The sequence below is a fragment of the Lysinibacillus sp. GW247-5R2A genome (genome assembly GCF_059424475.1).
Genome location: NZ_JBWKZL010000001.1, coordinates 576,715 through 634,385, shown reverse-complemented (window position 1 = coordinate 634,385; position 57,671 = coordinate 576,715). Strand labels below are relative to the sequence as shown.

Below are 57,671 nucleotides of genomic sequence, written 5' to 3'. Positions count from 1 at the left end.
TACCATCCTTGTTTATTTAATTGCTATCCCTTTAGGAATGATAGCTGGACGTAAGCAGGATACTTTGTATGATAAGTCGATTACTCTGTATAGCTTTATAAGCTATGCAATACCAACCTTTGTATTGGGCTTAATTTTCTTATATATTTTTGGCTATCGTTTAATGTGGTTTCCGACGAGTGGAACAGTCGATGTAGGTGTAGAGCCTGGAACGCTCGAGTATTATTGGAATCGCTTGTATCATTTAATACTACCTGCAATGACGTATGCCATTTTAGCGACAACGACGATTATTCAATACTTACGTTCAGAAATTATTGATGCTAAAACACAGGATTATGTTAAGACAGCTCGTAGTAAAGGCGTGCCGATGAAAAAAATCTATAGAAGACATATTTTCCGTAACTCTTTATTACCAATTGCAGCCTTCCTTGGCTTTACAATTACAGGTTTATTAGGCGGCTCGATTTTCATAGAGACAATTTTTGGCTTCCCGGGCATGGGTCAATTATTCATCCATTCCGTAACAAGTCGCGATTATAGTGTTATTACAGCTCTTGTTATGCTTTATGGCTTCTTAGCGTTATTAGGTAGTCTATTGTCAGATATCATTATGAGCATTGTTGATCCACGTATCCGCATAGACTAACAGTTACATTCAACGCATAAGGAGAGGTGAATAAAATGGAGCAAAAAAATGATGTAGTGAAAGTTGAAAGTATGCCACCAACAGGAATTCAAGTCGTGATCCGTGAATTCAGAAAAGATAAATTAGCGTTGTTGTCATTTATTGGAATAACATTGCTTATAATTGTAATATTGATTATGTCCGCCTTTATGAATCAGGATGAAATATTACGGATTAAATTATTAGAGCGTTTTACAGAGCCTGGTGTTAATGGATATATTCTTGGGGCTGATGAGGCTGGTCGTGATATGTATGGACAGCTAATTATTGGTGCAAAAAATTCTATATTAATTGCAGTTGCTATTACCCTTATTGCGAATGCTTTAGGGATCGCACTAGGTATTATAATGGGCTATTATGGCGGCTTCATCGATAATTTATTTATGCGTATCATTGATTTCCTTATGACCCTACCGACATTAATGATTATCATTGTGTTAGTTACAATTCTTCCGAAATATGGTGTTTTTGAGTTGATTTTGATTTTAAGTGCCTTTCAATGGATAGGGACTGCGCGTCTCGTCAGAAGTAAAGCTTTATCTGAAGGACGTAGAGATTATGTTAGTGCCTCTAAAACAATGGGGACTAGTGATTTTGCCATTATGTTTAAAGGGATACTACCAAATTTAAGTTCGTTGCTAATAGTAGAATTAACGTTAAACTTTGCAGGAAATGTGGGCATTGAAACGGGTCTATCATTCTTAGGCTTTGGTTTACCGCCATCTACACCTAGCTTAGGGACGCTAGTAAGCTATGCAACAAACCCGATAGTATTATCTTCAAAATGGTGGATTTGGTTGCCCGCATCATTATTAATTCTAGTATTGATGCTTGGTATAAATTATGTCGGTCAAGCGTTAAGACGTGCAGCTGACGCAAAACAACGATTAGGATAAAGGGGAGGATTTACACATGAAGAAGAATTGGTTATTTTTGTCCATTCTATTTGCATTCATGCTAGTTTTAGCAGCCTGCACTGGTGGAGGCAATGGGTCTGAAAAAGGCACGGAAACTGATAACACAGAAAAATCAGGTGAAACAGAAAAAGCAGGCGAATCAGAAGAAACGAAAGATTCATTATTACCAATGGACGTAACAAATGAAGGAGACGCAATCCAAGGTGGTACTTTACGCGTAGGACTTGTAACAAGCTCTCCATTCCAAGGTATTTTTAACTGGGAACTATACGAGGATGCTTATGATTCAGAAATTCTAGCATTCGCTTCAAATGTACTTTTTGAACAAGATGGGAACTTCCTTGTTACAGACAAAGGTATTGCAAAATTAGACGTTGATGCAGAAGCAAAAACAGCAACAGTTACAATTCAAGGTGATTATAAATGGTCAGATGGTACACCATTAACTGCTGATGATTTAATTTTCCCATACGAGCTAATTGGTCATCCAGATTATACAGGTGTTCGATATGATGATGATTTTAAAAATATTGTTGGTGCAGAAGAGTATCATAATGGTAAAGCAGATACAATTTCAGGTATTACAAAAGTTGATGAGAAGAGTATTAAAATCCAACTTAAAAAAGTATCACCAGCTATTTACTCTATTGGTGATGGTTTATGGGCGTATGCAGAGCCTAAACATCAATTAGAATCGATCCCAGTGAAAGATTTACTTGCTTCAGATGCAGTGCGTAAAAATCCAGTAACACTTGGTGCATTTAAAATTGATAAAGTCGTTAATGGTGAGTCAGTACAGTTTGTTGCTAATGAAAACTATTATAAAGGTAAACCGAAAGTTGATAAAGTTGTACTTGAGGTTGTTCCACCAACTTCAATTGGTGAAGCACTAAGAACAGGGAAATATGATCTTGCAACATCATATCCAACTAATCAGTACGATAGTATTAAGGATCTACAAAACTTAGCAATATTAGGTCGACCAGAATTATCATATTCTTATATCGGCTTTAAATTAGGGAAATATGATACAACAAATAAAGTAAACGTATTTGATGAAAAGTCAAAAATGAATAGTATTGAATTACGTCAGGCTGTTGCGTTTGCAATGGATGTTGAAGGTGTTGCAGAAAAATTCTATCAAGGCTTACGTGAGCGCGGAAATTCTTTAATCCCACCAGTATTTACATCATTCTACGATGCAACATTAGAAGGCTATAATTATGATCCTGAGAAAGCAAAAGAATTATTAGATAAAGCTGGCTTTAAAGATGTTGACGGTGATGGCATTCGTGAAGATAAAGATGGGAAGAAATTCTCTATTCGCTTAGCTTCAATGGCTGGTTCAGAAACAGATGAAGCGATTGTTGAATATTTCCGTCAAAACTGGAAAGAAGTAGGATTAGACGTACAATTAACTACTGGTCGTCTTATCGAATTCAACGCTTTCTATGATAAAGTTCAAGCAGATGATCCTGAAATTGATATGTATCAAGCTGCATGGGGAACTGGAACAAATCCATCTCCAAAAGGTTTATATGGAGAAGGTGCTGAGTTTAACTTTAGCCGTTATGTATCTCCTGAACTAACAAAATTATTAGACGCTATTGACTCAGAAGATGCTATGGATCAAGATACACGTACAAAAGCATTTAGAGCTTGGCAAGAATATATGAGCGAAAAAGCTATGGTAGTACCGACTTTCTTCCGTACAGAAGTTATACCTGTTAATAAACGCGTGAAAAACTACAATGTGGAATATGGAAATTCTACAGAACTGCAAGATATTGAATTAACAGCAGATGCTCCAATAAAATAATTGGTATCGAAGAAGCAGTCTTTCTTGATAGAAGAAAGGCTGTTTTTTTCAAAAAAAGAAGTGTAACTGGCTTAAAATAAGCTAAAAGGGGAAAAGACATTAATATCCCAATTAAAAATCCATCCATTGGGAAGTTCCAATGGATGGATATACGGTTAGTTTTTATCGATTATTAACCCAAGTTTTAACTAAATCAGCAGTGCCATATACATAGTGTTGGTCGCCTACTTCATGATACGATGCAGTTTCGTCAACTTCAGTATGCTTGTACGGAATACGTTGACGACGTTTCTCTGACATTGGATCAGGAAGTGGGATTGCTGATAATAAAGATTTTGTATACGGGTGGACAGCGTGATTGTAAATATCATCTGCTTTACCGATTTCCATGATTTTACCGCGGTACATTACAGCAATACGGTCACTGATGTATTTTACCATCGAAAGGTCATGGGCAATGAAAAGATATGTTAAGCCACGTTCTTTTTGAAGTTGTTTTAGTAAGTTAACAACCTGAGCTTGAATGGATACGTCAAGCGCCGAGATTGGCTCATCAGCAATGATAAACTTAGGATCTAAGCTTAGCGCACGGGCAATGCCAATACGTTGGCGTTGACCACCAGAGAATTCATGTGCGTAACGATTCGCGTGCTCTTTGTTTAAACCAACAGCTTCAAGTAGCTCTTGAATTTTTGCACGACGTTCATTTTTCTCCTTGTATAGGCCATGGATATCAAAGGCTTCACCAATGATTTCACCAGCTGTCATACGAGGATTTAAAGAAGCATAAGGATCTTGGAAAATCATTTGCATTTGGCGGTTAAAATTCTTTAACTCACTTTTTGATTTTTTTCCATGAACATTTTCCCCATCGAAAACAATCTCGCCACCTGTAATATCATATAATCGAATGATTGAACGACCCGTTGTTGACTTTCCACAACCTGATTCGCCTACAAGACCAAGTGTCTCACCTTCATAAACATCGAAGCTAATACCATCTACGGCTTTGATTGGATTACTTGGTGATCCAAAATGCTGCTTTAAGTTTTTAATTTCAAGAATTTTTTTAGCACCAGTTTTAGTCATTTTCTTGTGCCTCCTTTGCTAAATACCCTTCAATACGTTTAGCAACTGCTTCAGGAAGAGGAATCTTTGGTGCATCAGGATGCAATAACCACGTTTTTGCAAAATGCGTTTCACTCACTTGGAACATTGGCGGTTCTTGTTCATAATCAATGGCCATTGCGAACTCGTTACGTGCTGCAAATGCATCCCCTTTAGGTGGATTCGTAAGATCTGGTGGTGAACCAGGAATCGTGCGCAATAACTCATCCGTATCATTATCTAGATCAGGCATTGAACCTAGTAGACCCCATGTGTATGGATGCTTAGGATTATAGAAAATATCATTAACAGTACCATACTCCACGATTTGCCCAGCGTACATTACGGCTACACGGTCTGCAATGTTCGCCACAACACCTAAATCGTGTGTAATGAAAATGATAGATGTTTTCGAGTTCTTTTGAATTTCCTTCATTAGCTCTAAAATTTGTGCTTGAATGGTAACGTCTAGAGCTGTTGTTGGCTCATCGGCAATCAATAGCTTAGGATCAGCCGCCAGGGCGATCGCAATTACAACACGTTGACGCATCCCACCTGAAAACTCATGTGGATACTGATTATAGCGTTTCTCAGGGAAGGGGATACCTACCTGTGTTAAAAGCTCAATGGCACGTTTTTTTGCATCTACTTTAGAAACTTTTCTATGTTGCAAAATTACTTCAGTTATTTGACGTCCGACCTTCATAGTTGGATTCAAACTTGTCATTGGATCTTGGAAAATCATCGCAATTTCATTTCCGCGTACTTTAGACATTTCCTTATCAGTTAACGGAACTAAATCACGGCCATTAAATAATATTTGTCCTGACTCATAAATACCAGGTGGCTGCGGAATTAGTTTCATTAATGCATTACTCGTAACACTTTTACCCGAACCTGATTCACCAACTATAGCTAGTGTTTCACCTTCCTTTAAATCAAAGTTAACACCACGTACAGCATGAACAAGCCCTGCATAAGTTTTAAAGTTAATTTTTAAATCTTTTACTTCAAGAATTGTTTTACTCATTTTCGGCCACCTCCTTATTTACGTAGTTTTGGATCTAGAGCATCACGTAAGCCGTCACCAACTGCGTTAAACGCAAAAATTGTTAGTGAGATAAATACTGCTGGGAAAATCAAACGCCATGGTGCATTAGCTATAGCCTTATTACCGTCAGAAGCCATTGTACCCCATGAAGCAGTTGGAGCAGGAACCCCAAGACCAAGATAACTTAGGAATGACTCAGTGAAGATAGCAGATGGGATTGTTAAAGTCATCGTTACTAAAATGGCACCAAGAGCATTCGGAACTAAGTGTTTAATAATTAAATGTCCTGTACTTGCACCTAATGTACGAGCAGCAAGAACGTATTCTTGATTTTTAATAGATAATACTTCACCACGAACGATACGTGCCATATTAATCCATCCAGTGATAGACAAGGCAATAATCATAGGGAATAAACCTGGTTGCATAACAACTAAAAGTACGATTACTACTAAAAGGTAAGGTACAGCTGTTAAAACGTCAGCAATACGCATCATAATATTATCAACGCGACCGCCTGATAAACCTGAAATACTTCCCCAAATAACACCGATAATTAAGTCAATAATCGCCGCAGCAATTCCGATAAATAGGGAAATACGAGCTCCTTCCCAAATACGAACGAAAATGTCACGACCTAGATCATCTGTTCCAAACCAAAATTGTGCAGATGGTGGTGCATTATATACACCAAGCTGATCACTTGCTTTATATTGAGATAAAATTGGTACAAAAATTGCCATTAAAATGACAACGATTAAAATAATTATACCAACAATGGCCAATTTATTATGAGAGAAACGGAGAAATACTTCTTTCCAAAAGGAGACTGATTTATCAGCTAATTTTTCCGTTGCTTCATGATTGCCACCAACAATTTTAAACTTATCTTTTTCAATTTGTTGCTGTGTCATTATTTTTTCGCTCCTTTCAGCTTGATACGCGGATCAATTACGCTATATAGAATATCAACGATTAATACCGCAAATAAAAGGATGATGGAATAGAACACTGTCGTACCCATAATGACCGTATAGTCACGGTTTGTAATACTTTGAACGAAGTGTTTACCAAGTCCAGGAATAGCGAAAATTTGCTCTACAATGAAACTACCTGTAACAACCCCAGCTGTTAAAGGACCAATGTACGTTACAACTGGTAATAGGGCATTTCGTAATGTATGGCGGAATACGATTGTCCATTTACCAATACCTTTCGCACGAGCCATTTTTACATATTCACTATTGTTTTGTTCAAGCATACTTGAACGAGTTAACTTTGCAATAAAGCCCATGTGTGAGAAAGCGATTGCAAGGGCTGGCAATATACTATAAACAAAGCCTTTCCATCCACTGATTGGGAACCAACCAAGCTTAAAGGCTAAGAAATACTGCATTAAACCTGCTAAGATAAATGAAGGTACTGATATACCGAGCACCGCAAAGGACGTTGCCAAATAATCCGGGAACCTATTATGATATAGCGCGGAAACTACGCCAATTAAAACACCGAATCCAATTGCTAATAGCATAGCCTCAATCCCTAATGTTAAAGAAACAGGGAAACTTTCAGAAATCATATCATTTGTAGAACGCGCTTTATATTTCATTGACTCACCGAAATTGAAAGTGGCCGTATCGATTAAATAATCTTTATATTGTATATACCAAGGGTTATTTAATCCATACGTTTCGTTTAACTTCTCCTCGATTTGAGGGGGGAAATTACGTTCACTCGCAAAAGGACTACCAGGAGCGAGACGCATTAAGAAAAACGTAACAGTTACGATGACGAAAAGCGCGAGAAGTATATACATCAGCCTTTTCAAAATATATTTAATCACATAAAACTCCTCCTTCTATTTGTCAATTGTCTGACAAATATATGCCTTCGTATTTTAAAAAGAGCTGACTCGCGCCGTAGGGGCTACGAGGCAGCTCTTCGCTGTAGAGCTAAATAAGCGAAATGTTGTTGATTATTTCTCTACTTTAACCTCTTTAAGAGAGATGTTACCAAGGATATCTGCCTTCATGTCTTTCACATAATCTTGTACTACAGAAAGGTTCGTGTAGTAGTAAATTGGAACAACTGGGAACTCAGAAACTGCAATTGATTCAGCTTGTTTTAAAAGCTCAAGACGTTTAGCTGGATCTGCTTCTGTATTAGATTGATCTAATAATTTTTTGTATTCTGCATTTTCCCAACCTGTATCATTGTTACCGTTTGCAGCAGTGTCATACATTTCTAAGAAAGTATAAGCATCATTGTAGTCACCAACCCAGCCCATACGGCCAACTTGGTAGTCTAATTGGTTAAGTTTTTCTAAATAAACTTGCCATTCAGAGTTATCTAGACCTACAGTGATACCAAGGTTTTTAGTCCAGCCCTCTTGAACGAATTGTGCGATAGCAGCGTGTGCTTCACTTGTGTTATAAGAAAGGTTAATTTTTACATCTGCTGGGTTTGTAATACCAAGTTCTTTCATACCAGCTTCAAGTGCAGCTTTTGCACCTTCGATATCGTTATCTTTGTAGTAACCACGATCTTCTTCAAAGCCGTGAACCGCAGTAGGAACCATACCTAATGCAGGTTTTTGTTCACCTTTAGTAACATTATCAATTAATGCTTGTCGATCAACTGCTAATGCTAACGCTTTACGGATGTTAGCGTTTCCAGTGATTTTATCTTTTGTATTTAGCTTGTACCAGTATACAGAAGCTTGGTCATTGATATTTAAAGACTTATCAGCTTTAAATCCATCGATAGCATCAAGTGCTACAGATTGGAAAGGCGCTCCAAGGTAATCAATTTCGCCACCTTTGAACATTGTTACTGCTGTTGCTTCAGATTCAACCATACCGATATTAACAGTGTCTAAAGCCACTTTATCAGCATCCCAGTATTCTGGGTTTTTCTTTAATACGATTGTATCGTTGTGTCTCCACTCACCTAATGTGAATGGACCGTTTGTTACAAAGTTTTCACCAGCATCTGTGTACCACTCATCATTACCTTCAACTACTTTTTGGTTTAATGGTGCGTATGTTTTGAATGCTGTTAATTCTAAGAAGTAAGGTGTTGGGTTTTCTAAAGTTACTACTAATGTTTTGTCATCTTCAGCTTTAACGCCTACGTCATCAGCAGAACCTTCACCATTGTTGTATGCTGCAGCACCTTTAATAGAGTAAAGGATTGAAGCATATTCAGAAAGATTGTCTGGGTTTAATGCCCATTTCCAAGCATATTCGAAGTCACCAGCAACTACTGGATCTCCGTTTGACCATTTCGCATCACGTAATTTGAACGTGTATGTTTTTAGATCTTCGCTAACTTCCCAGCTTTCAGCCGCAGCTGCAACTGGACGAGCATCTGCATCAAGCGTTGTTAATCCTTCAAAAGTATTTGTAAGAATAACTCCAGAAGTTGTATCTGTTGCTAATGCAGGATGAAGTGATGGTGGTTCAGAAGCTACTACTACATTTAATTCGCCGCCTGAAGAAGCTGTTTCAGAAGAACCAGAATCTTTTCCATCGTCTTTTGATTTTTCAGACGAATCTCCACCGAAGCCACATGCAGCAAGTACTAAAGAAAATACTGCAAGAACTGTTAGTAATAAAAACTTTTTGTTTTTATTCATGTGAATCCCCCTTATACAATTTTTAAGCCTTTTGTGAAGCTCCTATTTAATATACCAAAAAAATCATTGTGCACAAAATAAAAAAGATTCAAATTTATATAGTATTATCTGACAGTTAAGAGAATAATAAATTTTTCCGATTTACCACGCTAATGAAATAGAGTGCTTGTGTAATAAAAATTTGATATTTACCTATTCTGAATATCAAAAATAGAATAAAAATAAAAAAATGATTTACTATATAGAAAATTCCTATTTTTTAGATAATAATATCAATATTTGAAAAATGATACAAAAGTCATAGGTGTAATACTTTGAGGATATTGTATAGATTTGTAGAAAATCTAAGTAAAACTGAGTGAATTACAAACATTTGCAGGTAATTTCTTGTAATTTATGATCTCGAAATATGAATATTTCTATCTATTAATGATATATAAGAAACTTATTTTGTAATTTTCTAGGATTATCCAATTGTGGAGAGGGAAAAGAAATAATAGAGTTAATCTATGAAAAAATGTACCCATACTAAGAAAAAAATGGATTTAATGAAAAATTGATTATGTTAAATATATTCTATTGAAATAATTTCCTTGGAATACGGTTAGCTATGTATATATGCAGTCAGGTTAAGCTTTATTCATAAAAGATGATGTATACAAAAACCTTGAATTTTGTACGTCCTTTGCTAATTTAATCCATTTTAATTGTAGTGTTTTTTTGAGGATGTCATTTGTCTTACTGGCGAGGATTGATGATGCAAATAATTACTAAAAATCTGATTTTTTAACGTTCAAGTCCTTTGCCAAATCTCCTGTTTGAGGTGTTGTGCTTGATGATTCAGGAGTTTTACATAATAAAATGAATAAAAAAATAGTGCATTCCGGTAGATAGAATGCACCATTTACTTCATTAAAGCTTAAACTGATTAATTTGATGCTGTAAATCTAAGGACTTTTCACTTAGATGTGCGGCAACCTGATTGATTTGTTGCATCGTAATCGTTTGTTCTTTGCTAGCGGCGGCCACTATTTGTGTACTATCTGAGCTAGTTGAAGCGCCGTGAGCAATTTCTGCGACAGAAGCCGCTACTTGTTCTGCGCTAGCTGAAATTTCTTCAGAAGTTGCTGATATATCTTCTATTTGATCTGTCATTGTATTGATGGCTTTCACGATTGCCTCAAAAGCTTGTCCTGCATGTCCAATGATTTTGACGCCGTCTGTAACCGAATGGAGGCCATCTAAAACCGCTTTCTCTACATTTTGCGTATCTTCTTGAATCTCCTGCGTTAAGGCAACAATTTGATTAGCCGATTGTTTAGATTCCTCAGCTAACTTACGAACCTCATCAGCGACAACCGCAAATCCTTTTCCATGCTCCCCAGCACGAGCTGCTTCAATGGCAGCATTGAGTGCTAATAAATTAGTTTGGTCGGTAATCGCTGTAATAACAGTGGTGATTTGGCTAATCTCTTCTGATTGTTTACTTAATTTTTGAACAAGATTATTAATGATTTGTGTTGAATCATGGATCACATTCATTTGTTGTTGAGCATTTTCTACGGTACTGTTCCCGTTTGTAGCTAATTCATTCGTTGTTACCGCACTGTGATGAAGTTGTTGCGTTGCTTCTGCTATACGTTGAACACCTACAGCTGTTTCATCCATTGCATGAGCACTTTCATTGGCAGCAACTGTGGCTGCTTTAGCAACATTGGCTGTTTCATGAATACGTACCGTTATTTCATCAGCGGAGGAAGTAATTTCCTCGGTAGAAGCAGAAAGTTCTTCTACGGATGCTGTTAAATGCTCAGCATTGTCTTGAATATGGGTTAATAAGTTCTTTAGATTGCCTTTCATTGAATTAAAGGCCGTTGAAAGTTGACCAATCTCATCTTTAGAATGGTGAGTGACATCTTGATGGAACAGTTCTCCGTTTGCAATTTGGTTTGCCGAATGGACAACCGATTTTAAAGGACGAGAAATAGTTCGCTGTATATAAACCATCAGAATAATGCCAAGGACAACACCAATAATGATGGCAATAATTGAAATGATTTGAGAGTTGAACACAGCTTGTTTAGATTCCTGTGTAACCGTTTCGAGTTGTCCCTTTTGATAGTTCGCAATTTTATTAGATATATCTTGGATGCCTTTATTAGCTTGCTGCACTTCACCATTCACCTTTTGCAAAGCTCCTTCTAGGTCGCCTGCTTCAAAAAGTGCGAGTGCCTCAGTAGCTGATTGATTAAAAGCATCATTAAACGTATTTAATTCGTTTGCATATGTATCCATTTCAGAGGAATTTGATTTTTCGTTGATTTCAGCTACTAGCTTATCGAGTAAATTTGCATGCTCTGTAAAACTTTCTTTATTCGCAGGATTGTCTTCGATAATAATGGCGCGGATAAATAGACCTTGCATGGCCATTTCAAATTGAATATCATCTGCTAATTCCACAAGGGCTACGTGAACTTCTAATGCATTTTCAATCTTCTTTTCTATGTTTGAAAATAGCATGAACATAATCATTAATGAAATGATTAACGTGAGAATAATGGTAAAGAAACCGAAACTTAATTTTTTGCCTACAGACATATTGATACGCCCTTTCCGAAATGCTATTCAATCTTTTATATTTTGATTTTGCTTTGCTAAAGGGTAGAAGTCAATAACTGTTGCAAGAAACAGTTCAGATGATTCATATGTTTTTTTATTATTATTATAATAAGGAAGATTGTCTGTAAGAATCAATCAAGATATGGCTGTTTTCATTGATTTATAGTACGGATTACGTGCTATAAATTGAAAAAAAGAAAAAACCGAGAAAATTTATCTCGGTCTCTATCTTTACGACTGCTTTTTTAATTGTAATATGAGTGCCTCATCTGGATCGATATACAAGGTTTTTTGTTCGAAGTAAATCACAAAACCGGGTTTAGCCCCATTTGGTTTCTTGACCTGACGAATGTCTGTGTAATCGACTGGAACTGAAGAAGACTCTCTTGCCTTTGAAAAATAAGCAGCTAATGTGGCTGCTTCCCGTAGAGTTGTTTCATCGGGTTCACTAGAATGAATGACAACATGAGAGCCTGGAATATCCTTCGTGTGTAACCAGATATCTGTGCGTTTTGCAATTTTAAATGTCAGCATATCATTTTGCTTGTTGTTTTTGCCGACAGAGATGGCTATACCTGTGGAAGAAATATAGCGCTCGGGTTCAGGTTTCACAGGCTTTTTCTTTTTCTTAGAATGACGTAGCTTTAAGTAGCCCTGTTCGGCTAGTTCTTCACGAATTTCTTCAATATCTCCTGGTGCTGCTTGCTGCACTTGTTGTGCCAGCATTTCAAAGTAAGTAATTTCTTCTTTTGTTTTTTCAAGTTGTTGTTGCACCATGATTAATGCATTTTTGGCCTTAGTATATTTTGTATAATAGCTTTGAGCATTTTCTATAGGTGTTTTACGCTCACTGACAGGAATCGTAATCTCCTCGCTATTTTCACTGTAGTAATTAATGACCGTTACTTCCTTGACACCCTTTTCAAAGGAGTAGATATTAGCCATTAACAGTTCCCCATATAACTGAAATTGATCGAGCTTTGAGGCACGCTCAAAGTCCTTAGTTAGCTTTTTCGTTTTTAAAGCCAGTTTATCAATTTCATTTTGTAGCCATCTTTCTAAATCACCTGCTTGCTGCTTAACACGGTCCCGCTCCGCACGTGCAAAGAATACCCGATCAAGAAGCTCGTGAACATTCGGATAAACTGTCATATCTCCATGTAAGTGAGTTAACTCAATGGGTGAGAAGTAAGTTTTGTGATTAGCCAATACATACATTGGGCTCGTTCCACCATTAGCAAAGCTGGCTATAAATTCTTTAAAGCATTGTACTCGATTGGATGCTGATGTCATGCGGTACAATAATTCCTCAGCATGAAGAGGTGAAAAACCAGTAAATTGTGTCACAACATCTTTGGTATTTTTAGTTTCCGCAAAAAATGTTACTAGCTCTTCCTCTGTAACTAATAGCGGATTCCATTTATTTTGTGTTGGTGGAGCCAAGTAAGGCTGACCAGGTAATACGGTACGAAAACTATTTACAGATGGAGGCAAGTGCTTTAAACTATCGACAATTTTATCTTGCTCTTTATCAATTAAAAGTAGATTACTATGTCTACCCATAATTTCAGCATGTAGTTGTCTAACAATAGGGTCACCAATTTCATTTTTACTTTCGATTTCTACTATTATAATACGGTCAAATCCAAGCTGTTTAACGGAGGAAATAAAACCACCCTCTAAATGCTTGCGCAGTAGCATACAAAACATAGGAGGCTCTGCTGGATTTTCAATCGATTGTTCCGTAAGATGCACTCGTGCATAAGAAGAATGAATAGAAAAAAGCAATTTATGATTTTTCCCGTTTGCACGAACATGCAAAATAACCTCTTGAGCGTTAGGTTGATGTATTTTAGTAATTCGACCTGTCACAAGCTGTTGTAGGTCGGCCGTTATTGAATAAGTAAATAAGCCGTCAAATGCCATATGAATTCCTCTTTCCAATGATAGCAAGCATCTTGGTACTTTCGTATTTTTTCTTGCTGCATTTGCGTTTGCTATTTCTAAGCTTCCGCAATGCACTAATTGTATGTTTATCATAGCATTTTTTAGGCGAATATTAAAATATAGCTTCAATTGTGGTAGAATTAGCTTTTATTTGATCCAATTTTTTTTGGAGATTCGTCATATTCGATAAAGCTTATGTTATAATATTCCCAGTATGCAAAGAAAGGTGTGACGAACCTTGGTGCGTAGTATGACTGGTTTTGGCAGAGGTGTCACAACAACTAGAGACTTTCAATTAACCGTAGAAATGCGCTCGGTCAACCATCGCTTTTTAGAAATTAACGCTAAATTTCCGAAAGAATGGCTTGAAGCTGAAATTTTTGCAAAGAAATTTATTTCTCAAGCTTTGTCACGCGGCAAAATTGATGTGATGGTATATGTGAAGGACTTAGAAAATGTAGAGCAATCTATCGAGATTAATTGGTCATTAATTGAAGCGTATCGTAAGGCAAAAGAGCAATTAGCAAGTAAAGTACCACTAGAGGAAAAATGGACGATGCAGGAGCTTTTATCGTTAGAGCAAGCACTCGTACAGCAAAAACCACAATTAACACCTGAGGATTTGCTTAGTGCTGTTGAACACGCGATTTCACAGGCGATAAAACAGCTCGTACTTATGCGTGAGCGTGAGGGGCAAGAATTGCAGGAAGTTGTTGTACAATATAAGGAACAGTTAAAAGAACAAGTGAACCAAATACGTTCATGTTCATCTCTTGCTGTTGAAAAATATCGTACACGATTAGTTGAACGGATTGCAGAAGTTGCAGATGGAACTTTGTTAGATGACCGTTTACTAGCAGAAGTAGCGATTTTTGCAGAACGCGTTGACATTTCTGAGGAATTAGACAGATTGGATAGTCATTTTAATCAACTAGAAGAAACGTTACATGAAACGATTTCAGTTGGACGGAAATTAGACTTTTTAATGCAGGAGATTCATCGTGAAATCAATACGATTGGCTCAAAAAATCAATCTACAGAAGCAGCGGTTGCTGTTGTTCAGGCGAAAACAATTTTAGAAAAGATGCGTGAGCAAGTTCAAAATATCGAATAACTTGCGCGTGTCTGTTATAAATTAAGGGAGATATAGAGAATAAATGATAAAAGAACGTGGATTATTAATTGTTCTGTCTGGCCCATCTGGTGTAGGTAAAGGGACAGTGCGAAAAGAATTATTTTCTCAGCCGAATACGAATTATGAGTATTCCATCTCGATGACGACACGAAATCCTCGCGAAGGTGAAATCGATGGTGTAGACTATTTTTTCAAGAAACGTGAAGACTTTGAAACGTTAATTGAACAGGGTGGCTTATTAGAGCATGCTGAATTTGTAGGAAACTACTATGGTACACCATTAGCCTACGTGAATGAAACACTGGATGCAGGTCGCGATGTGTTTTTAGAAATCGAAGTGCAGGGTGCAGCGCAGATTCGTAAAAAAGCACCAGATGCCTTATTTATTTTCTTAGCCCCTCCAAGTTTAACTGAATTAAAAGATCGTTTAGTTGGGCGTGGGACGGAAACAGAGGACATCATAGCAAAACGTATTGCTACAGCAAGTGAAGAGCTTGAAATGATGAGCTTATACGATTATGTTGTAGAGAATGATGAAGTGACAAATGCCTGTGATCGGATTAATGCGATTATTAAAGCGGAGCATTGTCGTAGAGAACGTGTTGAAAAAAGATATTTGTCAATGTTGAGAGGAGAATAAACAATGTTATATCCATCAGTAGATGCTTTAAAAAAAGAAATCGATTCAAAATATTCACTAGTGAGCCTTGCTTCAAAGCGTGCTCGTCAAATGCAGGAAGAGCAAAACACAGAACGTTTACACAAGTACGTATCTCATAAATACGTAGGAAAAGCACTTGAAGAAGTAGCGGCAGGTGTACTTACGAAAGTATCACAGGATGAGTCAACTGTGTACGAAGACGAAATCTAACTTTAAGTTAGTCAGCAGTTGATTTAATTATACAGAATGCCGAGAGCTCCCAGGGAATACTCCTTTGGGAGCTTATCATTTGAAGGGAAGACACCTAGCATGAATAAAAATATTTTACTATGTGTTTCAGGCGGGATTGCCGTATATAAAGCTGTTGCTCTAGTTAGCAAGCTATCACAAGCAGGGGCGACCGTAAAAGTGATAATGACTGCCTCTGCTAGACAGTTTGTGAATCCTTTAAGCTTTCAAGTGATGTCCAAAAATGATGTTTATTTTGACACATTTGATGAAAAAGATTCAAATGTGATTGCCCATATCGATTTAGCAGATTGGGCTGATTTGATTTTAGTTGCACCGGCAACTGCCAATATGATTGGGAAATTGGCCAATGGGATTGCGGATGATATGGTATCAACGACCCTACTTGCTACTACTGCGCCTGTGTGGATAGCTCCAGCTATGAATGTACATATGTATGACCATCCAGCAGTAAAGCGTAACATAGATCGGTTAGCAGCAGATGGCTACCGATTTATCGAGCCTTCAGAAGGATTTCTAGCATGTGGCTATGTTGGGAAGGGGCGCTTAGAGGAACCTGAAAAAATAACAGCTATTGTACAGGATTTTTTTTCAGCGACGCCGACACCAAAACCACTGACAAATAAAACGGTAGTAGTGACAGTTGGTGCCTTGCATGTACCGTTCGATGAAAAGCATATGATTAGACCACAAGCGAATGGTGTCATTGGACAGGCTTTGGCTAATGAGGCAAGGACCTTAGGAGCGCATGTGATTCAAATAGAAGATAGTAGTTTGAATGATTTGATGCAACAGCTGGAAAACTATAAAAATCAGGACCCAGAGGTTCTCTTCATACATGCAGCTAATGTACCGACAATGGAGAAAACACCACTTATTTCAGTAGACGGTATCAAGGCTGTCACATTTGGACAAGAGGTGCTTGGTGAGCCTATGCTCAATATTCACTCGGAGCGTTGGATTGACTTCAGTGAGGAAGCTCAAATAAATGGACAGATCATAGCTACAACTATTCCACAGCACTTTGCCCGAACAGTATGGGCTCAAATTCTAATGGGTGAGGAGCAATGAGCTTATTAATAGCAGAAGTCATTGTAGACGTCTCGACCTATCATGTGGATCGTCCCTTTGATTACCAGGTACCACCCGAATGGGTAAATGTAATAGAAAAGGGCTGCCGTGTAAAAGTACCATTTGGTCCTAGAAATGTTTTAGGCTTTGTCGTAGGAATAAAAACTGAAACAGACGTGCCCCACAATAAATTAAAATCAATTGCTCAAATTTTAGACATGGAGCCGGTACTAACTGATGAAATGCTACAAATGGCAAAGTGGCTGAAGAATCAAACGATTTGCTATGAAATAGATGCTTTACAAGTAATGTTACCTTCAGCATTACGTGCGAAATATGAAAAAATTGTGATGCTGCATGAAGATCAACATATCCCGAGTGAAGTACAAATGATTTTTGGTAAACGACAAAAAGCAAATTTTAAAGAATTTGAACGTGCAGGTTTACTGCCTTTATTAAAGCAATTAGTTGCACAAAATATGGTGACTATTGATAATGTTGTGAAACAACAGGGTCATGTAAAAGAAATACGAATGGTAAAAATTATAGAAGAGCCAAACATTATTGAAAAAGCGATTGAGCAATCAGCTAGAGCTGTGAAGCAACGTCTATTACTAGAATGGATGAGGCAGCATTTAGGAGAAGTTTTGTCACCTCAGCAAATTTGTGAGGAAGCAGGAGTCTCTTCTTCAGTTTTAGAGAGCGTTATTGACAAAGGTGCGGCTCAATTTATTCAAGAAGAAGTATACCGTGACCCGTTTACGAAAGAAGTTTCACGTACGCAAGCCTTACAATTAACAGGTGAGCAACAAATTGCTTTACAAGCCATTACCATGGCTATGGAGGAGCAACAAGCGCAAACATTTTTATTGCATGGTGTAACAGGGAGTGGCAAGACAGAGGTCTATTTGCAGGCGATACAAAAAGTGTTGAACGAAGGCAAAGAAGCCATTATGCTTGTACCTGAAATCTCTTTAACACCTCAAATGACGGAGCGATTCCGTAGTCGTTTTGGAGAGATGGTTGCAGTTATGCATAGCGGCTTGTCTGTTGGCGAGAAGTATGATGAATGGCGTAAAATCCAGCAAGGAAAAGTGAGAGTAGTCGTTGGTGCTCGGTCAGCAATATTTGCCCCCTTTACCAATATTGGCCTTATTATTTTGGATGAAGAGCATGAGTCAACGTATAAGCAAGAAGACTCACCACGTTACCATGCAAGAGATGTAGCTATCTGGCGTAGTGAATATTATAATTGCCCTGTTATTTTGGGTAGTGCTACACCAGGATTAGAATCTTTTGCAAGAGCCAAAAAAGGTGTTTATACATTACTTTCATTAAAGCTGAGAGCCTTACATCAGTCATTACCAACCGTTTTTATTTCAGATATGCGTGAGGAGCTTCGACAAGGAAATCGATCCATGTTTTCCCAATCCCTAATAGAAGCAATCCGTGTTAGATTAGAGAAAAAAGAGCAAATGGTGTTGTTTTTAAATCGACGTGGCTACTCGTCTTTTGTGCTCTGTCGGGATTGTGGGACCGTTGTACAATGTCCCAACTGTGATATTTCTTTAACCTATCATCGTACAACCGAAAAATTGAAATGTCATTACTGTGGTTATGAGGAACATGTTCCTCAAATATGTCCACAATGTCAAAGTGATCATATTCGTTATTTTGGTACTGGTACACAAAAGGTGGAGGAAGAAATATATAAGCTGTTCCCAGAAGCAAGGGTATTACGTATGGATGTAGATACGACAAAGCATAAAGGTGCACATGAAGAAATATTAGCTGCTTTTGGTGAAGGGCAAGCAGATATTTTATTGGGCACGCAGATGATTGCAAAAGGGCTTGATTTTCCAAATATTACGCTTGTAGGTGTACTAAGCGCCGACACCTCCTTACATTTACCAGATTATCGTGCAGCAGAACGTACATTTCAGCTTTTGACACAGGTAAGTGGGAGGGCAGGAAGACATGATAAACCCGGAGAGGTAATTATTCAGACCTATACACCTGAGCATTATGCTATTGAATTAGCTAAAACGCAGGATTATGAGCCATTTTATGAGCGAGAGATGTTTTTACGCCGTCGTTCCAGTTACCCTCCATATTTCTATGTGGCGCTTGTTCAGATTTCTCATGAGGATGTTATGATGGCTGCTGAATATGCAGGACGTATGGCGGATTGGCTTCGTGGAAATTTATCGAATCAAGTAGCTATTATTGGCCCAACGACGGCAAGTATTGCTCGACTCCAAAATAGATATCGTTATCAATGTTTGATAAAATATAAAATTGAACCAAATCTTATTCCAGTATTACAGCGTCTGCTCGCTATGTATCGAGCAGATTGGATCAAACAAGGAATATTAATGACGGTAGATTTAGATCCGTCTACTATATAAGAGAAGATAAACACAGTTTTACGAGCATAAGACCATAAAATAAATAAAATGGTATGGCTCAAGCTAAAAGAGGAAATGAGGAAATAAAAATGGCAATAAAAAAAGTAATCGAACATCCAGCACAAGTACTTTCAACACCATGTGCTGAAGTAACAGAAATAAACGATGAACTCATTACATTACTGGATGATTTATATGACACAATGGTGGAATATGATGGTGTTGGCATTGCAGCACCACAAATTGATATAGGGTTACGAGTAGCGATTGTAGAATTAGGGGAAGAACGCGATATTTTAGAAATGGTTAATCCAACTGTTATTGAAACCGATGGGGCGGAAATAGATATTGAAGGTTGCTTGAGTTTCCCAGGATTATATGGGGAGGTAGAACGCCCTAGCTATGTGAAAATTGAAGCATGTGACCGTGAAGGACGTGTTTATGAATTAGAAGCAGGGGGCTTTGATGCTAGAGCAATTTTACATGAAATTGATCATTTAGATGGCGTGCTATTTGATTCGAAAATTAAACGTGTTATAACTGCAGAAGAACTTGAAGAAATGTATGCAGATGAGGAGGAATAAAATGACTTCGATTATTTTTATGGGGACACCTGACTTCTCTGCACCCATTTTGCGTATGCTACATGAAGAAGGGTACGACATTAAAGCAGTAGTGACACAACCTGATCGACCAGTAGGACGTAAACGTGTATTGACACCACCACCTGTCAAGGCAGCAGCATTAGAGCTAGGATTACCTATTATCCAACCAGAAAAGCTACGTGGATCAGAGGAGCTACAACAGATTCTTGCGTTACAGCCAGATATAGTTATTACCGCTGCATTTGGACAAATATTACCAAAAGAACTATTGGATGCTCCTGCACTCGGCTGTATTAATGTCCATGCTTCATTGTTACCAAAATATCGTGGAGGCGCCCCTATTCACCAAGCTATTATGGATGGTGAAAAGGAAACTGGCGTCACAATTATGTATATGGCAGAAAAACTTGATGCCGGTGATATTATTTCTCAAAGAGCTATTCCAATTGAACAAGATGATCATACAGGTGGATTTTTTGATAAGCTAAGTATAGTTGGTCGTGATTTATTAAAGGACACACTTCCATCTATTATTAATGGAACAAATAGCCGTACAGTGCAAGATGAAACGCAAGTTACTTTTGCGAGCAATATTTCGAGAGAACAGGAACGTATTGATTGGACAAAGGATGCCACAACTCTTTACAATCAAGTACGCGGACTACATCCGTGGCCTGTAGCATATACCACTTTTGAGGATGGTAATTTTAAAGTATGGTGGGCAACTATTGGCAATAGCAAGCATGATACGATCCCCGGTACTGTTGTAGCGATTGCAAAAGATCATTTTGAAGTAGCGGCTGGCAATGGGACAACCTTCGCATTATTTGATGTACAACCTGCAGGTAAAAAGCGCATGACAGCTGAAGAATATTTACGTGGTACAGGTTCTAAATTACAGATTGGGGACCAATTTAAATGAGTAAAAAAAGTGTAGTAATTTGGGATGGAAATGTGCGAGATGCCGCATTGTCTATTCTGTTAGCAGTTGATAAAAATCAAGCCTATAGCAATTTACTTCTCAATGAAACCATTAAACGACATAAAATAGAGGCGAAGGATCGCGCTTTATTAACAGAATTAACATATGGTACATTGCAATATAAAATGACCCTTGATTATTATTTAGAGCCTTTTATCCGTGGTTCTATAGATCATTGGGTTCGTTGGTTATTGCGTATATCTTTGTATCAAATGCAATATTTAACGCGTATCCCAGCGCATGCTGCCGTTAATGAGGCAGTAGAAATTGCGAAGCGCAGAGGGCATCGTGGTATTGCTTCGACGGTCAATGGTATTTTAAGATCTGTCTTACGTCAAGGTGTACCAGCTATAACTGATATCGAAAATCCAATAGAGCGTCTTGCTATTGAAACAAGTCATCCGATTTGGCTAGTACAGCGTTTTGTTGATAATTACGGCCTAGAAGTCGCTACTGGAATGCTACATGAAAATAATGTACCTCCTATGCAAACTGTTCGTGTCAATACAACGAAGGTAACTGTTGAGCAAGCGATAGCAGAACTAGAAGCGGAAGGTTTAACAGCGAAGCAAAGCGACATCATCCCAGAATGTCTACACTTAACAAATGGTCAACCCGCTCGCACTCATGCATTTAAAGAGGGGCATATTACTATTCAAGACGAGAGTTCAATGATACCAGCCAATGTTCTACATCCATCTCCTGGTATGCGTGTCTTGGATATGTGTGCAGCACCAGGTGGTAAAACAACGCATTTAGCTGAAATCATGAAAAATGAAGGCTCTATTTTAGCAACAGATCTTCATCCACATAAATTAGATTTAATCGACCATAATACAGAACGTCTAGGGCTAGATATTATTGAAACAGCCCCAATTGACGGTCGCAAAGCACCTGAATTTTTACAAGCAGCGTCGTATGATGCCGTTTTAGTGGATGCACCATGTAGTGGGCTAGGCGTTATGCGACGTAAGCCAGATATTAAATATACGAAGCGAGAAGAAGATTTAGAAAATCTTCAAACCATCCAACTAGCATTATTAGATGCAGCGACAAAAGTATTGAAGATAGAGGGTAAGCTTGTGTACAGTACTTGTACAGTCGATAAACAAGAAAATGAAGGCACAGTAAAAGCCTTTTTAGCAACGCATCCAGAAATGGAAGCGATACAACTAGAATCTTTACCAACAAAATTAGCGGAAAAGCAAGCTAATGGCATGCTTCAAGTCTTTCCACAAGACTTTGGCAGTGACGGTTTCTTCGTTGCCGCCTTTCGTAAAAAAGGAGAATCCAACTAATGCTGGATCAAAAAGAATTTAATGAACGTATCAACGATTTAGTTGAAGAGGCAGAAGAAAAGCCGGTTCGACGTGTGAAAAAGGAAAAACCAAATTTAAAGGAATCGATTTATTCATTCCAACCACATCAATTAGAAGATTGGTTAAAGGAAAACGGAGAAAAGCCTTTCCGTGCAGCGCAGATTTTTGATTGGTTATATAATAAACGTGTGAAGACGTTTGAAGAAATGTCAAACCTTTCAAAGGGATTACGGGACAAGCTAACTGCAAATTTTGCTTTATCTACCTTGTCAACAATTATCAAGCAAGAGTCTAAAGATGGTACCATTAAGTTTTTATTCCAATTGCAAGATGGCTATTCTATAGAAACGGTATTAATGCGCCATGAATATGGAAACTCTGTTTGTGTGACAACACAGGTGGGCTGCCGCATTGGATGTACATTTTGTGCCTCAACTTTAGGTGGCTTGAAACGACATTTATTAGCTGGGGAAATTGTAGAGCAAGTGGTAAAAGTACAGCAAACGTTAGATGAAGTAAGTGAGCGAGTATCACATATTGTTATTATGGGTATTGGTGAACCTTTCGATAATTATGATGCAATGATGAACTTCTTAAAAGTGATTAATCATGAAAAAGGATTAAATATTGGAGCGCGTCACATTACTGTATCCACATCAGGTATCGTTCCAAAAATTTATCAATTTGCTGATGAACAACTACAAATTAACTTTGCGGTATCTTTACATGCACCAAATCAAGAGGCTCGTCAAAAGCTGATGCCAATTGCGCGTGCCTATAAATTAGAAGAGTTAATGGAAGCCGTTCGTTACTATACTAAAAAGACGGGCAGACGTGTAAGTTTTGAATATGGATTAATGTCTGGTGAAAATGATTCAGTAGAAATTGCAGAAGAGCTTTCTGCTTTAATTAAAGGAATTAAATGTCATGTTAACTTAATTCCTGTTAACTACGTACCAGAACGTGATTATGTTCGTACGTCTCGTAGCCAAATTTTTGCGTTTGAAAAAACATTAAAGAAAAATGGGATAAACGTAACGATCCGCCGAGAGCAAGGTTCAGATATTGCGGCTGCGTGTGGTCAATTACGTGCGCAAGAGAGATCTGAAGAAACGAGGTGACCAGTGTTGGAATACACAGTCGAAAGTGATATTGGTTTAAAACGATCAATTAATGAAGACCGTGCTGCATTATTTAAACGTCCTGACGGGCTTGCACTAGCACTTGTGGCGGACGGCATGGGTGGTCATAATGCTGGAGATGTGGCAAGTGATATGGCAATAAAACAGATGGAGACCTTTTTTTTACAGGCAGACGCACATCATTTTGTATCAACGACATCAAAGAAAGAATGGTTATTACAAACAGTAAAGCAATTGAATAAAAATATTTATGACTATTCTTTATCACACGAAGACTGTAAAGGAATGGGCACGACGTTTATTGCAGTGTTAATAGAAGAACATCATTGTTTCATTGCACATGTTGGAGATAGTCGTGTGTATTATTTCTTTGAAGATGGTGCACAACAAATCACAAGAGATCATTCTTATGTGAATGTACTGGTTGAAAATGGAGAAATTAGCGAAGAGGAAGCATTGACGCATCCAAAGAAAAATTTCATCTTAAAAGCTGTAGGTACAGAGGAAGCAATAGAACCAGATTTTTATGAAGTAGAGTTGGCATCAAAATCGTATTTACTCATTTGTTCAGATGGATTAAGCAATAAACTAACTGTCTATGAAATGGCTTCAATCATTACGTATCCGGATCCTATATTGGAAAAAGGACGTAAACTTGTAGAGTTAGCAAATGCCAGCGGGGGAGAAGATAATATCTCCCTCGTGCTACTAACTAAAAAGGATGAGGAGGTGTAAGAATGCTGGTAGGTAAAAGAATTAGTGACCGTTATAAGATTTTAGAACTCATTGGTGGCGGAGGTATGTCCAATGTTTATCTAGCTCATGATATGATATTAAATCGTGATGTGGCCATAAAAATATTACGCTATGATTTTTCCAATGAGGATGAGTTACATCGACGTTTTCAACGTGAGGCACTGTCTGCCACAAGTCTTACACATCCTAATATTGTTAGTGTTTATGATGTAGGTGACGATGGGGATCTACACTATATTGTGATGGAATTTGTTCAAGGAAAAACGTTAAAGCAGTACATACAAGAATTTGCACCAATTTCTCCATCTAGAAGTGTGCATATTATGAAGCAATTAACGTCTGCTATTGCTAATGCCCATGAAAATCATATTATTCACCGTGATATTAAACCACAAAATATTTTGATGGATGCAGAGGGAAATGTCAAAGTAACAGATTTTGGCATTGCCATGACGTTAAGCGCTACATCCTTTACTCAAACGAATTCTGTGCTAGGGACAGTGCATTACTTATCACCAGAGCAGGCTAGGGGTGGTACGGCTACAAGTCAATCGGACATTTATGCACTGGGTATTGTATTGTATGAATTATTAACAGGTGAATTACCTTTTTCAGGGGAGTCAGCTGTTTCTATTGCTCTTAAGCATTTACAAGCGGAAACACCTTCAGTTCGTGCTTTTGATGGAACCATTCCGCAAAGCTTGGAAAATGTGGTGCTCAAGGCTACAGCAAAAGATGCATCTCATCGCTATAATACAGTGGAAGAAATGTATGATGATTTGGAAACTGTCTTATCATCTTCCCGAATAAATGAACCAAAGTTTGTTATTCCAGTGGATAATGATGCGACAAAGGCCATTCCAATTATTAAAGAGGAAGCTCTAAAGAAAGATGAAGATTTAACTAAAACAAGGGTTATTGAGCCCATTGTGGAATATAAATCTCCTGCTCAGTCACCTAAAAAACCTGTAGAAAAACCTACTCCTGTAAAAGCAAAGAAGAAAAAATGGCCTAAGATTGTGGCGGGATTATTGATAGCAGTAATTATCATCTTCTTATTCTTCATATTTGCAGCAGATTTATTTAGCCCGAAAAAAGTGGCAGTCCCAGATGTCATAAATTTGACTGTAGAGGAAGCTACAAAAAAATTAGAAGCCGAGGGATTTGTTGTTGGTGAGGAGCATCAGGAGCGAAATCATGAGGACATTGCAAAGGGTCATGTTATAGAAACCGATCCAGAGAAAAATTCAATGCGCGCGAAAGGCTCAGAGATTGACCTAATTGTTAGTATAGGTGTGGAAACGACGACTGTTGATAATTATGTCGGACAAAATTATAGTCAAGTAGAGGCTTTAATAAAAGGAAAGTATAAAGAAGTAAGGAAAGAGGAAGTACCTTCTCGTGAACCTGAAGGTAGAATTATTGAGCAAAGTATTCCGGCAGATACGGAAGTGGTAGCAAAAGAGGAAACGATTACCTTTAAAGTAAGTCAAGGTGTTCGTATGGTCAGAGTAGAAAATGTTGTGAACTATTCGAAAGCAGATATGGATAACTATGTGAACAGAGTAGGTCTCAGCTGGCGAGTATCTCGTGAAGACTATCATGAATCGATCCCTGCTGGTAGTGTAATTTCGCAATTGACAAAAGCAGGTACTATGGTGGAGGAAGGTTCTGCTATATCGGTTATAATTAGTAAGGGACCAGCTAAAAAGCCTGAGAAATTCCTGCTTAAGCCCATAGTCATTGAGTATAAACCTAAAGAAGAGGGTATACCTCAAAAAGTTCGCATTGAAATTCAAGATAAAAATCATACATTTTCAGAACCAGTTACGGAGCTGGAAATTTTAAATGATACACCTTACAATATACAGCTTGTTATTGAAGAAGGTAAAGATGCGAGTTATAGAATTATCCGTGACTCAGAAATCATCTTAGAAGAAAAAGTTCATTATAACGATGTCAATTAAGGAGGAATTGGATGGCGCAAGGCCAAATAAGAAAAGCGTTAAGCGGTTATTATTATGTGTACGATGGTCATCAGCTTATTCAATGCCGAGGACGTGGGGTCTTTCGTAATCGCGGAGAATCCCCGCTTGTCGGTGATATGGTAGAATATTCATTGGAAACAGAAGGATCGGATGGCACTATTCAAAAGATTTTAGAACGTCAAAATGAATTAGTTCGACCGCCAATTGCCAATATTGATCAGGGTATCTTGGTTTTTTCTGTAAAAGAGCCTAATTTTAATACGATATTACTCGATCGCTTTTTAGTTGTTTTAGAATCATTCCATGTACACCCTATTATTTGTTTAACAAAAATGGATTTACTAGAAAATGACGAACATAAGGAATTACAGCGTTATATAGCGGATTACGAAAATATGGGCTATACGGTTCTTCAAACTTATAAAGATGAAGAAGAATTGGTGGAAAGATTACAGCCTATTTTAAAGGGGAAAACAACTGTCCTAGCAGGCCAATCTGGTGTTGGAAAATCGACATTACTCAATACATTAATTCCTGAATTAAATTTAAAAACAGGTATTATCTCACAGAGCCTAGGGCGTGGAAAACATACGACGCGTCACGTTGAGCTAATAGAGGTCTGTGATGGTTTATTGGCAGATACGCCTGGATTCAGTTCGTTTGATTTTGATGAAATTGAGAAAGAAGAATTAGGCGCATGTTTTCCTGAAATGGTTAGAGTGGCCGATCATTGTAAGTTCAGAGGCTGTTTACATATGAAAGAGCCCAAATGTGCAGTCAAGGCGTCCGTAGAGACAGGGGAAATTCGTGACTACCGCTACAAGCATTATGAACAATTTATGCAAGAAATTATGGATCGAAAGCCGAGGTATTAATGATGATACAAATAGCACCATCAATTTTAGCAGCAAATTTTGCAAAATTAGGAGAAGAAGTAAGAGAAGTAGAGCAAGCCGGTGCAAAACTAATTCATATAGATGTGATGGATGGTCATTTTGTGCCGAATATTTCATTTGGCTCAATCGTATTGGATGCTATCCGTCCATTAACGGATTTACCATTAGATGTGCATTTAATGATTGAAAACCCAGATCAGTATATTGAACAGTTTGCTCAAGCTGGAGCAGACTATATTACCGTACATGTTGAAGCTTGTCGTCACCTACATCGTACAATTCAATTAATCCGCTCATATGGTATAAAGGCGGGTGTCGTATTAAATCCACATACACCGATAGATTCTATCCAGCATGTTCTTGAAGATATCGATATGGTATTATTAATGACTGTCAATCCAGGGTTCGGCGGACAAAAATTCATTCATTCGGTTGTGCCTAAAATCGAGACTTTATCTACATTGATTAAAGAGCGTGGGTTGGACATCGCCATTGAAATTGACGGTGGCATTACAGCTGAAACGATTGTTCCATGTGCACAGGCAGGGGCGACGATTTTTGTAGCAGGATCAGCCATCTATAGTAAAGAGGATCGAACAGCTGCGCTTCAAGAAATTTTAGCGGCTGGTGAGGCAGCGATTAACGGATGACGACAGTCGTTGTTTGTGCAGGTGGTCCAAAACAAGAGCTGTGTTCGTTCACATCGTTTCAACAACAACAGGATGTAGTGTTTATTGGCGCAGATCGTGGTGCTTTATATTTAATAGAGCAGGGGATTACGCCACATGCAATTGTTGGAGATTTTGATTCTTTGTCAGAAGAAGAATATCAGCGGGTGTTGGCACGGACAAATGATCAACAACGTTTTCAAGAAGAGAAAAATGAAACAGATACGGATTTAGCCTTGCTTAAAGCATTTACGTTTGCACCAGAAGAAATTATTTTGACAGGTGTTACGGGAGGGCGTCTAGATCATTATGAGGCAGCTGTTCGTTCTATATATCGTTTACAAAAAGAGTATCCACATATTGTATTGAAGATTATTAATCATACAAATATGTTACAATTTTTATTGCCGGGGACACATGCTATTTATGCAGATAAACGATACCGGTACTTATCCTTCTTTGCTCATGAAGAGCCGATAAAAGATGTGACATTAAGGCAAGTGAAATATGAAACGACGAAAGAAGAAATTTCTTTAGGCACATCCCGATTTACAAGTAATGAAATAATAGGAACTTCAGGGTCTATATCTTTCTCAAGAGGCATATGTTTAATGATAAGAAGCATAGATTAGCGTAAGGGGGAGAGAGTCCTGAAAGTATATACGTTCCAATTGCCGAAATTCGTTAGTAGTATTACGCGCACGTGTATTAACCTATTTAAAAAAGATAAGAAAGTAAAAAAATCCGACTAATAGTAGTCGGATTTTTTCATTCTTTGCTATATGTAGATTTTTATTGCAGTAATCATTCTATAACCAAAGAAAAAAATCGATTTACGCTCAAAGCGAAATCGATTTTTTAGAAGCGTCGATTAAACGCGCTCGATTTTACCTGATTTTAATGCACGAGCAGAAACCCATACACGTTTTGGTTTACCGTCAACTAAGATACGAACTTTTTGAAGGTTAGCACCCCAAGTACGTTTGTTAGCGTTCATAGCGTGGGAACGGTTGTTACCAGTACGAGCTTTACGTCCAGTGATTACACATTGTTTTGGCATGTTGTATTCCCTCCTTACTGTTGATGCTGAAAGATTATTATATTTCAGTTCGGTATTTCACATACCATAATAATTTAACATACGATGGCGTTCAGTGCAACAGTTTTCACATAACCTTTCAAGAAAAAAACCTTTACAGGCAAAATTGATGAACAAAAAATAGATTTTCTTTGAAGGAATCAATTCTTCTAATCTTTTTCTCGATAACCAAGTTTCAGTGAGATGCGTTTTCCGGTATTCACCAAACGTTCAATGAGTGTTTCAATGTGCTCTGGAGAAACATTAAAGCTGACAAAACCGATGCTTACTGCTCCTAATACTTCACCAAAACCATCTAAAACGGAAACGGCAATGGAGGAAGTACCAGCCGTTCGTTCTCCGTGACTAATCGCATAGCCTTGTTGTTGAATTTGACGAAGTTGCTCCTCTAGTTCAGGCATTTCATCTTGCGTTACTAGCTGTTTTATTATTTCTTTCGATTGTGCGTCAGACATAGAGGCGAGAATGGCTTTATTGGCTGCTCCAATATGTAGTGGTATACGAATACCCAACTGGTCATAAATCCGAATTGGATTGGCAGCGCTATCTATTCTTTCAATAATAATCGTGTCTAAACCTGCTGGCTTACTTAAATAGACACTTTCTTCAACATCTCTTGCTAATCGCTCTAGCTCTGGTCGGATTTTGCTAATATAATCCATCGTATCATAGACTTGCAAACCGAGTTCCATCCAAATGGTCCCGAGTCGATAATGTTTAGTTTGTTCATCTTGCTCAATCATTCCTTGATTAATCATCGCTTTTAAAATTCTATGTAAAGTACTTAGAGGTAAATCACATTTTGTTGAAAGCTCCGAAATGGACAAGCTACTGTCATTTGCTTCAGAAGCTAAAACCTTCGCAATAGTCATAGCCCGCTCTAATAATTGCATTTGTCCTACCTCCTTTTCTCCTATTTTATTTTTATTCTCTATCTACGTCTAGTTCCAATCTTACTGAGACATGAGTTCATTGAATACAAAAAGAAAGTGAATAACCTTTTAGTAAAATTCAGACATAATTCAACAGGACTTACTGAGAGTAGTTTGAAAAGAAAATGAAAAATAAAAGTTTTCTAAATATATTGACAGTATAGCATAAAACGCATATATTTTTCATATAAACTTTCCTCTAAACGGAAACGTTTTCCACTACACGGAAAAGGAGTGAAGGGAATGCATTATTGCTCGTCGATGTATACACCTTTAAAACACGTAATAGTAAAGCATCCAAAAGATGCCTTCCGAAGTCAGAGGCATCTTAGTGATGAATGGAAAACTTTTAACTACCTATCTGAGCCCAACTTTGAAGAAGCATTAAAGGAATATGCAGAATTTATTGAGATTCTTAAAAAGTATGTGGACACAATTGATTATCTACCACTTTCAGATGAGGTAGGGTTGGACTCACTTTATGCTCATGATCCAGTCAAGTTTACGCCCAAGGGTGCCATTCTATTAAAGTCTGGAAAAAAATTAAGACAGCCAGAAGCTTCCATCTACAAAGAATTTTTAAAGGACAAGGGTATTTCCATAATCGGAGAACTCACTGGAGATGCAGTGGCAGATGGTGGAGATATTGTTTGGTTAGATGATCGAACACTTGCTGTTGGGAGAGGTTATCGAACAAATGATGAGGCCATTCGTCAGCTAAAAGAAATGACAGCTGAAATGGTAGATGAATTTATAGTGGTACAGCTACCACATGATTTAGGTGAAGCTGAATGCTTACATCTTATGTCTTTCATTAGTATGGTTGATAAGGATTTAGCAGTTGTACATTCCCGTTTAATGCCTGTATTTTTCCGCCAACTACTAGTGGAAAGAGGTATTCAGTTAGTGGAAGTGCCAAAGGATGAATACGATACACTGGGCTGTAATGTGTTAGCGCTTGCACCTAGAGTTTGTGTGATTCCTGAAGGAAACACGGTCACAAAACAGCAACTAATCGAAGCAGGTGCAACGGTATTTGAATATAAAGGTCATCAAATTTCTGTATTAGGAACAGGCGGGCCTACATGTCTGACTTGTCCTGTAATAAGAGCATAAAAGGAGAGAAAAGAATATGTTTAAAAATGTTATTGTTAAAAATCCAGGAAATAGTTTTGTAAACGGTTTAACGACTAGTGATTTAGGAAAGCCGATTTTAGAGAAATTATACGAGCAGCATGACAAGTATGTCGAAGCTTTAAAAAAGTGTGGGGTTGAAGTAACACAATTACCAGCGAATGAAGCATTTCCTGATTCAACATTTGTAGAGGATACGGCCGTTTTAACACCAGAATTTGCTATTATTTCAAATCCAGGAGCTGCTGCCCGTAACCGAGAAATTGAAGAAATCGAACCTGCTGTAAAGCAATTCTACGATAAAATTTATTATATAAAAGGATCGGGAACGCTTGATGGAGGGGACGTATTACAGGCTGAAAAGAAATTTTATGTAGGAATTTCAGATCGTACAAATGAAGAAGGGGCACAACAATTTAAGGAAATCGTTGAACAAGAGGGATATGAGGCGACGATTATCCCATTAAAAGAATTCTTCCATTTAAAAACGGGTATTGCTTATGTAGGAGACAATCGTATGGTGCTAGCTGGTGAGTTTGTAGATCATCCGGCATTTGAATCCTATGAAAAAGTTATTATTCCAAAGGAAGATGAATATTCTGCTAACTGTATTCAAGTCAATGATTATATTATTATTCCAGCAGGATACCCGGACACAAATCGTAAATTACTCGATCTAGGTTATCAAACGATTGAACTTGAAATGTCCGAATTTAGAAAACATGATGGTGGCTTAAGCTGCTTATCATTACGTTTTTAAGTAAAACTACTTGAACCCAATCAATTTAAAAATGATAAATTGGTTGGGTGCTTTTGTTATTTATATATCAGAATATTCAATATATTCACATTATATGGGAGGAATGGATAAATGTTGGATAAAGGGGATCAAGTTCACAATCAACAATTAAACCGTTCAATGAAAAGTCGTCACTTATTAATGCTTTCTCTTGGGGGGGTTATCGGAACAGGGTTATTTTTAAATGTAGGCTTTACCATTAACCAAGCGGGTCCAGGTGGAGCACTGATTGGTTATTTATTTGGTGGGTTAATTTTATTTATGGTAATGAACTGTCTAGGGGAGTTAGCTGTTTACATGCCTGTTACTGGTTCCTTTCAAACATATGCTACACGTTTTATTAGCCCTTCAGCCGGCTTTTCATTAGGCTGGATGTACTTTGTCGGTTCAGCAGCGACAGCGGGTGTTGAGTTTACAGCTGCCGGGATTTTAATGCAGCATTGGTTTCCAGATATACCTATTTGGATATGGTGTGCTGTATTTATGGTTCTTTTATTTGTCTTAAATGCTTTAACTACAAAGGGGTTTGCCGAAGCAGAATTTTGGTTTGCGAGTATTAAAGTAGTCGCAGTTATTGCCTTTATTATAATCGGTGGGGCGGCTATTTTTGGATTGATTCCGTTAGCAGATCGTCCAACACCACATCTCACAAATTTAGCACCGACTGGTTTATTCCCAGCAGGTATTACCATTATTTTTGTCACGATGATGAATGTTATTTTCTCATATCAAGGGTCAGAGCTTGTGGGAATTGCAGCTGGTGAAACCGAAAACCCCGAAAAAAATATTCCAAGAGCTATCCGGACAATACTTTTTAGAATTATTGTTTTTTATATTGCTTCTATTATTGTATTATCAGCCATTTTCCCATCATCAGAGCTTGGCCTAATGGAAAGTCCATTTGTCACGTTGATGAATTTGGCGGGTGTTCCCTATGCAGCTGGTATCATGAATTTTGTTATTTTAACCGCGATTCTATCCGTTGGTAATTCATGTTTATATGCGTCAACTCGTTTATTGTTCTCCATGTCTCATGAGGGAATGGCACCAAAATTATTTGGTCGTCTTACTAAAAATAAAGTGCCACTAAATGCACTGATCTTTACAATGGTTTTCTCACTCTTATCATTACTAACAAGTGTGATGGAAGCAGATGCGGTATTTGTTTTATTAATGTCGATTGCAGGAATATCTGTCACGATTTCATGGATGGGGATTTGTGCTTCTCAATTAATGTTCCGCTATCGTTATATTAAGTCGGGTGGAAATTTAGCAGATTTAAAATTTAAAACTCCTTTATTTCCATTAATACCGATATTCTGTATTTTCTTTTGTTTAGTAATTTTGATCTTTTTAGCATTTGATCCAACCCAAAGAATCGGGCTATTGTATGGCATTGGATTCTTTATGGCTTGTATGATTTTTTATCGATTGAAATTAAAAAAAGCACCTATGGCTACTACAGATACCAAAAATGAAGAGTCATTACATATTCGTTAAGAACCTTAAACGAATGAGATTTAAAGGAGATTTTTTATGGATAATTATATGTGGAATACACCAGAAAAACTGCGAGCACTACTATGCGAAATTGTCAGCTGGGACAGTAGAACATTGACTGAGGGTGAAAATGAATTTGCCTATAAATTGAAAAATAAATTGATGGCGCTTCCATATTTCAAAAAGCATCCTGAGTTGATTGAATTGCATGAGGCAGGTTTAGGAAGAAACGCTGTAACGGCACTATATAAACATCCTGCAGCAACCGACACAATAGTGCTAATTAGTCACTTTGATACAGTGCATACTGAAGAATATGGAGAGTTAGAGCCTCTAGCTGTTTTCCCGGAGGAATTGACTAAAAAGCTTATGGAGCCTAAGTACAAAAAGGATTTACCAGAAGCTGCTAGATTGGATTTGGAATCAGGCAATTATTTGTTTGGTCGTGGCACAATGGATATGAAAATGGGATTGGCATTACACATGCAGCTAATTGAAAAGGCAAGCTTCGAGCAATGGCCAATCAATCTGATTTTAACGGCGGTTCCCGATGAAGAAGTAAATTCAGCGGGAATGAGGGCTGCTGTAGTGGAGCTTGTAAGAATACGAGAACAGTACGATTTAACGTATCAATTATTTTTAAATAGTGAACCGTCTTTTTCACAAGGACCATCTGATACGAATGAATACATTTATTCAGGCACCATTGGTAAGATAATGCCCGCCGCACTGTTTTATGGGAAGGAAACACATGTCGGTGAGCCTTTAAAGGGAATGACAGCAAATTTCATTGCTTCTTATATGACGCAGCATATGGAGTGGAATCCTCTTTTCCGCGAAACGGATTTAGGAGAGAGTACACCACTTCCAGTCTCTTTACAGCTAAAAGATTTGAAAATGGAATATTCTACACAAACACCCTATCGTGCTGCGGCTCTGTACAATGTATTTTTATTAAAACGTACAGCAGCAGAAGTGATGGATATATTTGAACAGGTGGCATGCGAAGCAATGACGGCCTGTAACGAACAGTATATGGAAATTTGCAAACGAGAAAAAGTACAAGGTGTTGGGACAGTCAAAGTATTGCGATATGAGGCGCTCTTAGAACATGCCATCCAAAAACTAGGTGCTTCCGAAGTCGATTCTATCAAATCTCAAGTTCTTCAGCATAGTACGTGGGATGATCGTGAAAAGTCAATACGCATCGTTGATCAGCTTATGATACGTTGTCAGGAATTAGCACCAGCTACTGTCCTGTTATATGCTCCACCTTATTACCCGGCTATTAATTCATCCAATCATCCCCTTATTATAAAATCGATTGAATTAATGAAGAAAACGGCGCAAGCATTCGATGTTGAGGTGGAACAAATCCATTATTTTAATGGTATTTGTGATTTAAGCTATGTGAACTATACAGATGAATCAGATGAATGGTTAGCCTTCGAACGCAATACACCTGTATGGGGAGATACGTATAGTATTCCATTTAAAGAAATGACCGCTTTACAAGGGCCAGTCTTAAATGTAGGACCATTTGGTAAGGATGCGCATCAAAAAACAGAAAGATTACATGTGGATAGTGCCTTTAAAGAAATGCCAGTTATGATCGAAACCCTTATAAAAAGTTTAATTTAATGCAATATAAAGTTGATGCTTTCATAGTATCAACTTTTTTTATATCTAGAATGGACTGCTTTGTTTAAGCTAAATAAAGAGAGGCCATATAGGCATGTGTCCTAGTAAGATTTTGAGGTAAAGGCATATATAAATAGGCTATAAGCTTGCTGACCGAGCGTTATACGTCATAAATCAATTAGGCGGAAATAAATTTTATTGTAAGAACGCCATTTTTGATGAATTTGTAAATACGTCGATTTAAAGTCACAAAACGTTGCTACATAGCCTTTCTTTACCCCCTTAGGTTGCTTAAATTACAACGAAAGTGTTACAATATAGTTTAGTCAAAAAGAGCCAAGGGGGCATTTCTATGTCAATTGAATTAAACAGTGAATTCGGCCAAATTGATATTTCAACAGATGTACTTGCACAAATTGCTGGTGGTGCTGCTGTAGAATGCTACGGGATTGTTGGCATGGCATCTAAACATCAAATTCGTGATGGTCTAACTGATATTTTACGTAAAGAAAACTTCGCAAAAGGTGTTGTGATTCGACAACAAGACGACGATTTACATATTGATATGTACATTATTGTTAGTTACGGGACAAAAATTTCGGAAGTTGCTTACCAAGTACAGTCGAAAGTGAAATATACAGTAGATAAAACATTGGGTATGAGCGTAAAATCTGTCAATATCTTTGTACAGGGCGTTCGTGTAGCGAATTAAGAGGAGGAACTAAATCGAATGCAGTCTTTAGACGGTATAAAGTTTGCAGAAATGGTACAAATGGGTGCGCATCACCTATTCCAAAATGCAAATTATGTAGATTCATTAAATGTTTTCCCGGTACCGGATGGTGACACAGGGACAAATATGAACTTATCGATGACATCTGGTGCAAAGGAAACGGAGCTTTATGCTTCAGAGCATATTGGTAAAACGGCACAGGCCTTATCAAAAGGTTTATTAATGGGTGCTCGTGGAAATTCAGGTGTAATCCTATCACAATTATTCCGTGGATTTGGAAAATTCATTGAAAAAGAAGCAACAATTGATGCCAAAGGCTTTGCAGGTGCCTTCCAAGCTGGGGTAGATACAGCATATAAAGCCGTTATGAAGCCTGTCGAAGGAACTATTTTAACGGTTGCTCGAGAAGCAGCGAAAAAAGGCGTAGAAGTGGCAGAAACTGAAACCGATATCATTGCGGTTATGGAAGCTTTTACTGCAGAGGCAAAGGCATCGCTAGATCGAACACCGGATTTACTACCTGTTTTAAAAGAGGTAGGGGTTGTCGATAGTGGTGGCCAAGGCTTATTGTTTGTATATGAAGGATTTTTAGCTTCTTTAAAAGGAGAGCCTCTGCCAGAGAAAAATGATGCGACATTAGATGATTTAATCAATGCAGAGCATCATAGAGCTCAAGACTTTATGAATACTGAAGATATTGAATTTGGCTATTGTACAGAAATAATGGTGCGTTTAGAAGATGGGAAAGAGCCATTTAATGAGGAGCAATTCCGTCAAGAATTGAGTCCTTTAGGTGATTCATTACTGGTTATTTCAGATGAAGAAATTGCCAAGGTTCATATCCATTCTGAGCAACCAGGCTCTGTTTTATCAATTGGACAAAAATATGGTAGTCTTATGAAAATAAAAGTCGATAATATGCGTGAACAACATTCAGCTATCGTCGGTGAAGAACATAAGGCACCTACGACAACGAAAAAATTAGAAAAACATCCCTATGCTATTGTGACCATTGCGATGGGTGAGGGTGTTGCAGGATTATTGCGTTCGATCGGTGCATCTTATGTCATTGAAGGTGGTCAAACGATGAACCCTTCAACAGAAGATATCGTTAAAGCAGTACAAGAAATTGGTGCAGAAAAAGTTTTAATTCTACCTAATAATAAAAATATAGTGATGGCTGCAGAGCAAGCTGTTGAGCTTTTAGAAATTGAAGCAGCAGTTGTCCCAACGAAGACAATTCCGCAAGGTATGGCTGCGATTTTAGCGTTTAATCCTGAAGCGGCTGTAGACTTAAATAAAAAGACAATGACGGATGCATTTGCAAATGTAAAGACGGGTCAGGTAACTTATGCTGTGCGTGATACATCTATTGATGGTGTTGAAATCCATAAAGATGATTTTATGGCGTTAGCAGAAGGGAAAATTGTCCTTTCTACACCAGCTTTAAAAGATGCAGCTGAAAAAGTAATCGGTGATTTAGTTGATGAGGATGCTGAAATTGTAACGGTTATTTATGGAGAGGATACAACTGAACAAGATGCTACAGAGTTAGTAGCATTCATTGAGAAGAACTATCCAGACGTAGAGGTTGAATTATTTGATGGAAAACAAGGGTTATACCCATATATTATTTCGGTAGAATAATTACATGCTACTTTGCTATTCCGTAAAGAAAGCAGTGCACAAAATGTGTACTGCTTTTGTTTATGCTACAAAGAGAGTATTATCTATATTTAGTCGGAAACATACGTACTATTCATAGTTGAATGTACGTATGTAGAGGATATAAAAAATTGGAAATATTGGAATATCAACGGTTTTCATTATATGTGCACACGGTATGGACAATGTATAACATATCTCGATTGGCTACAAATTATAGTAGTGGTAATTTTCTGAAAGCTGACAAATTAAATACTTTACTTTTGTGGTAACTATCAAGCATGATATAAGTAAATATAAATATTATTATAGGAATAGAATAGAGGGGTGTTTGTATGAAATTTACTTCGGTTTTTGATATTATTGGGCCAGTCATGATTGGGCCTTCCTCCTCTCATACGGCAGGGGCAGCTCGTATCGGACGAGTTGCAAGGGATTTATTTGGTAGACAACCTAAATGGGCGAAAATTCATTTATATGGTTCGTTCGCAGAAACGTATAGAGGGCATGGGACAGATGTTGCAATCGTTGGAGGCTTATTGAACTACGATACATTTGATGAACGTATTAAAACGGCATTTGAAGAGGCAGAAAATGCAGGTTTGGAATATGAATTTATTCCAGAAACAGCTAATACGGAGCATCCAAATACAGCACGTCTAGTTATTGGAGACGATGAAGGTGAAATGTCAGTCGTCGGTATTTCTATTGGTGGCGGTAAAATTGAAGTAAGTGAAGTAAATGGCTTTAAATTGCGTTTAACAGGTGGCATGCCAGCAATTCTTGTTGTACATGATGACCGTGCTGGCTGCATAGCGAACGTAGCCAATTGCTTAGCGATGCACGAAGTTAATATTGGACATATGGAAGTATCACGTATAGAACGAGGTTTAACGGCTTTAATGGTTATTGAAGTCGATCAAAATATAGAAGACAAAGTACTACAGCAGATTTCATTAATCCCATATATTACAAAAGTATCAAAGATTAATAACTAAGGGGGTGTCCCAAGATGGACGTTTTATTTCATAATGTTCGTGAGCTTGTGGAACGAGCAGAACAGGAAGATAAATTAATATCAGAAATTATGATTGAACAGGAAATGTTGATAACTGGCAGAACACGAGAAGAAATCATTCAACAAATGGATCGAAACCTAACGGTGATGGAAGAAGCGGTAGAACGCGGCTTACAGGGTGTACAATCTGTTACAGGTTTAACAGGTGGGGACGCCGTATTACTTCAAAATTACATTGCGCAAGGAAAATCATTATCAGGTGATTTATTATTAGATGCCGTAAGTAAAGCGGTTGCAACGAATGAAGTCAATGCAGCAATGGGAACAATTTGTGCAACGCCAACAGCAGGTTCAGCTGGGGTTGTACCAGGAACTCTTTTTGCGGTAAAAAATAAACTAAATCCAACGCGTGAGCAAATGATTCGTTATTTATTTACATCAGGTGCATTTGGCTTTGTTGTGGCTAATAATGCTTCCATCTCAGGTGCTGAAGGTGGCTGCCAAGCAGAGGTTGGTTCAGCGGCAGGTATGGCTGCGGCAGCTATCGTTGAGATGGCTGGCGGAACACCACAACAATGTTCAGAAGCATTTGCGATTACGTTAAAAAATATGCTTGGCCTTGTTTGTGATCCAGTAGCAGGCTTAGTGGAAGTACCATGTGTTAAACGGAATGCTATGGGCGCTGCTAACTCTCTTGTAGCAGCAGATATGGCGCTTGCAGGTGTGACAAGCCGAATTCCATGTGATGAAGTAATTGGAGCGATGTATCGCATTGGACAATCTATGAGTCCAAACCTGAAAGAGACGGCACGCGGTGGTTTAGCCGCAACGCCAACAGGTAAAGCAATTAGTAAGGCCATTCTCGAAAATGGTGGATTACAAAGTATTAAAGCTATCCAATAAAACATGAAAAACATGCTATCTTATCAGGTAGCATGTTTTTATGTTGGTTCAATTAAGTGTGTTTTTAGTATAATGAATGGTACTAGATATAAATTATTAGGATGGGTTTTAGGGGCATATTAAAGGAGTTTTTTCATGGATATCACTAATTTGAAATGTTTGACAGAACAAGCAATAGAAGATAGACGTCATCTTCATCAATATCCAGAGCTGTCAGGCCAGGAGTATGAAACATGTCAATTTATTCGCAAAAGATTAGAGCAACTTCAAATAAACATTTTGGATTTTAATCCTCCAAGTGTAGTAGCTATGGTTGAAGGGATGAAAGGTACGAAAACAATTGCCTTACGAGCGGATATAGATGCTCTACCTATAGTAGAAGAAGGAGACAAGCTCTATATCTCTCAACGACTAGGTATAGCACATATGTGTGGACATGATGGCCATACAGCTATCCTATTAGCAGTTGCTGAGTGGATTTCGATGAATAAGGAAAAGATAGAGCCGAATGTGATGCTCATATTCCAATCAGCCGAGGAAATTACACCAAGCGGGGCAGATTTTTTAATTCAGAATGGTGTTCTAGAAGGTGTTGATGCAATTTTTGGTATTCATTTATGGCAAGGCTTAGAAAAAGGGAAAATAGGTTTAACACATGGTCCTATGATGGCTTCTGTCGATGATTTTGAAATAGAAATTCAAGGATATGGTGGGCATGGCTCCATGCCACATGAAACTGTGGATCCTATTTATATTGCGAGCCATGTTATGCAATCTTTTCAAAGTATTATCAGTCGAAATTTAAATCCCATTGAGGCAGGCGTTATTACTGTAGGTAGTATTCAAGCTGGTACGACTTATAACATCATTCCAGACTCTGCAAAATTAATTGGGACGATTCGTGCATTGACACCTGAAACAGTCCATACCATCCAAACAAAGATGGTGAAATTAACAGAAGGAATTTGTGGTGCCTTCGGTGCACAAGGGAAAATAGACTTTATTTTAGGGACGCCTCCTCTTATTAATGATTTTAAGGAATCTCACTTTGTGGAGTCTATTGTTCGAGGAAATTTTGGGGAGAATGTATTTAAGCTTGTTGATCCTGTAATGGGTGGTGAGGATTTTGCTTACTATTTAAAACATAAACCTGGCGCGTTTATCTTTGTAGGCATGGGGGGAGAAAAAAGCAAATATCCACATCATCACCCGAGGTTTGATTTAGATGAAGACGTATTCCCGGATGCGATTAAGCTTTTTATTGAAATTATTATGCATGATCAAGCGTGATGAACAGTCCATATGCATAACCCTATCAGTTAGTGGTAGGGTTTTTGCTGATGATTGTTTATTTACGGCAACGAATGGATTTTATGATACATTGGATAGAGAGAGCTAGGAAGGCTACATAGAAAAAATGTTAAGAATCAATGAAGGGAGTTGAGAGATAAGTGACTGATTTAAATAATCCTGTTACCGAATTAAAAGGTATTGGGAAAGAAACAGCAGCGCATCTTGAAACACTAGGCATTGACACGATTGCTGATTTATTATGGACGTTCCCACATCGTCATGAAGACTTTCGTTTAAAGGATTTAGCACAAACTCCGCATAATGAACGAGTTACAGTCGAATGTAAAGTAGAACGTGAGCCGACCGTCTTATTTTTAGGCCGCAATAAATCACGTTTACAGGTAACCGTTTTGGCAGGCCGCCACTTAGTGAAAGTGGTGTTTTTCAATCAAGGCTACTTAAAACAAAAACTTATACCCGGCTCTATTATTACTGTGACGGGGAAGTGGGATCGTGGGAGACAGGTCATCAATGGCACAACGGTCACATTTGGTCCTAAAACCGATCAAGTAGACTTTGAACCTGTCTATAGCCTGAAAGGTTTGATTCAACAAAAAAGATTTCGGAAATATATGCGACAAGTATTGGACGATTATGGCGCTAATTTGCCTGATGCCATTCCACAACATTTGCAGGATTCCTATAAGCTTGTGCCTATACGGGATGGCTTGGAGGGTATTCATTTTCCGCTAGATGCACAACATGCTAAACAAGCGAGAAGACGTTTTGCTTATGAAGAGCTATTAAATTTTCAACTACGTATGCAGGCGTTACGTAAGGTACGGAAGGAAAATGAACAAGGAACTGTCATTCAATATGATGTGCATTTGCTACGTGAATTTATCGCGGCATTACCGTATGAATTAACCAATGCTCAGAAACGTGTTGTCAATGAAATTTGTAAAGATTTGAAGGAGCCACATCGAATGAACCGCTTATTACAAGGTGATGTAGGTTCGGGGAAAACAGTGGTGGCAGCTATAGGCCTATACGCTGCAGTATCAGCAGGTTATCAAGGGGCGTTAATGGCACCAACAGAAATTTTAGCAGAGCAACACTTGGAGAACTTGCTAGAATGGTTCCAACCATTTGGCGTTCGTGTGGCTTTATTATCTGGTTCAACCAAAACGAAGGAGCGCCGTGTTTTACTAGCAGATTTGGCAAATGGAGAGCTCGATATTGTAATCGGTACACATGCCTTAATCCAGCCTGATGTTATTTTTAAAAATCTAGGTTTTGTTATTACTGATGAACAACATCGTTTTGGTGTTGAACAACGTCGCATATTGAGAGATAAAGGGGAAAACCCGGATGTGCTCTTTATGACAGCTACTCCAATTCCGAGAACACTTGCCATTACAGCGTTTGGGGAAATGGATGTGTCGATGATTGATGAAATGCCAGCAGGGCGTAAGCAGATTGAAACCCATTGGATGAAAAAAGAACAATTCGGATCGGTTATATCCAAACTAGAAGGAGAGCTAGCCGCTGGAAGGCAGGCCTATGCCATTTGCCCTCTGATTGAGGAATCAGATAAACTGGATGTTCAAAATGCAGTTGAAATCTATGAGCAGCTAGCAACTTATTTTACTGGCCGCTATCAAGTTGGTCTAATGCACGGACGTTTATCCGCAGATGAGAAGGATGCTGTTATGCGTGCTTATAGTGATGGATCCATACAGGTTTTAGTTTCTACGACAGTCGTTGAGGTAGGAGTGAATGTACCGAATGCTACATTTATGATTGTCTATGACGCTGAACGCTTCGGTTTAGCACAATTGCACCAGCTACGAGGACGTGTTGGACGAGGTGAACATCAATCCTATTGTATTTTACTGGCTGATCCTAAGTCTGACGAGGGGAAAGAGCGGATGCAGTCTATGACAGAAACAAATGATGGCTTCCGTTTAGCTGAAAAAGACTTAGAGTTGCGAGGACCAGGGGATTTCTTTGGACGTAAGCAAAGTGGTCTACCAGATTTCAAAGTAGCTGATTTAGTACATGATTACCGGATTCTTGAGACCGCTCGAAAGGATGCTACTACGATGCTTGAAACCGAAGACTTTTGGCATGGTGACGACTATCGATACTTGCGGGAAATGTTAGAAGATTCTGGCGTTTTGCAAGGGGAGCGCTTCGATTAATAATTGTATGAGAATTCATGCGGAGAATGCAGGACTTGATTTCAAAACAAGTCTTGCATTCTTTTTTTAACCTCTATATACTGATATTAGTACCAAGTGCTAATAACAACTCAAAAGGTGGCGAATGATGTTGAGACGAACAAAAAAAGAACGACAGCGACTACTATCTGAAACGATAGCTGAAAATCCATTCGTCACAGATGAACAGCTAGCAACACAGTTTCAGGTAAGTGTTCAAACAATTCGTTTAGACCGTATGGAATTATCCATACCCGAATTACGAGAGCGTATTAAAGACGTCGCTTCAAAAAACTATGAAAATGAAGTAAAATCTCTACCGATTGATGAAATCATCGGGGAAATTGTTGATATTGAATTAGATAATCGAGCACTTTCGATTTTTGATGTGAAAGAAGAACATGTTTTCCAGCGCAACGGCATCGCACGTGGACATCATTTGTTCGCGCAAGCAAACTCCTTAGCGGTAGCCGTTATTAACGATGAACTAGCATTGACAGTCCATTCTACTATTACGTTTGTGAAACCTGTTCGTGCTGGAAATCGTGTTATTACAAAAGCGATTGTTGTCGGACGAGATGATAAAAATCATCGGACAAAAGTCGAGGTAACATCTACTGTTAATGGTGAAACCGTTTTTGTTGGTGAATTTGATATGTACCGTACGAAAGGTAAAGGTGAGTAATAATGAAATTAGCGCTTGATGGAATGGGTGGAGACAATGCACCAAAATCAGTAATTGAAGGTGCCCTCTTAGCATTAGAGCAAATTCCAAATTTAGAAATTCAATTATATGGACAGCAAGAGAAGCTCGAGCCATTTTTAAAACAACATGATCGATTAACGATCGTACATTGTGAGGAAGTCGTTGAAGGAACGGACGATCCTGCACGTGCTGTTCGTAGAAAAAAAGATTCCTCCATGGCGCGCATGATGGACGCAGTGGATGAGGGTAGAGCAGATGCTTGTCTGTCGGCAGGAAATACAGGTGCTTTAATGGCAGGTGGTTTATTTAAAGTAGGTCGTATTGAGGGAATTGCTCGACCAGCTTTAGCTACGACATTACCAACACTTGATGGTCAGGGCTTTTTAATGCTTGATTTAGGCGCCAATGCAGATGCCCGACCAGAACATTTAGTGCAATATGCTATTATGGGTGATATTTATGCGAAGAAAGTCGGCGGCTTACAAAAACCTAGAATCGGCCTATTAAATATCGGTACGGAAGATAAAAAAGGAAATGAATTAACAAAAGCAGCCTTTGATTTATTAAAGGAAGCGGATTTGAATTTTATTGGTAATGTAGAAGCACGTGATTTACTTGAAGGCGTAGCTGATGTCGTTGTTACGGATGGCTTTACAGGAAATATGGTGCTGAAGTCAATTGAAGGTACGGCAGGTGCATTATTTTCCATGCTAAAAGAGGCATTTATGTCTTCCACAAAAACGAAAATCTCAGCTGTCCTTATGAAAAATAATTTACGTGACTTAAAACATAAAATGGACTATACAGAATATGGTGGTGCTGGATTGTTTGGCTTACAAGCGCCCGTTATAAAGGCGCATGGATCATCTAATGCGAAAGCGATTTTTAGTGCTATCCGCCAAGCGAACACAATGGTAGAACATACTGTTATTTCGACAATTACAGAGACAGTACGCCACATAGAAATTGATTAGACAAAGGGGACTATTCAAATGACGAAAATTGCATTTATTTTTCCAGGACAAGGTTCGCAAGTAGTAGGAATGGGGCAAGAGTTTGTTGAAAATGCTGCAGAAAGCAGAGCCTTCTATGATCGTGCAGATCAAGCTCTTGAATTGGAGCTATCTAAGCTTATGTTAGAAGGTCCAGTGGAGGAATTAACATTAACATATCATGCTCAGCCAGCACTACTTACTACTGGGGTAATGGTAGCAGAGAAGCTAATTGCAGCAGGAATTCAACCTCAGTATGCAGCAGGTCACTCTCTTGGAGAATATGGCGCATTGGTCATAGCGGGTGTCATGTCCTTTGAAGATGCAGTGAAGATTGTGCATAAACGTGGTCTATATATGAATGAAGCTGTACCTGCTGGACAAGGTGCTATGGCAGCCATTTTAGGTATGGAATTAGAAGCGTTAAATGAAGTAACTGAGCAAGTGTCAGCAGCAGGGGAACCTGTGCAGGTAGCTAATGTTAATTGTCCGGGGCAAATTGTTATTTCAGGTACAAAAGAGGGTGTAGAGAAGGCATCAAGTGCGGCAAAAGAAGCTGGGGCTAAGCGTGCTATACCATTAGTTGTAAGTGGTCCATTCCATTCTGAGCTAATGCGACCTTCTTCAGAAAAGTTGAAAGCAGCGTTAGCGAATGTTACTTTAGCTGCTCCGCAAATTCCTGTTGTAGGGAACGTTATGGCGAAGGAGTTAACGGATGTTCCAGCCATTCAACAAGAGCTTGTTGAACAGGTTTATAGTGCTGTACAATGGGAGGCCTCTATGCGCGAAATGATTGCGCAAGGTGTGGATGTCTTTATTGAATGTGGCCCAGGTAAAGTATTAAGTGGTCTCTTGAAAAAAATCGATCGCTCTGTTACTGCGTATTGTGTCTATGATGAGGCATCATTAGAAGCGGTTTTAGAAGCGTCAAAGGAGTGGTCAATCAATGCGTAAACTTGAAGGAAAAGTAGTTGTTGTAACAGGAGCTTCACGAGGAATTGGTCGTGCTATTGCATTAAAGCTTGCTGACGAGGGTGCAAAAGTTGTCGTGAACTATAGCGGCTCGCAAGCAAAAGCAGAAGAAGTGGTTGCTATGATTCAAGAGGGCGGTGGCGAGGCAATTGCTGTACAAGCGAGCGTTTCTCAAACAGAAGAAGTGACAGCCTTAATGGATACTGCTGTGAAAACATTTGGTTCCCTTGATATTTTAGTGAATAATGCTGGTATTACAAGAGATAATTTACTTATGCGCATGAAGGAAGATGAATGGGATGATGTATTAGATACGAATCTTAAGGGTGTTTTCCTATGTACCAAAGCAGTAACACGTCAAATGATGAAGCAACGTGCCGGTCGTATTATCAATATTTCATCGATTGTTGGCGTAGCTGGGAATGCGGGCCAAGCAAACTATGTTGCAGCTAAAGCAGGTGTTATTGGGTTAACAAAAACAACTGCGAAGGAATTAGCGTCACGTAATATTTTAGTCAACGCTATTGCACCTGGCTTTATTGAAACAGAAATGACTGATCAGTTACCAGAAGAGATTAAACAAGGGATGTTAACACAAATCCCACTTGCGAAACTAGGGCAGCCGGAAGATATTGCTAAGGCAGTCGTTTTCCTTGCATCTGAAGACGCTAACTATATGACAGGACAAACACTTCATATAGACGGTGGTATGGTCATGTAATTTGAATTAGGCATAGGCGCTAATTTTTTGTATAATCATTTGAGGGGAGGTGAATCATTTGTCTACAGTATTAGAACGCGTAACAAAAGTAATCGTGGACCGTTTAGGTGTTGAAGAAAGCGAAGTAACACTTGAAGCTTCTTTCCGTGATGATTTAGGTGCTGACTCATTAGACGTAGTTGAGCTTGTAATGGAGCTTGAAGACGAATTCGATATGGAAATTTCTGATGAAGATGCTGAAAAAATCTCAACAGTAGGTTCTGCAATTTCATACATCGAAAGTAAAATAAACTAATTTCGTTTATACTTTATTTAGCAGAAATTTATCACCCTTATAGGTGTAATGGTTAACATAATTATACAAATGGTATGGATGATTGGTTGAATAAAGGAGAAATAGTTTACTGCTTTTCTTTACAGGGAAGCAGATCTAATAGACAAGATGTATTCAAAGGGGGCGAAATAGGTCGGTTTACGATCTATGAACGTCCCCTTTTTGCGTCCATTATGCAGTGGATTTATCTCTCGAAGATCAATTCGGACGCAAATGTGCCAAGGCTTCATTGAATTTGGAAATAAATTTTCTAAAAATTTTCCAAAATATTGTGTTTATGCCGAAATACTTTTGCATAAACGCTTTGAAAAAGGTACACTAAAACGGTAGAAACTATTAGGAAGGCAGATTTGTTCAATGGCTATGAAAAGAAAAGGAACTATGCAGAAATCTGGCGTACTTCCTGAAAAAGTACGCAATCAATTCGAGCTTTTACAGCATGAATTAAATATCACATTTATTAATAAAAATTTATTGTATCAAGCATTCACGCATTCATCTTATGTGAATGAGCATCGCCGTAAGTTATTTACGGATAATGAGCGTCTTGAATTTTTAGGAGACGCAGTACTTGAACTGTCTGTTTCTAAATATCTTTTTGAGAAATACCCGAATATGAGCGAGGGTGAGTTAACAAAGTTACGAGCATCCATTGTTTGTGAACCATCTCTAGTTATTTTTGCGAATGAACTAGGCTTTGGTCGCTTTGTTTTACTTGGAAAAGGTGAAGAATTAACAGGTGGACGGGAACGCCCAGCACTACTTGCAGATGTGTTTGAGTCATTTGTAGGTGCCCTATATTTAGATCAGGATTTACAAACGGTCGTGTCATTTTTAGAACGTATCGTGTTCCCAAAAGTAGAAGTCGGTGCTTTTTCGCATGTGATGGATTTTAAAAGCCAATTGCAAGAAATGGTACAGCAAACGAATAATGGACTTCTTCATTATGAAATCATTGATGAAAAAGGACCTGCACATAATCGTACCTTTGTATCAAGCGTCTTACTGAACGGACAAGAGCTTGGTATAGGTCGGGGAAAATCGAAAAAAGAAGCCGAGCAGCAAGCTGCACAATGTGCGATGCGAATGATGCGTGAAGAAGCTGCGAAAGAGGAGGCTTAAAAGATGTTCCTAAAACGACTAGAAGTGATTGGCTTTAAATCATTTGCGGAGCGCATTGGTATTGATTTTGTACCCGGTGTTACAGCAGTTGTGGGACCAAATGGCAGTGGAAAAAGTAATGTCACTGATGCAATACGTTGGGTGCTTGGTGAGCAATCGGCAAAGTCGTTACGTGGATCAAAGATGGAAGATGTAATTTTTGCAGGGAGTGACTCTCGGAAGCCACTCAACTTTGCAGAGGTAACACTAATATTAGATAATACCGACGAGCAACTTGCTTTTTCCTATACAGAAGTAAGTGTAACAAGACGCGTATACCGTTCAGGTGATAGTGAATATTTATTAAATAACCAGCAGTGTCGCCTGAAGGATATTACGGACTTGTTTATGGATTCAGGGCTTGGAAAAGAGGCATTTTCTATCATTTCACAGGGTCGTGTCGATGAAATTTTAAATAGTCGACCTGATGACCGTCGTTCGATTTTTGAAGAGGCAGCTGGCGTATTAAAGTATAAAATAAGAAAGAAAAAAGCAGAGCATAAGCTTGTTGAGACAGATGAGAATTTATATCGTGTATTAGATATTCTCCATGAATTAGACAGTCGACTTGGACCGCTTGAAATGCAAGCATCTAGTGCAAGAGACTATGTACAAATGTCTACTGAGCTAAAAGATTTTGATATTGCCATACTTGTGCATGATTTTAAAAATTGTGCACAGTCTTTGCGTGCGCTTAAAGATGAGTACACAAACCTATCTGAGATAGAGCAAAAGCAAGCTCAAGATATTGCTACTTTCGATAAACAGACAACAAATATTCGAAAGCTATTGAAAGAACTTGATGACTATTTGGATGTTTCTCAAGCGGATCTAGTCAATGCCACAATGGAGGTAGAACGTTGGGATGGACGAAAGGCGCTAATGGCTGAAAAGCGTCAAAATGCGTCCAATCAATTACAGCAGCTGAATACGTCATTACAAGAGGCCAAAGCAGAAGTAGAGGCACTGTTTATGCAGGAGCAGGAGAAAAAAGACGTATTCACTGAAAAACAACAAGCCGTGTCGGTGCTAAAACAAAGCATTAAACAGTTAGAGCAATCTTTAAATCGCTCCGTAACAGAAATCGAACAAGAAATTGAGGAGCAAAAAAACCGATATATCGATTCGTTGAATGAAGAAGCGACCATCAAAAATGAGTTGAAAAATATCGATCAGCAGTTGGCGCAACAAAAGGCTATGGCAACACGAATGTCCGACCAATCTGATGAAATTGGGCAAGAGCTTATGCAAATTGTTGCTGAAAAAGAACAGCTAGTAGCTGCACATACTTCAACAACAAATAATCTACAAGAAAAGCTAGAACAATATGAAGCTTTACAAATACAGTTGAAAAATGTTAATTCTACCTTTACTGAAAAGCAAGATATGCTGTATAAGGCATATCAGCATCAGCAGCAACTAAAAGCTAGAAAAGATACGTTAGCGGAGCTTGAAGCGGACTTTTCAGGGTTTTTCCAAGGGGTTAAAGAAGTGCTGCTAGCACGAGATAAAGGTGAATTACAAGGTATTGAGGGTGCTGTAGCTGAATTAATCCAGGTTGAGGGGAAATACTCACAAGCGATAGAAACGGCGTTAGGAGCAGCCTCTCAGCATATTGTTACAACTAATGAACGCCATGCCCAACAGGCTATTCATTGGCTAAAACAAAAGCGAGCTGGGCGTGCTACTTTTTTACCGAAAACCGTCATGAAATCACGGAAAATTAATTTAGCAACTATCCAATTAGCAACTGAGCACCCAGCATTCATTCGGATGGCGGATGCGTTAGTGACTTTTAATGAAGATAATCGAACGATTGTTGAAAATCTTCTAGGCAATGTCATTGTTGCAGCAAATCTTGAAGGGGCAAGTCAAATTGCTAGATTATGTGGGTTCCGTTATCGAGTGGTTACACTTGATGGAGATATTGTTAATGCAGGGGGCTCGTTAACGGGTGGTGCCCTGAAACAGCAATCTTCACTCTTTACAAGAAAAGCGGAATTAGATGGTTTAATTCTTAAACTAGAGTCATTGCAAGCCTCCATTTATGGTGCAGAACAGGCTGTTGCAGCGGAAAAAGAAAAGCTAGCAACACTTCGAGATCAAGTAGAGCTATTGAAGCTTGAAGGGGAGCAATTACGAAAAGATGAGATGCAGCAGGCAGGACGTTTACGTGAGCTAGAGGCTGTTGAAAAAAGCTTATCGGCTAGAGTAACCTTTGCCTCGACTGAAACACAGGATGTTAAAACACGAGAAGAATCATTATTGGCTCAAAAGCAAGAAGCAGAGGAACGTTTAAGCGCGCTTGCAGGAGAATTAATCGAAATCAATGCAACCGTTGAGCAATTAAGTAAGGTTAAGCTACAAAGTGAGACAGAAAAAGATGTATTACGTGAGCAATTGGCAGAAAAACGCTCACAATTAGCTGTTATGCAAGAACAAATGTCACAAGTTCAAATAGCTACGGCTGACTTAGCCCTACAATTAAACAAAGCTCAACAAAAAGTTGAAAATATTTCTCAGGAAATATCATGGCTTCAATCTGATGAATCGACAAATTATTTAAGTGATGAAGAGGTCGATGAACAGGTGTTGACGTGGAAGACCAGAAGAGATGCGCTACAAGAGACAATTTCTCAGAAAAAAGAGGAAAAAGTAGGGCAACAGGATGAACTTTCATCGTTAGAGGCTCAGCTGAAGGAATTACAACGTATCCATAAAGGGTATCTTGAAGCGATTCGTGCGAATGAGTTGAAAAGAAATCGTGTCGAATTCGAAATGGACAATTTCACAGCTCAGCTCGAGGAGAATTATCAGTTAACATTTGAAGAGGCAGAAGAAGAAGCACAGGCTATAGAAGATGAGGAATTTGTACGTCGCCGTGTTAAATTGCTTAAAAAATCAATTGAAGAGCTAGGCCCTGTTAATTTAGGCGCAATTGAAGAATATGAAAGAGTACTTGAACGACATACTTTCTTAACTGAACAGCGTGAGGATTTACTTGCGGCGCAAGAAACATTGCATGAAGCCATTAAAGAAATGGATGAAGAAATGACAATGCGCTTTAGCGAAACATTCTATGCGATCCGCGAACAATTTAGACGAGTATTCCGTGAATTGTTTGGTGGAGGGCAAGCTGATTTAGTGTTAATTGACCCGGAAAATTTACTAGAAACAGGCATCGACATTGTTGCTCAGCCTCCAGGAAAAAAATTACAAAATCTAAGTTTACTTTCTGGTGGTGAACGTGCGCTAACGGCGATCGCTTTATTATTCTCCATCTTAAATATAAGACCTGTCCCATTCTGTATTCTCGATGAAGTGGAGGCTGCCCTAGATGAAGCAAATGTTGTGCGCTACAGCCAATATTTGAAGAAATTTAGTGGTGAAACACAATTCATTGTCATTACACATCGTAAAGGAACGATGGAGGGAGCAGATGTCCTGTATGGTATAACTATGCAGGAGTCAGGCGTATCGAAACTTGTATCAGTAAAATTAGAAGACGAACCCGTACTTGCGGAGCAAAGGAGCAAATAAGGATGAGCTTTTTTAAACGTATAAAAGATAAATTGATGGGGAATCCAGCGGACGAAGAAAAACTAGAAGCCACTGAACATGATTTAGATTCTCATCCACAGGAATTAGAAGAAGACGGTGAACCTACCACTACTGAGACTGTTGTTGAAGAATCTTCTGAGCAATTCTCACCAATTGAAGATACTACAGAATCCGAACAAACGTCGGACATCAAAGGTACAAAGGATTTAGAGCCGCCTTCTCAAATAGAGGAAGAAGAACAGCTAGAAGTACAAATTATTGAGGAACAACCAACTGAGGAGAAAAAACCTTCAGCTTGGTCTATTACGCAAAAATTTAAAGAGGGCCTTGAAAAAACACGTAATTCCTTTACATCGAAGGTGAACGACCTTGTTGCACGTTATCGTAAAGTGGATGAGGATTTCTTTGAGGAATTAGAGGATCTTTTATTACAGGCCGATGTTGGTTTTGAAACGGTCATGGAACTTATGGATAAATTACGTTTCGAGGTACAACGTAAAAACATAAAAGATACAAATGGGATCCAAACTTTAATTTCTGAAAAGCTTGTAGAAATTTATGAGCAAGGTGAAGAAGGTTTAATTGAATTAAATATGCAGCCTGATGGTGAGCTGACAGTCATCCTATTTGTTGGGGTGAATGGTGTAGGGAAAACAACGACAATTGGTAAACTCGCTCGTCGTCTCAAGTCCCAAGGCAAAACAGTTGTTTTAGCTGCGGGTGATACATTCCGTGCAGGTGCTATCGATCAATTACAAGTGTGGGGAGATCGTGTAGGCTGTGAGGTTATTAAACAATCTGAGGGCTCTGATCCAGCGGCAGTTATGTATGATGCAATTCGTGCTGCGAAAAACAGAAAAGCAGATGTGTTAATTTGTGATACAGCTGGACGCTTACAAAATAAAGTGAATTTAATGAACGAGCTTGAAAAGGTACATCGTGTCATTTCCCGTGAAATCCCAAGTGCTCCACATGAAGTATTATTAGCATTAGATGCAACAACAGGCCAAAATGCCCTTGTTCAAGCACAAACATTTAAAGAAGCAACGAATGTGACAGGTATCGTTTTAACAAAGCTGGACGGTACAGCTAAGGGCGGTATTGTGCTAGCAATCCGTAACAAATTACACATTCCTGTGAAATTTGTAGGTCTTGGGGAGAAAATGGACGATTTACAGCCATTTGATGCAGAGCGATATGTCTATGGATTATTTGCCGATGGTTTAGATAAAGAATTACAAAATAATGAAGAGTAACAGTGAAATGGGCAATGTCATTTTATTTTGATTTAGCATTCATCTCCTTCATGTATCGGAGGGGATGAATGTTTGTTTTGTTTTTTATGGATCTTTCATTTTAGGTTAGTCTCTCCATGTTTACCATTAAGAAATGAAATACCAATCCACTGAACGTAATGGAGTAGAAACGCTCGACTGTGATCAGTTGAATTGACTTGTTGGAAAGAGTCATACTAGCTACAGGCAAGAAATGCCCAAAAGTAAGTAAATTAGGCTTTTAGACAAGGAGATTACCTTGACACAGACGGGCGCTTTTCGTTATGATACAAATGACTAAATAGCGGGAGGAGAAACATTCGATGCTACTTGAAAAAACAACACGCATGAACTTTCTCTTCGACTTTTATCAAGCATTATTAACAGATAAGCAAAGAAGTTATATGGAACTATACTATTTGGACGATCACTCACTAGGTGAAATCGCTGAATCGTATGGTGTATCACGCCAAGCTGTCTACGATAATATTCGTCGAACAGAAGCAATGCTTGAGGAATATGAAGAAAAATTATGTTTACTTGAAAAATTTCAACAACGTACCCAAATGCTTTTACAGCTAACAATGGGGATAACGGAACAAAGTATGACGGCTGAAGAGCAGTTAGTGCTTATCGAACAGCTGAAAGAATGGGATTAGGAGGCGAAAGCAATGGCTTTTGAAGGATTAGCGGAACGACTCCAAGGAACGATCCAAAAAATTAAAGGCAAAGGGAAAGTATCGGAGCAAGACGTCAAAGAAATGATGCGTGAAGTCCGATTTGCTTTAATTGAGGCGGATGTTAACTTAAAAGTAGTCAAGGAATTTGTAAAAAAGGTTAGTGAACGCGCTGTTGGTGTCGATGTTATGCAAAGCTTAACACCAGGTCAACAAGTAATTAAAATTGTACAAGACGAATTAACAGAATTAATGGGTGGCGAGCAAAGCCCAATTAAATTTAATACGAAGCCTCCTACTGTTATTATGATGGTCGGCCTCCAAGGAGCAGGGAAAACGACAACTACAGGTAAATTGGCAAATGTTCTACGGAAAAAATATAATCGTAAACCATTGTTAGTGGCAGCCGACGTTTATCGTCCGGCAGCTGTTCAACAATTAGAAACATTAGGTAAACAACTTTCATTACCAGTTTTTTCGTTAGGCACTGATATTTCCCCTGTAGAGATTGCGCGTCAGGCAATTGAAAAGGCGAAAGAAGAGCATCATGATGTCGTAATTATCGATACGGCTGGTCGTTTGCATATCGATGAGGATTTGATGCAAGAATTAAAAGATATTCGCGCATTAAAAGAGCCAGATGAGGTCTTCCTTGTTGTTGATGCAATGACAGGTCAAGATGCTGTAAACGTAGCAGAAAGCTTTAATGAGGCTATTGGTATTACAGGGGTTGTGTTAACGAAACTTGATGGTGATACTCGTGGTGGTGCGGCTTTATCTATTCGCTCTGTAACGCAGAAACCAATTAAGTTTGTCGGTATGGGCGAGAAAATGGATGCGCTAGAACCTTTCCATCCTGAGCGTATGGCGTCTCGTATTTTAGGTATGGGAGACGTTTTATCGCTGATCGAAAAGGCCCAAGCCAATGTAGATGAAGCAAAAGCCAAAGAGTTAGAAGAAAAATTCAAGACTCAAACCTTTACTTTTGATGATTTCGTAGAGCAATTACAGCAAGTTAAAAAAATGGGACCTATAGATGAAATTTTAAAGATGCTCCCTGGTGCGAACAAAATCAAAGGCTTAGATAATGTCAAAGTTGACGATAAGCAAATGGGGCGTGTAGAGGCGATTATTTACTCGATGACGCCTGCTGAAAAGACGAATCCTGAATTGATTAATGGTAGCCGTAAAAAGCGTATTGCTAAAGGTTCAGGGACTTCTATTCAAGAGGTGAATCGTCTAATTAAGCAATTTGATGAAATGAAAAAAATGATGAAGCAAATGACTGGAATGGCTAGTGGTAAGGGCAAGAAAAAAATGAAATTACCAGGCTTTGATTCATTGTTTAAATAATAATTTTTAGGTGTTAAGAAAAAACACTTTACAAACAACCTAAACATTGATAATATACTATCTTGTGTGAAACTTATTCGGAGGTGCTATTAAAATGGCAGTTAAAATTCGCTTAAAACGTATGGGAGCTAAAAAATCTCCTTTCTATCGTATCGTAGTTGCAGACGCTCGTTCACCACGTGACGGTCGTCAAATCGAAACAGTTGGTACTTACAACCCACTAACTCAACCAGCTACTGTAAACATTGATGAAGAGAAAGCTCTTAAATGGTTAGCTGACGGTGCAAAACCATCAGATACAGTACGTAACCTGTTCTCAGAACAAGGTATCATGGAGAAATTCCATAACCAAAAATTCAGTAAATAATCGGGGGCGACGTCTTTGAAGCAGCTGATTGAAGCAATCGTTTTACCGTTAGTCGATTATCCAGAAGAAGTTCGTATTGAGACGGATGAAAATGCAAATCGAATTGTTTATAAACTTTTTGTTCATCAAGAGGATCGAGGGAAAGTCATAGGCAAGCAAGGGCGAGTAGCGAAAGCGATTCGTACAATTGTTTATTCAGCGGCAGGTAGTCACCATCAAAAGAAGACCTACGTCGATATATTGGATTAATAGAAAAGATTTTCGCGCTCTTGCAACGAGTACAATTGAGTCCTGATAGGTGTGTTTACATGTCGCTTAGGAGTTCGAAGTGGCCTTTAGCATGAAGCGTAAAATCTGGACTAAGAAGGAGGGAGCTTGTAGGTTCCTTCCTTTTTTTCTTTATTTCGCCTAGAGTTGTTCTTTTTATTTTGGACAAACAGGGCATATAGCTTGAACAAAGATTACAGCTAGAGATAATTGATTATATTAATATGGACGAGACAATTGATTGTCTTAGCTGAACCTACATTCTTCCAAAGTGACGTTAAGTACATGAATGCAATGGGAGAGAGTAGTACGTTTTTAATGAGGTGATAGTTGAATGGAATGGTTTAATGTAGGTCGAATTGTCAATACACACGGTATTCGAGGAGAGGTGCGTATATTATCGACAACAGACTTTGAAAATGAACGTTTTGCGGTAGGAAATAAGCTTGCTGCCTTTAAAAAGGACGATAAAAAGCCAACTTGGGTAACGATTCAATCTGTACGTCGTCATAAAAACTTTATTTTATTAACATTTGAAGGTATGAATAACATCAATTTGGTCGAGCCGTTTAAAGAAGGCTTGTTAAAAGTGACAAAAGATCAAATGAATGACGATCTCCTTCAAGAAAATGAATTCTTTTTCCATGAGATTATAGGCTGTACAGTTGTTTCTGAAGAAGGCGAAACAATTGGTGTTGTGAATGATATTCTACAAACAGGTGCTAATGATGTATGGGTGGTTAAAGGCTCGAAGAAAGAGCATTATATCCCTTATATAGAAGATATCGTGAAAGAGATTGATGTGGTTGAGAAGAAAATTGTTATTCACGTAATGGAAGGTTTATTATGATGAATATCCATGTGCTGAGCCTTTTTCCCGATATGTTCTCAGGTGTTTTCGGGGCTTCTATTTTAAAGAAAGCTCAAGAAAAAGATGCGGTCAAGCTAGAGGTAACTGACATCCGTTCATTTTCGGGCAATAAGCACAATCAAGTTGACGACTATCCATATGGTGGCGGAGCAGGCATGGTTTTAAAGCCTGAGCCGATGTTTAGCGCTGTAGAAGCAATTTGTGCAGGAAAACAACCACGCATCATTTTAATGTGCCCTCAGGGAGAGAGATTTACCCAAAAAAAAGCAGAAGAATTATCACAGGAGAAGGAATTAGTCTTTTTATGTGGTCACTACGAAGGCTATGATGAACGTATACGCCAGCACCTTGTAACAGATGAAATTTCTATTGGAGATTTCGTTTTAACAGGTGGAGAACTAGGGGCAATGACGGTTATCGATAGTGTTGTACGCCTATTACCAGGTGTATTGGGCCAAGAAGATTCACATATACAAGATTCCTTTTCAACTGGTCTCCTAGAGCATCCTCATTATACTCGACCAGCAGAATTTCGAGGAATGAAGGTGCCAGATGTTTTATTATCTGGAAATCACGCAAAAATTGAGCAATGGCGTGAGGAGCAATCGTTGAAAAGAACCTTTGAACGTCGTCCTGATTTACTCGATCAATATCCTTTAACGGACAAGCAAAAATTGTATTTAGAAAAACTTAAAAACAATCAACAAGATGCTTGATTGCCTGATATATTTATGATAACATTTAATCTGTACTTCTATGTGAAGTACTGAATTACGGTGTTCCGCTGTGGCATAGATTGCGTGCAAGAGCATCTGTCTAAGGAGAGAAAACAATGTCAAACATTATTACAGAAATTACAAAATCTCAGCTTCGCACTGATCTACCTGCTTTCCGTCCTGGTGATACTGTTAAGGTACACGTGAAAGTAGTAGAGGGTACTCGTGAACGTATCCAGCTTTTCGAAGGTGTAGTAATTAAACGTCGTGGTGGCGGTATTAGCGAAACTTTCACAGTTCGTAAAATTTCTTACGGTGTAGGTGTTGAGCGTACATTCCCTGTACACACACCAAAAATCGCTAACTTAGAAGTTGTACGTCGTGGTAAAGTACGTCGTGCTAAACTTTACTACCTACGTAACCTACGTGGTAAAGCTGCTCGTATTAAAGAAATTCGATAATTATGACTTAAAAGTGAGGGGCTTGTACGCAAGCTCCTTTTCTTTTTGCTTGTCATCTTAATTCCCTATCAACTAAAATAGTGTTAGACAAGGGGGCATTTCTCAATGGAAAAACAGGTGAAAGAAAAGAATGAATTATGGGAATGGACAAAAGCGCTATTAATTGCATTTGCGATTGCTGCAATCATACGATATTTTTTATTTACACCAATTGCAGTTGATGGTGAGTCCATGATGCCAACCCTTGAAGATGGCGACCGCATGATTGTGAATAAAATTGGTTATAAAATAGGTGAACCAAAACGCTTTGATATTGTTGTGTTTCATGCGCCTGAACAAAAAAATTACATTAAACGTGTAATTGGATTGCCAGGGGATTCACTGGAATATAAAGACGATCAATTATATATCAACGGTGAGCCAATTGATGAACCCTATTTAGATGCTTATAAAGCTCAAATCGCAGGGGGAACACTAACAGAAGACTTTACCTTAAAAGACATCGATGTTTCATTAGATGAGATTCCAAAGGGGTATGTTTTTGTCATGGGGGATAATCGTCGAAATAGTAAAGACAGTCGACATATTGGTCTTGTAGATCAAAAGGAAATCATCGGCAATACAAGTTTGATTT

General features: G+C 38.4%; 53 protein-coding genes (2 of these 53 only partly in view). 44 read left to right on the top strand and 9 right to left on the bottom strand.

Features of this window, described 5'->3' with window-relative positions; genetic code table 11:
- The 3 genes in view from opp4B to AC07YC_RS03100 are tightly spaced (at most 35 nt apart) and all read left to right on the top strand, a layout consistent with a single transcriptional unit that may run on beyond the window.
- Positions 1–649 carry the 3' portion of an oligopeptide ABC transporter permease gene (gene opp4B, locus AC07YC_RS03110; RefSeq protein ID WP_008173810.1) on the top strand. It extends 314 nt beyond the left edge of the window, so 649 of the gene's 963 nt are visible here — the last part of the coding sequence; its start codon lies off the left edge, out of view; its stop codon occupies positions 647–649.
- A gap of 35 nt (positions 650–684) precedes the next feature.
- A complete protein-coding gene (locus AC07YC_RS03105) occupies positions 685–1,584 on the top strand; it encodes an ABC transporter permease (RefSeq protein WP_036123841.1) in 900 nt (299 codons plus the stop codon).
- 16 nt (positions 1,585–1,600) lie between these two features.
- Entirely contained in the window at positions 1,601–3,424 is a 1,824-nt protein-coding gene (locus AC07YC_RS03100) for an oligopeptide ABC transporter substrate-binding protein (RefSeq protein ID WP_336634388.1), read from the top strand.
- A gap of 162 nt (positions 3,425–3,586) precedes the next feature.
- On the opposite strand, the gene AC07YC_RS03095 is transcribed toward AC07YC_RS03100, so the two are convergent.
- The 7 genes from AC07YC_RS03095 to AC07YC_RS03065 all read right to left on the bottom strand — a co-directional run bounded on the left by AC07YC_RS03095 (position 3,587) and on the right by AC07YC_RS03065 (position 13,764).
- Positions 3,587–4,513, bottom strand: a complete 927-nt coding sequence (locus AC07YC_RS03095) for an ABC transporter ATP-binding protein (RefSeq protein ID WP_494918331.1) — start codon at positions 4,511–4,513, stop codon at positions 3,587–3,589.
- Positions 4,506–5,561 carry an ABC transporter ATP-binding protein gene (locus AC07YC_RS03090; protein WP_025113882.1) on the bottom strand — a complete coding sequence of 352 codons (1,056 nt, stop codon included), beginning with the start codon at positions 5,559–5,561 and terminating at the stop codon, positions 4,506–4,508. Before AC07YC_RS03090 ends, AC07YC_RS03095 begins: the two co-directional genes overlap by 8 nt.
- A gap of 14 nt (positions 5,562–5,575) precedes the next feature.
- Positions 5,576–6,496, bottom strand: a complete 921-nt coding sequence (locus AC07YC_RS03085) for an ABC transporter permease (protein ID WP_336634386.1) — start codon at positions 6,494–6,496, stop codon at positions 5,576–5,578.
- Positions 6,496–7,425: an ABC transporter permease gene (locus AC07YC_RS03080; RefSeq protein WP_025113884.1), complete on the bottom strand. Its 930-nt coding sequence runs from the start codon at positions 7,423–7,425 to the stop codon at positions 6,496–6,498. The genes AC07YC_RS03085 and AC07YC_RS03080 overlap by 1 nt, the downstream gene beginning before the upstream one ends.
- 132 nt (positions 7,426–7,557) lie before the next feature.
- Positions 7,558–9,219: a peptide ABC transporter substrate-binding protein gene (locus tag AC07YC_RS03075; protein ID WP_025113885.1), complete on the bottom strand. Its 1,662-nt coding sequence runs from the start codon at positions 9,217–9,219 to the stop codon at positions 7,558–7,560.
- A 912-nt stretch (positions 9,220–10,131) separates the two neighbouring features.
- The gene (locus AC07YC_RS03070; protein ID WP_336634385.1) at positions 10,132–11,817 is read right to left on the bottom strand and encodes a methyl-accepting chemotaxis protein; all 1,686 of its coding nucleotides are present in this window, start codon (positions 11,815–11,817) and stop codon (positions 10,132–10,134) included.
- A gap of 252 nt (positions 11,818–12,069) precedes the next feature.
- The gene (locus tag AC07YC_RS03065; RefSeq protein WP_336634384.1) at positions 12,070–13,764 is read right to left on the bottom strand and encodes an Rqc2 family fibronectin-binding protein; all 1,695 of its coding nucleotides are present in this window, start codon (positions 13,762–13,764) and stop codon (positions 12,070–12,072) included.
- A gap of 271 nt (positions 13,765–14,035) precedes the next feature.
- On the opposite strand from AC07YC_RS03065, the gene AC07YC_RS03060 reads away from it, so the two are divergent.
- From AC07YC_RS03060 to spoVM, 15 genes are all read left to right on the top strand, one after another.
- The gene (locus AC07YC_RS03060; RefSeq protein ID WP_008173789.1) at positions 14,036–14,899 is read left to right on the top strand and encodes a YicC/YloC family endoribonuclease; all 864 of its coding nucleotides are present in this window, start codon (positions 14,036–14,038) and stop codon (positions 14,897–14,899) included.
- A 43-nt stretch (positions 14,900–14,942) separates the two neighbouring features.
- Positions 14,943–15,560 carry a guanylate kinase gene (gene gmk / locus AC07YC_RS03055; protein WP_008173787.1) on the top strand — a complete coding sequence of 206 codons (618 nt, stop codon included), beginning with the start codon at positions 14,943–14,945 and terminating at the stop codon, positions 15,558–15,560.
- A gap of 3 nt (positions 15,561–15,563) precedes the next feature.
- The gene (gene rpoZ / locus AC07YC_RS03050; protein ID WP_008173785.1) at positions 15,564–15,791 is read left to right on the top strand and encodes a DNA-directed RNA polymerase subunit omega; all 228 of its coding nucleotides are present in this window, start codon (positions 15,564–15,566) and stop codon (positions 15,789–15,791) included.
- A 99-nt stretch (positions 15,792–15,890) separates the two neighbouring features.
- Complete coding sequence (gene coaBC / locus AC07YC_RS03045; RefSeq protein ID WP_336634383.1) at positions 15,891–16,901, top strand: bifunctional phosphopantothenoylcysteine decarboxylase/phosphopantothenate--cysteine ligase CoaBC; 1,011 nt, start codon at positions 15,891–15,893, stop codon at positions 16,899–16,901.
- Entirely contained in the window at positions 16,898–19,309 is a 2,412-nt protein-coding gene (priA, locus tag AC07YC_RS03040) for a primosomal protein N' (RefSeq protein WP_336634382.1), read from the top strand. Before coaBC ends, priA begins: the two co-directional genes overlap by 4 nt.
- Before the next feature lie 89 nt (positions 19,310–19,398).
- The gene (def, locus tag AC07YC_RS03035; RefSeq protein WP_025113892.1) at positions 19,399–19,893 is read left to right on the top strand and encodes a peptide deformylase; all 495 of its coding nucleotides are present in this window, start codon (positions 19,399–19,401) and stop codon (positions 19,891–19,893) included.
- 1 nt (position 19,894) lies between these two features.
- Positions 19,895–20,836 carry a methionyl-tRNA formyltransferase gene (gene fmt / locus AC07YC_RS03030; RefSeq protein ID WP_336634381.1) on the top strand — a complete coding sequence of 314 codons (942 nt, stop codon included), beginning with the start codon at positions 19,895–19,897 and terminating at the stop codon, positions 20,834–20,836.
- On the top strand, positions 20,833–22,194 hold the full coding sequence (gene rsmB, locus AC07YC_RS03025; RefSeq protein WP_336634380.1) for a 16S rRNA (cytosine(967)-C(5))-methyltransferase RsmB: 1,362 nt from the start codon (positions 20,833–20,835) through the stop codon (positions 22,192–22,194). Before fmt ends, rsmB begins: the two co-directional genes overlap by 4 nt.
- Complete coding sequence (gene rlmN / locus AC07YC_RS03020; protein WP_336634379.1) at positions 22,194–23,336, top strand: dual-specificity RNA methyltransferase RlmN; 1,143 nt, start codon at positions 22,194–22,196, stop codon at positions 23,334–23,336. The genes rsmB and rlmN overlap by 1 nt, the downstream gene beginning before the upstream one ends.
- Before the next feature lie 6 nt (positions 23,337–23,342).
- Entirely contained in the window at positions 23,343–24,092 is a 750-nt protein-coding gene (locus AC07YC_RS03015) for a Stp1/IreP family PP2C-type Ser/Thr phosphatase (protein WP_069480315.1), read from the top strand.
- A 2-nt stretch (positions 24,093–24,094) separates the two neighbouring features.
- Positions 24,095–26,080, top strand: coding sequence for a Stk1 family PASTA domain-containing Ser/Thr kinase (gene pknB / locus AC07YC_RS03010; RefSeq protein ID WP_494918330.1), 1,986 nt, complete (start codon positions 24,095–24,097; stop codon positions 26,078–26,080).
- Positions 26,081–26,091: 11 nt separating this feature from the next.
- Positions 26,092–26,976, top strand: a complete 885-nt coding sequence (gene rsgA / locus AC07YC_RS03005) for a ribosome small subunit-dependent GTPase A (RefSeq protein WP_336634377.1) — start codon at positions 26,092–26,094, stop codon at positions 26,974–26,976.
- A gap of 2 nt (positions 26,977–26,978) precedes the next feature.
- Positions 26,979–27,647 (top strand): ribulose-phosphate 3-epimerase, encoded by a 669-nt coding sequence (gene rpe, locus AC07YC_RS03000; RefSeq protein ID WP_336634450.1) that lies wholly within the window; start codon positions 26,979–26,981, stop codon positions 27,645–27,647.
- Positions 27,644–28,297 (top strand): thiamine diphosphokinase, encoded by a 654-nt coding sequence (locus tag AC07YC_RS02995; protein ID WP_494918329.1) that lies wholly within the window; start codon positions 27,644–27,646, stop codon positions 28,295–28,297. The genes rpe and AC07YC_RS02995 overlap by 4 nt, the downstream gene beginning before the upstream one ends.
- Before the next feature lie 18 nt (positions 28,298–28,315).
- Positions 28,316–28,417: a stage V sporulation protein SpoVM gene (gene spoVM, locus AC07YC_RS02990; RefSeq protein ID WP_099805045.1), complete on the top strand. Its 102-nt coding sequence runs from the start codon at positions 28,316–28,318 to the stop codon at positions 28,415–28,417.
- 119 nt (positions 28,418–28,536) lie between these two features.
- On the opposite strand, the gene rpmB is transcribed toward spoVM, so the two are convergent.
- Both rpmB and AC07YC_RS02980 read right to left on the bottom strand, forming a co-directional pair.
- Positions 28,537–28,725, bottom strand: coding sequence for a 50S ribosomal protein L28 (gene rpmB, locus AC07YC_RS02985; protein ID WP_004227417.1), 189 nt, complete (start codon positions 28,723–28,725; stop codon positions 28,537–28,539).
- A gap of 188 nt (positions 28,726–28,913) precedes the next feature.
- Complete coding sequence (locus AC07YC_RS02980) at positions 28,914–29,657, bottom strand: IclR family transcriptional regulator (protein WP_494918328.1); 744 nt, start codon at positions 29,655–29,657, stop codon at positions 28,914–28,916.
- 282 nt (positions 29,658–29,939) lie between these two features.
- Here AC07YC_RS02980 and AC07YC_RS02975 point away from each other — a divergent pair, with 282 nt between their 5' ends.
- The 26 genes from AC07YC_RS02975 to lepB form a co-directional block, all read left to right on the top strand.
- Positions 29,940–30,812: a dimethylarginine dimethylaminohydrolase family protein gene (locus tag AC07YC_RS02975; RefSeq protein WP_336634374.1), complete on the top strand. Its 873-nt coding sequence runs from the start codon at positions 29,940–29,942 to the stop codon at positions 30,810–30,812.
- A 16-nt stretch (positions 30,813–30,828) separates the two neighbouring features.
- Complete coding sequence (locus tag AC07YC_RS02970) at positions 30,829–31,590, top strand: dimethylarginine dimethylaminohydrolase family protein (RefSeq protein ID WP_494918326.1); 762 nt, start codon at positions 30,829–30,831, stop codon at positions 31,588–31,590.
- 111 nt (positions 31,591–31,701) lie between these two features.
- Positions 31,702–33,129, top strand: coding sequence for an amino acid permease (locus tag AC07YC_RS02965; protein ID WP_494918325.1), 1,428 nt, complete (start codon positions 31,702–31,704; stop codon positions 33,127–33,129).
- A gap of 36 nt (positions 33,130–33,165) precedes the next feature.
- Positions 33,166–34,770: a M20/M25/M40 family metallo-hydrolase gene (locus AC07YC_RS02960; protein WP_494918324.1), complete on the top strand. Its 1,605-nt coding sequence runs from the start codon at positions 33,166–33,168 to the stop codon at positions 34,768–34,770.
- Positions 34,771–35,122: 352 nt separating this feature from the next.
- Entirely contained in the window at positions 35,123–35,482 is a 360-nt protein-coding gene (locus AC07YC_RS02955; RefSeq protein ID WP_008173742.1) for an Asp23/Gls24 family envelope stress response protein, read from the top strand.
- Between the two features lie 18 nt (positions 35,483–35,500).
- Positions 35,501–37,150 carry a DAK2 domain-containing protein gene (locus AC07YC_RS02950; protein ID WP_494918322.1) on the top strand — a complete coding sequence of 550 codons (1,650 nt, stop codon included), beginning with the start codon at positions 35,501–35,503 and terminating at the stop codon, positions 37,148–37,150.
- Between the two features lie 353 nt (positions 37,151–37,503).
- The gene (gene sdaAB, locus AC07YC_RS02945; protein ID WP_036123920.1) at positions 37,504–38,166 is read left to right on the top strand and encodes an L-serine ammonia-lyase, iron-sulfur-dependent subunit beta; all 663 of its coding nucleotides are present in this window, start codon (positions 37,504–37,506) and stop codon (positions 38,164–38,166) included.
- 14 nt (positions 38,167–38,180) lie between these two features.
- Positions 38,181–39,089, top strand: a complete 909-nt coding sequence (sdaAA, locus tag AC07YC_RS02940) for an L-serine ammonia-lyase, iron-sulfur-dependent, subunit alpha (protein ID WP_008173736.1) — start codon at positions 38,181–38,183, stop codon at positions 39,087–39,089.
- Between the two features lie 135 nt (positions 39,090–39,224).
- Positions 39,225–40,379 carry a M20 metallopeptidase family protein gene (locus tag AC07YC_RS02935; protein WP_494918320.1) on the top strand — a complete coding sequence of 385 codons (1,155 nt, stop codon included), beginning with the start codon at positions 39,225–39,227 and terminating at the stop codon, positions 40,377–40,379.
- 161 nt (positions 40,380–40,540) lie between these two features.
- Complete coding sequence (gene recG, locus AC07YC_RS02930; RefSeq protein ID WP_336634367.1) at positions 40,541–42,586, top strand: ATP-dependent DNA helicase RecG; 2,046 nt, start codon at positions 40,541–40,543, stop codon at positions 42,584–42,586.
- Between the two features lie 130 nt (positions 42,587–42,716).
- Positions 42,717–43,289 carry a transcription factor FapR gene (gene fapR / locus AC07YC_RS02925; RefSeq protein ID WP_025113910.1) on the top strand — a complete coding sequence of 191 codons (573 nt, stop codon included), beginning with the start codon at positions 42,717–42,719 and terminating at the stop codon, positions 43,287–43,289.
- Positions 43,290–43,291: 2 nt separating this feature from the next.
- Positions 43,292–44,284 (top strand): phosphate acyltransferase PlsX, encoded by a 993-nt coding sequence (plsX, locus tag AC07YC_RS02920; RefSeq protein ID WP_336634366.1) that lies wholly within the window; start codon positions 43,292–43,294, stop codon positions 44,282–44,284.
- Positions 44,285–44,302: 18 nt separating this feature from the next.
- Entirely contained in the window at positions 44,303–45,256 is a 954-nt protein-coding gene (gene fabD / locus AC07YC_RS02915) for an ACP S-malonyltransferase (protein WP_336634365.1), read from the top strand.
- Entirely contained in the window at positions 45,249–45,995 is a 747-nt protein-coding gene (gene fabG / locus AC07YC_RS02910) for a 3-oxoacyl-[acyl-carrier-protein] reductase (RefSeq protein ID WP_336634364.1), read from the top strand. The genes fabD and fabG overlap by 8 nt, the downstream gene beginning before the upstream one ends.
- 58 nt (positions 45,996–46,053) lie before the next feature.
- Positions 46,054–46,290 (top strand): acyl carrier protein, encoded by a 237-nt coding sequence (acpP, locus tag AC07YC_RS02905; RefSeq protein ID WP_008181678.1) that lies wholly within the window; start codon positions 46,054–46,056, stop codon positions 46,288–46,290.
- Between the two features lie 396 nt (positions 46,291–46,686).
- Positions 46,687–47,451: a ribonuclease III gene (gene rnc / locus AC07YC_RS02900; RefSeq protein WP_012293239.1), complete on the top strand. Its 765-nt coding sequence runs from the start codon at positions 46,687–46,689 to the stop codon at positions 47,449–47,451.
- A gap of 3 nt (positions 47,452–47,454) precedes the next feature.
- Positions 47,455–51,030, top strand: a complete 3,576-nt coding sequence (gene smc, locus AC07YC_RS02895; RefSeq protein WP_336634363.1) for a chromosome segregation protein SMC — start codon at positions 47,455–47,457, stop codon at positions 51,028–51,030.
- Between the two features lie 2 nt (positions 51,031–51,032).
- Positions 51,033–52,307 (top strand): signal recognition particle-docking protein FtsY, encoded by a 1,275-nt coding sequence (ftsY, locus tag AC07YC_RS02890; RefSeq protein WP_494918319.1) that lies wholly within the window; start codon positions 51,033–51,035, stop codon positions 52,305–52,307.
- Positions 52,308–52,648: 341 nt separating this feature from the next.
- Positions 52,649–52,984 carry a putative DNA-binding protein gene (locus AC07YC_RS02885; protein WP_336634361.1) on the top strand — a complete coding sequence of 112 codons (336 nt, stop codon included), beginning with the start codon at positions 52,649–52,651 and terminating at the stop codon, positions 52,982–52,984.
- Positions 52,985–52,996: 12 nt separating this feature from the next.
- Entirely contained in the window at positions 52,997–54,355 is a 1,359-nt protein-coding gene (gene ffh / locus AC07YC_RS02880) for a signal recognition particle protein (protein ID WP_494918317.1), read from the top strand.
- 94 nt (positions 54,356–54,449) lie between these two features.
- Positions 54,450–54,722 (top strand): 30S ribosomal protein S16, encoded by a 273-nt coding sequence (rpsP, locus tag AC07YC_RS02875; protein ID WP_004269411.1) that lies wholly within the window; start codon positions 54,450–54,452, stop codon positions 54,720–54,722.
- Between the two features lie 15 nt (positions 54,723–54,737).
- Positions 54,738–54,971: a KH domain-containing protein gene (locus tag AC07YC_RS02870; RefSeq protein WP_336634359.1), complete on the top strand. Its 234-nt coding sequence runs from the start codon at positions 54,738–54,740 to the stop codon at positions 54,969–54,971.
- Between the two features lie 352 nt (positions 54,972–55,323).
- Positions 55,324–55,839 (top strand): ribosome maturation factor RimM, encoded by a 516-nt coding sequence (gene rimM, locus AC07YC_RS02865; protein WP_336634358.1) that lies wholly within the window; start codon positions 55,324–55,326, stop codon positions 55,837–55,839.
- Entirely contained in the window at positions 55,839–56,576 is a 738-nt protein-coding gene (gene trmD, locus AC07YC_RS02860) for a tRNA (guanosine(37)-N1)-methyltransferase TrmD (protein WP_336634449.1), read from the top strand. Before rimM ends, trmD begins: the two co-directional genes overlap by 1 nt.
- A gap of 116 nt (positions 56,577–56,692) precedes the next feature.
- The gene (rplS, locus tag AC07YC_RS02855) at positions 56,693–57,037 is read left to right on the top strand and encodes a 50S ribosomal protein L19 (RefSeq protein ID WP_008181294.1); all 345 of its coding nucleotides are present in this window, start codon (positions 56,693–56,695) and stop codon (positions 57,035–57,037) included.
- 105 nt (positions 57,038–57,142) lie between these two features.
- Positions 57,143–57,671 carry the 5' portion of a signal peptidase I gene (gene lepB, locus AC07YC_RS02850; RefSeq protein ID WP_008181292.1) on the top strand. Its footprint extends 35 nt past the window's final position, so the window shows 529 of its 564 coding nt (coding positions 1–529); the start codon lies at positions 57,143–57,145; its stop codon lies off the right edge, out of view.

What these genes read in the sequence shown, in the direction of transcription:
- AC07YC_RS03085 (WP_336634386.1), bottom strand. Translation starts at nt 6,496, where the DNA reads ATGACACAGCAACAAATTGAAAAAGATAAGTTTAAAATTGTTGGTGGC.
- AC07YC_RS02980 (WP_494918328.1), bottom strand. Translation starts at nt 29,657, where the DNA reads ATGCAATTATTAGAGCGGGCTATGACTATTGCGAAGGTTTTAGCTTCT.
- AC07YC_RS02885 (WP_336634361.1), top strand. Translation starts at nt 52,649, where the DNA reads ATGCTACTTGAAAAAACAACACGCATGAACTTTCTCTTCGACTTTTAT.
- fabD (WP_336634365.1), top strand. Translation starts at nt 44,303, where the DNA reads ATGACGAAAATTGCATTTATTTTTCCAGGACAAGGTTCGCAAGTAGTA.
- pknB (WP_494918330.1), top strand. Translation starts at nt 24,095, where the DNA reads ATGCTGGTAGGTAAAAGAATTAGTGACCGTTATAAGATTTTAGAACTC.
- rpsP (WP_004269411.1), top strand. Translation starts at nt 54,450, where the DNA reads ATGGCAGTTAAAATTCGCTTAAAACGTATGGGAGCTAAAAAATCTCCT.
- AC07YC_RS02960 (WP_494918324.1), top strand. Translation starts at nt 33,166, where the DNA reads ATGGATAATTATATGTGGAATACACCAGAAAAACTGCGAGCACTACTA.
- rpe (WP_336634450.1), top strand. Translation starts at nt 26,979, where the DNA reads ATGATACAAATAGCACCATCAATTTTAGCAGCAAATTTTGCAAAATTA.
- rpoZ (WP_008173785.1), top strand. Translation starts at nt 15,564, where the DNA reads ATGTTATATCCATCAGTAGATGCTTTAAAAAAAGAAATCGATTCAAAA.
- AC07YC_RS03065 (WP_336634384.1), bottom strand. Translation starts at nt 13,764, where the DNA reads ATGGCATTTGACGGCTTATTTACTTATTCAATAACGGCCGACCTACAA.
- AC07YC_RS03090 (WP_025113882.1), bottom strand. Translation starts at nt 5,561, where the DNA reads ATGAGTAAAACAATTCTTGAAGTAAAAGATTTAAAAATTAACTTTAAA.
- AC07YC_RS02955 (WP_008173742.1), top strand. Translation starts at nt 35,123, where the DNA reads ATGTCAATTGAATTAAACAGTGAATTCGGCCAAATTGATATTTCAACA.
- trmD (WP_336634449.1), top strand. Translation starts at nt 55,839, where the DNA reads ATGAATATCCATGTGCTGAGCCTTTTTCCCGATATGTTCTCAGGTGTT.
- AC07YC_RS02975 (WP_336634374.1), top strand. Translation starts at nt 29,940, where the DNA reads ATGCATTATTGCTCGTCGATGTATACACCTTTAAAACACGTAATAGTA.
- AC07YC_RS03100 (WP_336634388.1), top strand. Translation starts at nt 1,601, where the DNA reads ATGAAGAAGAATTGGTTATTTTTGTCCATTCTATTTGCATTCATGCTA.
- ftsY (WP_494918319.1), top strand. Translation starts at nt 51,033, where the DNA reads ATGAGCTTTTTTAAACGTATAAAAGATAAATTGATGGGGAATCCAGCG.
- plsX (WP_336634366.1), top strand. Translation starts at nt 43,292, where the DNA reads ATGAAATTAGCGCTTGATGGAATGGGTGGAGACAATGCACCAAAATCA.
- ffh (WP_494918317.1), top strand. Translation starts at nt 52,997, where the DNA reads ATGGCTTTTGAAGGATTAGCGGAACGACTCCAAGGAACGATCCAAAAA.
- priA (WP_336634382.1), top strand. Translation starts at nt 16,898, where the DNA reads ATGAGCTTATTAATAGCAGAAGTCATTGTAGACGTCTCGACCTATCAT.
- rlmN (WP_336634379.1), top strand. Translation starts at nt 22,194, where the DNA reads ATGCTGGATCAAAAAGAATTTAATGAACGTATCAACGATTTAGTTGAA.
- AC07YC_RS03060 (WP_008173789.1), top strand. Translation starts at nt 14,036, where the DNA reads ATGACTGGTTTTGGCAGAGGTGTCACAACAACTAGAGACTTTCAATTA.
- rsmB (WP_336634380.1), top strand. Translation starts at nt 20,833, where the DNA reads ATGAGTAAAAAAAGTGTAGTAATTTGGGATGGAAATGTGCGAGATGCC.
- def (WP_025113892.1), top strand. Translation starts at nt 19,399, where the DNA reads ATGGCAATAAAAAAAGTAATCGAACATCCAGCACAAGTACTTTCAACA.
- rimM (WP_336634358.1), top strand. Translation starts at nt 55,324, where the DNA reads ATGGAATGGTTTAATGTAGGTCGAATTGTCAATACACACGGTATTCGA.
- rpmB (WP_004227417.1), bottom strand. Translation starts at nt 28,725, where the DNA reads ATGCCAAAACAATGTGTAATCACTGGACGTAAAGCTCGTACTGGTAAC.
- AC07YC_RS02965 (WP_494918325.1), top strand. Translation starts at nt 31,702, where the DNA reads ATGTTGGATAAAGGGGATCAAGTTCACAATCAACAATTAAACCGTTCA.
- AC07YC_RS03105 (WP_036123841.1), top strand. Translation starts at nt 685, where the DNA reads ATGGAGCAAAAAAATGATGTAGTGAAAGTTGAAAGTATGCCACCAACA.
- rplS (WP_008181294.1), top strand. Translation starts at nt 56,693, where the DNA reads ATGTCAAACATTATTACAGAAATTACAAAATCTCAGCTTCGCACTGAT.
- fmt (WP_336634381.1), top strand. Translation starts at nt 19,895, where the DNA reads ATGACTTCGATTATTTTTATGGGGACACCTGACTTCTCTGCACCCATT.
- sdaAA (WP_008173736.1), top strand. Translation starts at nt 38,181, where the DNA reads ATGGACGTTTTATTTCATAATGTTCGTGAGCTTGTGGAACGAGCAGAA.
- gmk (WP_008173787.1), top strand. Translation starts at nt 14,943, where the DNA reads ATGATAAAAGAACGTGGATTATTAATTGTTCTGTCTGGCCCATCTGGT.
- fabG (WP_336634364.1), top strand. Translation starts at nt 45,249, where the DNA reads ATGCGTAAACTTGAAGGAAAAGTAGTTGTTGTAACAGGAGCTTCACGA.
- AC07YC_RS02995 (WP_494918329.1), top strand. Translation starts at nt 27,644, where the DNA reads ATGACGACAGTCGTTGTTTGTGCAGGTGGTCCAAAACAAGAGCTGTGT.
- smc (WP_336634363.1), top strand. Translation starts at nt 47,455, where the DNA reads ATGTTCCTAAAACGACTAGAAGTGATTGGCTTTAAATCATTTGCGGAG.
- AC07YC_RS03070 (WP_336634385.1), bottom strand. Translation starts at nt 11,817, where the DNA reads ATGTCTGTAGGCAAAAAATTAAGTTTCGGTTTCTTTACCATTATTCTC.
- AC07YC_RS03075 (WP_025113885.1), bottom strand. Translation starts at nt 9,219, where the DNA reads ATGAATAAAAACAAAAAGTTTTTATTACTAACAGTTCTTGCAGTATTT.
- rsgA (WP_336634377.1), top strand. Translation starts at nt 26,092, where the DNA reads ATGGCGCAAGGCCAAATAAGAAAAGCGTTAAGCGGTTATTATTATGTG.
- coaBC (WP_336634383.1), top strand. Translation starts at nt 15,891, where the DNA reads ATGAATAAAAATATTTTACTATGTGTTTCAGGCGGGATTGCCGTATAT.
- AC07YC_RS03095 (WP_494918331.1), bottom strand. Translation starts at nt 4,513, where the DNA reads ATGACTAAAACTGGTGCTAAAAAAATTCTTGAAATTAAAAACTTAAAG.
- sdaAB (WP_036123920.1), top strand. Translation starts at nt 37,504, where the DNA reads ATGAAATTTACTTCGGTTTTTGATATTATTGGGCCAGTCATGATTGGG.
- AC07YC_RS02970 (WP_494918326.1), top strand. Translation starts at nt 30,829, where the DNA reads ATGTTTAAAAATGTTATTGTTAAAAATCCAGGAAATAGTTTTGTAAAC.
- rnc (WP_012293239.1), top strand. Translation starts at nt 46,687, where the DNA reads ATGGCTATGAAAAGAAAAGGAACTATGCAGAAATCTGGCGTACTTCCT.
- AC07YC_RS02950 (WP_494918322.1), top strand. Translation starts at nt 35,501, where the DNA reads ATGCAGTCTTTAGACGGTATAAAGTTTGCAGAAATGGTACAAATGGGT.
- AC07YC_RS02935 (WP_494918320.1), top strand. Translation starts at nt 39,225, where the DNA reads ATGGATATCACTAATTTGAAATGTTTGACAGAACAAGCAATAGAAGAT.